Here is a 56533-nt window from a genome sequence, read left to right as displayed (position 1 = left end):
TGGATCTCGGCCCGCTGGTCGAAACCCACATGACGCGCTGCATTTCCTGCACCCGCTGCGTGCGCTTCACAACCGAGGTCGCCGGCATTCACCAGATGGGCCAGACCGGCCGTGGCGAAGATGCCGAGATCACCGCCTATCTGGGCGAGACACTGGATTCGAACCTGCAGGGCAACATCATCGACCTGTGCCCGGTGGGCGCATTGGTGTCGAAGCCTTACGCCTTCACCGCCCGTCCGTGGGAGCTGACCAAGACCGAATCCATCGACGTGATGGATGCGCTGGGCAGCAATATCCGCGTCGACACCAAGGGGCGCGAAGTGATGCGCTTCCTGCCGCGCAACCATGATGGCGTGAACGAGGAATGGATTTCCGACAAGACGCGTTTCGTCTGGGATGGCCTGCGCCGCCAACGGCTGGACCGTCCTTACGTGCGTGAAAACGGCAAGCTGCGCGCCGCGACCTGGCCCGAGGCCTTGGCTGTGGCCGCCGACAAGATCAAGGGCGCATCGAAACTGGCCGGTCTGGTCGGTGATCTGACCCCGGTCGAGGCCGCCTACGGCCTCAAGCAACTGATCGAAGGGCAGGGCGGTGTCGTGGAATCCCGTACCGATGGGGCGAAACTGCCCGCCGGGAACCGGTCTGCCTATGTCGGCAATGTCGCCATCGAGGAGATCGACACCGCGAAATCGATCCTGCTGGTCGGCACCAACCCGCGCGAGGAAGCACCGGTTCTCAATGCCCGCATCCGCAAGGCGTGGCTGTCGGGGGCGCAGGTCTCGCTGATCGGCGCCGGCGTCGATCTGACATATGAGTATGACCATCTTGGCACGGATCGGGCGGCGCTGGATGCGGCCAGGGTCGACGACGATACGATTGTCATCGTCGGTCAGGGCGCCCTGAACGAAGCCGATGGCGAGGCCGTGCTGGCCGCCGCGATGGGCCTATCGGGCCGGATGCTGGTGCTCCACACCGCTGCCGGCCGCGTGGGCGCGATGGACGTTGGCGCCGTGGCCCCGAACGGCATGGCCGATATCGACGGTGCCGACGTGGTCTATAACCTTGGTGCGGATGAGATCGAGATCGCCGATGGCGCTTTCGTGATTTACCAGGGCAGCCATGGCGACCGTGGCGCGCACCGCGCCGACGTGATCCTGCCCGGCGCCGCCTATACCGAGGAACAAGGCCTGTTCGTGAACACGGAAGGGCGCCCGCAACTGGCGCTGCGCGCCGGGTTCGCGCCGGGCGAGGCCAAGGAAAACTGGGCGATCCTGCGGGCGCTGTCCGCGGAACTGGACGCGACCCAGCCCTGGGACACCCTGGCCCAGCTGCGGCAGGCGCTGGTCGCCGAGGTGCCGCATCTGGAAGCGATCGACGAAGTGCCGGAAAACGATTGGAAGCCCCTCAAGCGTGGCACGCTGGGCAAGGCCGATTTCCGCAACGTGATCAAGGACTTCTACCTGACCAACCCGATCGCGCGGGCCAGCGAATTGATGGCCCAGCTTTCGGCGGATGCCAAGGCGCGGGCCACTGCGCGGATGGCGGCGGAATAAGGTCATGAAGCGGGCGGGGCTCATAGCAGCGATGGCGCTGGCGGGGTGCGAAAGCACGGCCCAGCCGGGCGCCATGCGCTACGCGGGGGTCGACACCCGCTTGCTGGACGGTGACCTGGTGAATTTCGACGTCCGCGTGGAAAATCCGGAAAGCCGCGAGCAGGTCGCGCGCTATGCGGAATGCGCCGCTGCACAATACGCTTTGATCCGCGGATACGGCTTTGCCCGCCATGTCCGCACGCAGATCGAACAGGACGGCAGGCTCTGGACGGGGGACGCGGTCTACACGATTTCCCCGGCCTTGCCGGATGGGCTAAGAACGATTGACGCCGAGGTTGTCGTCGCCGAATGCGCGCGAAACGGCATCCCAACGGTCTGAGGGGACATCAATGGTCGAGTTCTTCACAACCACAAATCTCGGGATCGTGCTTCTGGTGATCGGCCAGTGCCTTCTGGTGCTGGTGCCGCTGCTGGTTGCGCTGGCTTTCCTGATGTATGCCGACCGCAAGATCTGGGCCGCGGTGATGATGCGCAAAGGCCCCAACGTGGTCGGTGCCTTCGGTCTGCTGCAAAGCTTTGCCGACTTCATCAAGTATATCCTGAAGGAAGTGGTGGTGCCCGCGGGGGCCGACAAGTTCGTTTTCCTCATGGCGCCGATGATCACCTTCGTTCTGGCGGTGATCGCCTGGGCGGTGATCCCGTTCAACGAGGGCTGGGTGCTGGCCGACATCAACGTCGCGATCCTCTATGTGTTCGCCGTGTCCTCGCTCGAGGTCTACGGCGTCATCATGGGCGGCTGGGCGTCGAACTCGAAATATCCGTTCCTCGGGTCGCTGCGGTCCGCTGCGCAGATGATTTCCTACGAGGTCTCGATCGGCCTGATCATCGTCGGTGTCATCATCTCGACGGGGTCGCTGAACTTCGGCGAGATCGTCGCGGCGCAGGATGGCGATTACGGGATCTTCAACTGGTACTGGCTGCCACATTTCCCGATGGTCTTCCTGTTCTTCATCTCGGCCCTGGCCGAAACCAACCGCCCGCCCTTCGACCTGCCAGAGGCAGAATCGGAACTGGTGGCGGGCTACCAGGTCGAGTATTCCTCGACCCCGTTCCTGCTGTTCATGATCGGTGAATTGCTGTCGGTGGTCCTGATGTGTGCGCTGGTGTCGCTGCTGTTCTTCGGCGGCTGGCTGTCGCCCATTCCGGGCCTGCCCGACGGGATCATGTGGCTCGTGCTGAAAATGGTGTTCTTCTTCTTCATCTTCGCGATGGTGAAGGCGATCACCCCGCGCTACCGCTACGACCAGCTGATGCGTCTGGGCTGGAAGGTGTTCCTGCCGTTCAGCCTGGCCTGGGTCGTGCTGGTGGCGTTCCTGGCCAAGTTCGAAATTCTCGGTGCCTTCTGGGCCCGTTACGCGATGGGGGGCTGACATGACCCAGATCGACTATACCCGTGCGGCGAAATACTTCCTGCTGGTGGACTTCCTCAAGGGGTTCAAGCTGGGTCTGCGCTATTTCTTCTCGCCCAAGAAGACGATCAACTATCCCCATGAAAAGGGGCCGCTGAGCCCCCGTTTCCGGGGGGAACATGCCCTGCGCCGCTATCCCAACGGCGAGGAGCGCTGCATCGCCTGCAAGCTGTGCGAGGCGATCTGCCCGGCCCAGGCCATCACCATCGACGCCGAGCCGCGCGAGGATGGCAGCCGCCGGACCACCCGCTACGACATCGACATGACGAAATGCATCTATTGCGGTTTCTGCGAAGAGGCCTGCCCGGTGGATGCCATCGTCGAGGGGCCGAATTTCGAGTTCTCGACCGAGACCCGCGAAGAGCTTTACTACGACAAGGAAAAGCTGCTGGCGAACGGCGAGCGCTGGGAAGCCGAGATCGCCCGCAACCTTGAACTGGATGCGCCCTACCGATGAGCAGCGATAACCCTTTCGAGGCCATGATGAAGGCCGGGCAGGATTGGGCGAAGGCGCTCAATCCCGCTCTCGAGTCGTTCACGCCCAAAGGGTTCGAGGCCCTGTTTCCCACAATGCCGCGCGACCTGATGGAAGCGACCATGGGCAAGGGGTTCAATCCCGATGGGCTGGATTCCAAAACGCGGCTTTTGCTGACGCTTCAGGGTCTGACCATCATGGGCGCCCAGGCCGAGGCACAGATCAGACTGACCGTGCGCCACGCGCTTGAAGCCGGGGCCACGCAACAGGAAGTCGCCGAGACTATCGCCCTTGCGGGCATGTTCGGCGGCGTTCCGGCAATGACCAAGGCGATGGAGATCGCCAGTGACGTCATGGAAAAGGACGGTGACACATGACACCCATGGTTCTGGCATTCTATGCCTTCGCGACCACGACGCTCGTGGGCGGGCTGATGACCGTCATCAGCCGCAACCCCGTGCATTCGGTCCTCTGGCTGATCCTGGCCTTCCTGTCTTCGGCGGGCCTGTTCGTGCTGCTGGGGGCGGAATTCATCGCGATGCTGCTGATGATCGTCTATGTCGGCGCGGTGGCCGTGCTGTTCTTGTTCGTCGTGATGATGCTGGATATCGACTTTTCCGAGCTCAAGGCCGAAATGGCAAAATACATGCCACTGGCGCTGGTGATCGGGGTGATCCTCTTGATGCAGCTGGCCATCGCATTCGGCGCATGGGGCTTTGACGAGGGCGCGCAGGGCCGCCTGGCCGCGCCGGTCGAGGGCGGCATCCAGAACACCGCCGGGCTGGGCCTGCTGATCTACGACAAGTATTTCATCCTGTTCCAGCTGGCCGGGCTGATCCTGCTGGTCGCCATGATCGGGGCCATCGTCCTGACCCTGCGCCACCGCACCCACATCAAACGCCAGGATATCCTGGCCCAGATGTATCGCGATCCGGCCAAGGCGATGGAACTGAAAGACGTGAAACCGGGGCAGGGGCTGTAATCATGATCGGACTTGAACACTATCTTTCGGTCGCCGCGGCCCTGTTCGTCATCGGGATTTTCGGGCTGTTCCTGAACCGCAAGAACGTCATCATCCTGCTGATGAGCATCGAGCTGATGCTGCTGGCGGTGAACATCAATTTCGTGGCTTTCTCCAGCTTCCTGCAAGACATGGTGGGACAGGTCTTTACCCTGTTCGTTCTGACCGTCGCCGCCGCCGAGGCCGCGATCGGGCTGGCCATCCTGGTCTGCTTCTTCCGCAACCGTGGCACCATCGACGTCGAAGACGTCAACGTGATGAAAGGCTAAGGCGACATGGAAACCATCCTCCTCTTCGCGCCGCTTGTCGGGGCCATCATCGCGGGCTTCGGCTGGAAGATGATCGGCGAACATGCCGCCCAATGGGTCGCCACCGGGCTTTTGTTCCTGTCGGCTTTGCTGTCCTGGATCGTCTTCCTGACCTTCGACGGCACCACCGAGCATGTCGAGATCCTGCGCTGGATCCAGTCGGGCACGCTGGACACATCCTGGGGCATCCGCATGGACCGGCTGACGGCGATCATGCTGATCGTCATCACCACGGTGTCCGCGTTGGTCCACCTGTATTCCTTCGGCTACATGGCCCATGACGAGAATTTCAAGGAAGGCGAGCATTACAAGGCCCGCTTCTTTGCTTACCTGTCGTTCTTTACCTTCGCCATGCTGATGCTGGTGACCGCCGACAACCTCGTCCAGATGTTCTTCGGCTGGGAGGGCGTGGGCGTTGCGTCGTATCTGCTGATCGGCTTCTACTACAAGAAACCCACCGCCAATGCTGCCGCCATCAAGGCCTTCGTGGTCAACCGCGTCGGGGATTTCGGCTTTGCCCTGGGCATTTTCGCGATCTTCTTCCTCGTCGACTCGATCAAGCTCGACGATGTTTTCGCCGCCGCGCCCGAGCTGGCCCAGACCCAGATCACCTTCCTTTGGGCGGAATGGAACGCGGCCAACCTGATCGGCATCCTGCTGTTTATCGGCGCCATGGGCAAATCGGCCCAGCTGATCCTGCACACCTGGCTGCCCGACGCGATGGAAGGCCCGACCCCGGTGTCGGCCCTGATCCACGCCGCAACCATGGTGACCGCCGGTGTCTTCCTCGTCTGCCGCATGTCGCCGATCTACGAATTCGCTCCCGATGCGCAAAGCTTCATCGTTTTCCTTGGCGCCACCACCGCGTTCTTCGCGGCCACCGTGGGGCTGGTTCAGAACGACATCAAGCGTGTCATCGCCTATTCCACCTGTTCGCAGCTGGGCTACATGTTCGTGGCAGCGGGCGTCGGCGTCTACTCGGTCGCCATGTTCCACCTGCTGACCCATGCGTTCTTCAAGGCGATGCTGTTCCTGGGGGCCGGTTCGGTCATCCACGGCATGCATCATGAACAGGACATGCGGAACTATGGCGGGCTGCGCCACAAGCTGCCCAAGACTTTCTGGGCGATGATGATCGGCACGCTGGCCATTACCGGTGTGGGAATCCCGCTGACCGGCTGGATCGGTTTTGCCGGCTTCGCCTCCAAGGATGCGGTGATCGAAAGCGCTTATGTCGGCAGCGCGGGCGGCTATGCCTTCTGGCTGCTTGTCGTCGCCGCGCTCTTCACCAGCTTCTACAGTTGGCGCCTGATGTTCATGACCTTCTGGGGCAAGCCGCGTGGCGACAAGCACACGCATGAGCACGCCCATGAAAGCCCCAATGTGATGCTGATCCCGCTGGGCGTTCTGGCGATCGGCGCGATCTTTGCCGGGGCGGTCTGGTATTCCAGCTTCTTCGGCAAGACCAACGAGGTGGTGAAGTTCTTCGGTGGCAAATACGGCGAGCCGACGGCCGAACTGGTCGAAGCCGTGGCCGAGCGCAGCCCCAAGGCATCGGAACTGCATTACGTCATGGAAAGCGCACCGGGCGAGGCGGGCATCTACATCGCGCCGGAAAACACCGTCCTGCACGAGGCGCATTACGTCCCCACTTGGGTCAAGCTGTCGCCCTTCATCGCGATGCTGATCGGGCTGGCCACCGCCTACCAGATGTATATCCGCCGTCCGGACCTGCCGGCCAAACTGGCCGAGAACCAGCGCCCGCTGTACCTGTTCCTGCTCAACAAGTGGTATTTCGACGAGCTGTATGACCTGGTCTTCGTGCGGCCTGCCAAATCCATCGGTCGGTTCCTGTGGAAGCGCGGTGACGGCAACGTCATCGACGGAGGCATCAACGGGCTGGCGCTCGGGATCGTGCCGTTCTTCACCCGGCTCGCGGGCCGCTGGCAGTCGGGCTACGTCTTTACCTACGCATTCGCCATGGTGATCGGGATCGCCCTGATCCTCACCTATGTCACGATCACCGGGGGGGTCGAGTAATGGGCAACCTTCTAACCATCACCACCTTCATCCCGACCATCGCGGCGCTGATCCTTGCGATCTTCCTGCGGGGCGAGGACGAGGCGGCGCAACGCAACGCCAAATGGGTGGCCATGGCCGCGACAATCATGACCTTCGTCGTGTCGCTGTTCATCCTGTTCGGCTTCAACCCCGCCGATACCGGTTTCCAGTTCGTCGAGGAACGCGACTGGTTGTTGGGCCTGCAATACAAGATGGGCGTGGACGGGATCAGCGTGCTGTTCGTGATGCTGACGACCTTCCTGATGCCGATCACCATCGCGGCCTGCTGGAACGTCACCCACCGGGTCAAGGAATACATGATCGCCTTCCTGCTTCTGGAAACGCTCATGCTGGGCGTTTTCATGGCGCTGGACCTCGTGCTGTTCTACCTGTTCTTCGAGGCCGGCCTGATCCCGATGTTCCTGATCATCGGCATCTGGGGCGGCAAGGACCGCATCTATGCGGCCTTCAAGTTCTTCCTTTATACCTTCCTCGGCTCGGTCCTGATGCTGGTCGCCATGGTGACCATGTTCTACCAGTCGGGCACCACGGATATCGAAACCCTGCTGACTTTCCAGTTCGGCTCGGAGACGATGACCGTGATGGGCATTCACGTCATCGGCGGCTTGCAGACGCTGCTCTGGCTGGCCTTCTTCGCAAGCTTCGCAGTCAAGATGCCGATGTGGCCGGTCCATACCTGGCTGCCCGACGCCCACGTTCAGGCACCGACCGCGGGGTCGGTCGTTCTGGCCGCGATCCTGCTGAAAATGGGCGGCTATGGCTTCCTGCGCTTCTCGCTACCGATGTTCCCCGTCGGGACCGAGGTTCTGGGCGATCTGGTGCTGTGGCTCTCGGCCATTGCCATCGTCTACACCTCGCTTGTCGCGCTGGTGCAGGAGGATATGAAAAAGCTGATCGCCTATTCGTCGGTGGCCCATATGGGCTATGTCACCATGGGCATCTTCGCTGTGAACCAGCAGGGCATTGACGGCGCCATCTTCCAGATGCTGTCGCACGGCTTCATCTCGGGCGCTTTGTTCCTCTGTGTCGGCGTGATCTATGACCGGATGCACACCCGCGACATCGACGCCTATGGCGGGCTGGTGAACCGGATGCCGGCTTATGCGCTGATCTTCATGCTGTTCACCATGGCCAATGTGGGCTTGCCCGGAACCAGCGGTTTCATCGGCGAGTTCCTGACCCTGATGGGCGTCTTCAAGGCCAATACCTGGGTTGCCGCCGTGGCCACCACGGGCGTGATCCTGTCGGCGGCCTATGCGCTGTGGCTCTATCGCCGCGTGGTCATGGGCGACTTGATCAAGGAAAGCCTGAAATCGATCACCGACATGACCCCCCGCGAGCGCTGGATCTTTGCGCCGCTCGTGGTCATGACCATTCTTCTGGGTGTCTATCCCAGCCTTGTCACCGACATTATCGGCCCCTCGGTCGAGGCGCTGGTGGGCCAGGTCACGACCGCGCAAGCGGCGTTCGAGCCCGCCACCCTGATGGCCCAGCACTAAGGATTTCGCGCGATGATCTCTGCCGATCTTAATACCATCCTTCCCGAAATCATCCTTGCGGTCTATTCCATGGCCGCGCTGCTGCTGGCCGTCTACACGACCAAGGACAAGATGGCCGGTCTTCTGACCTGGGTCACCGCGGCGCTGTTCCTGGCGCTGGCGCTGTGGATCGGCTTCGCCGGGCAGGGCACGACCACAGCCTTCGGCGGAATGATCGTGGATGACGCCTATGCGCGTTTTGCCAAGGTGGTGATCCTGGCCTCGGCGGCGGCCGTCCTCATCATGAGCGAAAGCTACATGGCCCGGCGCGACCTGTTGCGCTTCGAATATCCGCTGCTGATCGCGCTCGCGGTCGTCGGCATGATGGTCATGGTGGCCGCCGGTGACCTGATGGCGCTTTACATGGGGCTGGAGCTGCAATCGCTCGCGCTCTATGTCGTCGCCTCGCTGCGCCGCGACAGTGCGAAATCGACCGAGGCAGGGCTGAAATACTTCGTCCTTGGGGCGCTGTCCTCGGGCCTGCTGCTCTACGGTGCGTCGCTGACCTATGGCTATGCCGGCACGACCCTGTTCTCGGGCATCATCGAGGCGACCTCGGACGGCGTGTCGCTGGGCTTGCTCTTCGGTCTTGTGTTCCTGATGGCCGGCTTCGCCTTCAAGGTTTCGGCCGCGCCGTTCCACATGTGGACGCCGGATGTCTACGAAGGTGCGCCGACGCCCGTCACGGCCTTCTTCGCCACCGCCCCCAAGATGGCCGCCATGGGCCTCTTTGCTCGCGTCGTGCACGATGCCTTCGGCGGGTCCGTGGGTGACTGGCAACAGATCGTTGCCTTCCTGTCGGTCGCGTCGATGTTCATCGGCGGGATCGCCGCAATCGGCCAGACCGACATCAAGCGCCTGATGGCTTATTCCTCGATCGCACATATGGGCTTTGCCCTCATGGGCCTGGCCGCCGGCACAGCCTTCGGTGTGCAAGCGATGCTGATCTATATGGCGATCTATATCGCGATGAACGTGGGCACCTTCGCTTTCATCATCTCGATGGAAAAGGACGGCCGCCCGGTGACGGATATCGCCTCGCTCAACATGTATTCCAAGGCCGAACCGGGTAAGGCGCTGGCCATGCTGGTGTTGCTGTTCAGCCTGGCGGGCGTGCCGCCGATGCTGGGCTTCTTCGGCAAGTTCTACGTGCTGCGCGCCGCGGTCGAAGGTGGGCTGATCTGGCTGGCCATCGCCGGTGTTGTGGCCTCGGTCATCGGGGCCTTCTACTATCTGCGCATCGTCTACTACATGTATTTCGGCAAGGATCAGGACGAGGCGCTGGACCGCAACGGCTCGCCCGTGCTGTGGACCTTCCTCATGGGTTCGGCCGTTGTCATGCTGGTGGGTGTTGTGAACCTGTTCGGCGTGGAACCCATCGCCGAAGCCGCCGCGCTGGCCCTTGCCAACTGATTGGCCTGTCGGGGTAGGGCGGATCGTTCTGCTCCGCACAGACAGCACCTTGTCAGAGGCCGCGCGCATTTTTCCGACGCTGCCCGGTCCCACATGGATTTTGGCCCACGAACAGACAGCGGCCCGCGGACGGCGTGGCCGTGCCTGGAAAATGCCACGGGGCAATTTCGCCGCCACTTACGTGATGCCGCTGTCCTCTGACACCGAGCGTGCGGCGTTGCGCAGTTTCGTGATGGCGCTGGCGCTGTTTGATGCGGTTGCGTCCATCACCGGACGGCCCGCGGGGCTCAGCCTCAAATGGCCCAACGACGTGCTGCTCAACGGCGGCAAGCTGGCAGGGATCCTGTTGGAGAGCCATGCCGAGCGAGGACGCATCGCCGGTTTGTCGATCGGCGTTGGGGTCAACCTCGCCGCCGCACCCGACGGCCATGAGGTTGAAGCAGGGGCGCTGCGCCCCGTGTCGCTGGCCGGCGAAGCCGGGGCTGATGTGACCCCCGAAGACTTCCTGGACCTGCTTGCCGCCGCCTATGCCGTCCGCGAGGCCAGCTTTGTCACCTATGGCTTTGCCCCGATTCGCGAGGCATGGCTGCAGGATGCCGCCAAGCTGGGTGAGGTCATAACGGCACGGCTTGCCAAGGAAGAGATCACCGGCACCTTTGAAACCGTTGATGAAAACGGCTATCTGGTGCTGACAACGCCAAAGGGTCGGCGGCGGATCGCGGCTGCGGACGTGTTCTTTTGAAAGGCGAAACGCGTATGCTTCTCTGTATCGACTGCGGCAACACGAACACGGTCTTTGCCCTCTGGGATGGCGAGAGATTCCTCTGCACCCTGCGCACAAGCACCCATCACGCGCGCACGGCCGATGCCTATTTCACCTGGTTTTCGACCCTGCTGAACCACTACAGGATCGATCCTGACATTACGGATGTCATCATCAGCTCGACCGTGCCGCGCGTGGTCTTCAACCTGCGCGTCTTCGCCGACAGGTTCTTCGGCTGCCGCCCCATCGTGGTCGGCAAACCCGAATGCGCCTTGCCAATCCCGCCGCGCGTGGACGAGGGCACGTCGATCGGGCCGGACCGGCTCGTGAATACCGCGGGGGCATTTGACCGGCATGGCGGTGACCTGATCGTTGTGGATTTCGGGACAGCCACGACCTTTGACGTGGTGGCGAGCGACGGGGCCTATGTGGGCGGCGTGATCGCCCCGGGCGTCAACCTGAGCCTAGAGGCGCTACACAGCGCCGCCGCCGCGCTGCCCCATGTGGACGTGACCAAACCGCCGCATGTGATCGGCACCAACACCGTGGATTGCATGCAATCGGGTGTCTTCTGGGGCTATGTCGGCCTCGTGAACGGCATCTGCAACCGGATCAGGGGCGAATATGGCCGCCCGATGAAAGTCATAGGAACGGGCGGTCTCGCCCCGTTGTTCAGCACGGGCGAGGCGCTATTTGATACGGTCGAAGACGACCTGACCATGCATGGCCTGACGGTCATCCATCGCTATAACAAGGAAACTACCTGAACATGAGCAGCGAAAGATTGATCTATCTTCCCCTCGGCGGCGCGGGGGAGATCGGGATGAATTGCTATGTCTACGGATATGGCAAGCCGGACGAGGAGCGCCTGATCGTCGTCGATCTGGGCGTGACCTTCCCGGACATGGACACGACGCCGGGGGTCGACCTGATCTTTCCCGATATTTCCTGGCTCGAGGCCCGCAAGGACCGGATTGAGGCGATCTTCATCACCCATGCCCACGAAGACCATGTCGGTGCGGTGGGCCACCTGTGGGAAAAGCTGGGTGCGCCGATTCATGCCCGCGCCTTTACCGCCAATATCGCGCGGCGCAAGATGGACGAGCACGGCTATTCCGAACAAAGCGTGCGCACAGTCGAGGCCTGGCCCGAGGCGGTCACGGCAGGGCCCTTCACCGTTGGGTTCGTGCCGATCAGCCATTCGATCCCGGAAAGCTCGGGCCTGGTGATCGACACGCCCGCCGGCCGCGTTGTGCATACCGGCGATTTCAAGATCGACGAGACCCCCGGCGTGGGCGAACCCTTTGACCGGACGCTTTGGGCCCAGGTGGCTGAACCGGGCGTCAAGGCGCTGGTCTGTGACAGCACCAATGTCTTTTCCGACCATCCCGGCCGGTCCGAGGCCAGCGTTGGCCCCGAGATCGAGAAGCTGATGAAGGCCCAGCCGGGCATGGTGGTCGCCACGACCTTTGCCTCCAATATCAGCCGGGTGCGAACGATTGCCCAGGCCGCCGTGGCTGCGGGCCGGTCGGTCTGCCTGCTGGGTCGGGCCATGCGCCGGATGATCGAGGCGGCGGTCGAGACCGGCATCCTTGACGATTTCCCCAAGGTGGTCAGCCCCGAGGACGCCAAGAGCATCCCGCGCGAGAACCTCCTGCTGCTGGTCACCGGCAGCCAGGGCGAACGCCGCGCCGCCAGTGCCCAACTGGCCAATGGCAAATATATGGGACTGCGGTTGAAGGAAGGGGACACGTTCCTGTTTTCCTCCAAGACGATCCCCGGCAATGAACGCGGCGTGATCCGGATCATGAACCAGTTCTCGGAAATGGGCGTGGACGTGATCGACGACAGTTCCGGTCTTTACCACGTGTCGGGCCATGCCAACCGGCCTGACCTGAAGACGATGCACGAGATCTGCCACCCCGAGAAGGTGATCCCCATGCATGGCGAACACCGCCACCTGCGTGAACATGTGAAATTGGCCGGAGAAAACGACTATCCGGGGGTTCTGGCCGTGAATGGCACCATGGTCGATATCGGGGCGGGGCAGCCGGTCGAGTTCATCGAAACCGGCCGCGTCTACCTGGATGGCCGTGCCCATGTGGGCCAGTTCGACGGCATCATCCGGGACCGTATCCGCATGGCGCTGAATGGCCATGTCACGGTCACGCTGATCCTTGACGAGGAAAACGAGCCGCTGGGCGACCCTTGGTGCGAGCTGATGGGCCTGCCCGAAACCGGGCGCAACAATGCGGACCTGGTCGAAACGCTGGAAAATGCGCTTGGCGGTTGGCTGCAGAGGGCTGACGCCAAGGTCCTGCGCGATGACGAGACCCTTGAGAAGGACCTGCGTATCCTGTGTCGGCGAACCACCGAGAACGAGATCGGCAAGAAGCCCGAAGTCACGGTTGTGATCAGCCGGTTGAGCTAGGCGCAGACAACATTCCAGAATTTGCCCGAAGGGGCTTAAATTCTGGAATGTCCCTTCTAGCCGGCGCGGCGTTCGGCAAAGCTTTTCAGGATGAAGCTGGGGGCATCTTCGCCCATGCCGACGACCTGGTCGTCACGGTCGCGCCCACGCCCGCCGCGCCCTCGCTTGGTGCGGTTGTCGGTCTTCTTTTCTTCGGGCTTGGCGTCCGCCTTCGGCTCAGACTTTGGAGTATCGGTCTTAGGGGCGGCATCCGCCGTGGGCGCCTCGTCCTTCTTGCGCGACCGCGAACGGCTGCGCTTGGGCTTTTCCTCGGCGGGCGCATCTTCTTGCACCTGCTCCGGTTTGCCCTGAGCCAGCGGGTTCTCGATCCGTGGGATTTCCTTTTCCAGGAGCTTCTCCACCGCTTCGAAATACTTCTCGTCGCGCGGGTTGCAGATCATCACGGCCTTGCCAGAGCGTCCGGCACGGCCGGTCCGGCCGATGCGGTGCACGTAGTCCTCGGCATGGCTGGGCACGTCGAAATTGAACACGTGGCTGACGGCCGGAATATCCAGCCCCCGTGCGGCCACGTCCGAGGCGACCAACAGGCGAATCGTGCCCTCGCGGAATCCTTCCAGCGTCTTGGTGCGCTGGGACTGGTCCAGGTCGCCATGGATCGGCGCGGCGTCATAACCGTATTTCTTCAATGACTTGGCCACGACATCCACGTCCATCTTTCGATTGCAGAAGATGATGGCGTTGGTGCATGTCTCGCCTTCGGCGTCGATCAACGCGCGCAGCAGCTTGCGCTTTTCGCTGTCGGCCCGGTCGCGGCGCGAGCCTTTGAACATCACCACGCCCTGTTCGATCGTCTCCGACGCGGTGGCCTGACGGGCCACCTCGATCCGGGCGGGGTTCGACAGGAAGGTGCTGGTGATCCGCTCGATTTCCGAGGCCATGGTGGCCGAGAAGAACAGCGTCTGGCGGGTAAAGGGCGTCAGTCCGAAGATCTTCTCGATATCCGGGATGAACCCCATGTCGAGCATCCGGTCGGCCTCGTCAACGACCATGACCTTGACGTCGGACAGGATCAGCTTGCCGCGCTCGAAATGGTCCAGAAGGCGACCCGGCGTTGCGATCAGCACATCGACGCCCTTGTCGATGAGCTGGTCCTGTTCCTTGAAGCTGACGCCGCCGATCAGCAGCGCCTTGGTCAGCTTCGTGTGTTTGGCATAGGTGTCGAAGTTCTCGGCGACCTGCGCGGCCAGTTCGCGCGTCGGGCACAGGACCAGGCTGCGCGGCATACGCGCCCGGGCGCGTCCCCGCTTGAGCATGGTGATCATCGGCAAGGTGAAACTGGCGGTCTTGCCAGTGCCGGTCTGGGCGATGCCCAGCACATCGCGGCCTTCCAGCGCGGGTGGAATCGCGCCAGCCTGGATCGGGGTGGGGGTTTCATACCCGGTTTCCTCAATGGCCTTGAGGACCTTGGGGTCAAGTTTCAGGTCGGAAAATTTTGTCAAATCAAGCCTTTCGCGCGGATGCGGCGTTTTGAGACGGCCGCAGATACACACGCGGCCCGCCCGGCCGTATTGCCGGAGCGTCTTGGTGCGCTGGGCATACGCCCCGGGAGGGGAAAGGTCAAGGAAATCGACTGTTTCGCCCCTTGACCCAGGTCTGGCCCCGGGCGAACCATGGGCGCGGCGCCGCCCGGACGCGCGACGCTAGACCATCATCTCCTTGGTGGCCGACAGGGTGATCTCCGGATAGTCCCGTTCGACCCGGTCGATATCCCATTGCAGGCGGGTCATGTAGACCACGTCGCCGTCATTGTCGTAGCTGATATGCTGCTTGTTGGCCTGGGCGAATTTCTCCACCGCGTCCTTGGGGCCGTGCACCCATCTTGCGCTGGTGAATTGCGAAGCCTCGAACCGGACGGGCAGGCCGTATTCCATCTCGATCCGGCTGCCCAGCACCTCGAATTGCAGCTGGCCCACGACGCCGACGATGAAGCCCGACCCGATCATCGGCTTGAAGACCTTGGCCGCGCCTTCCTCGGCAAATTGCATCAGCGCCTTTTCCAGGTGCTTGGCTTTCATCGGATCGCCCGCCCGCACGCCTTGCAGCAGTTCGGGCGCGAAAGAGGGGATGCCCGTGACCTTGAGTGCCTCGCCCTCGGTCAGGGTATCGCCGATGCGCAATTGCCCGTGGTTGGGGATGCCGATGATATCGCCGGCCCAGGCCTCCTCGGCCAGTTCCCGGTCCGAAGCCAGGAACAGGACCGGGTTTGAAATCGCCATCGGCTTCTTCGTGCGGACATGGGTCAGCTTCATGCCGCGGTTGAAGTGGCCCGAGGCCAGTCGGACAAAGGCCACCCGGTCGCGATGCTTGGGGTCCATGTTCGCCTGGACTTTGAAGACAAAGCCGGAAACCTTTGTTTCCTCGGGGGAAATCTGGCGTGGGGTGGCGCTGGTTGGTTGCGGCTCCGGACCGAAATCGCCGATCCCTTCCATCAGTTCCTTGACCCCGAAGGAGTTGATCGCCGAGCCGAACCAGATCGGTGTCATGGTGCCATCCAGCACCGCCTGCACATCCAGCGGCGGCAGCAATTCCCGCGCCATCTCGATCTCTTCCAGGAACGGCTCCAGCAGGTGGGCGGGCACGTGTTCGGCCAGCTTGGGGTCATCAAGCCCATTGATTTCAATGCTTTCCGCGACCTTGTTGCGGTCGGCGCGGTCCATCAGCTCCAAACGATCGCGCAGCAGGTCGTAGCAGCCGATGAAATCCCGGCCCATGCCAATGGGCCAGCTGGCCGGGGTGACGTCGATGGCGAGGTTTTCCTGGATCTCGTCCACGATCTCGAAGGTCTCGCGGCTTTCGCGGTCCATCTTGTTGCAGAAGGTCAGGATAGGAAGGTCGCGCAACCTGCAGACTTCAAAGAGTTTTCTGGTCTGACTCTCCACACCCTTGGCGCCGTCGATGACCATGACGGCGGCGTCCACCGCTGTCAGTGTCCGATAGGTGTCCTCGGAAAAGTCCGAGTGGCCGGGGGTATCCACAAGATTGTATCGGAAGTCCTTGTAATCGAACGACATCGCCGAGGCCGAAACGGAAATGCCACGGTCCTTCTCCATCTGCATGAAGTCCGACCGGGTGCGCCGCGCTTCGCCCTTGGCGCGCACCTGTCCGGCCATCTGGATGGCGCCGCCGTAAAGCAGGAATTTCTCGGTCAGGGTCGTCTTGCCGGCGTCGGGATGCGAGATGATCGCAAAGGTCCGGCGGCGGGCGATTTCGGGCGGAAGATCGGGGCGATTTGTCATGGCGCTCCCATAGCCCGCGCCACGGAAAAGGGCAACTTAGCTCGACGAGGCGCGTCTGAGCCTGTCGACCGCATCGGGCGCGCGCACGACGTCCTCCTGAACTTCGAAATCCAGGTGTGGTCGACCCTCGTGCCCGGGCAGGTTGTCTCCCAGCCGTGCGGCCAGGTCGCCGGGCAGGGCGGCGCGCGTGCGGCTGTCGACCAACAGGGTCTCTGCGGCGATGCCTTCGGCATAGATGATCTGGTGATCGTCGAAGAGAAGCTGGAAGTAATCGACGAAGCCGCCATCGCGTTGATAGACGGTCTCGCCGTTGATGAGGTGGCGGACCTTGACCAGGACTTCGGCCCGGCCCACGCCAAAGTCGTCCTGGCGCTGGTAGATGAAGAGGCGATGCTCGGGCGACAGGAGCAGGTCGCGGGTGTTGAACAGCGCGCCTTCGCGGATCACCACCGGGGCGAAATCTCCGACTGCGCGCAGGGTCGTCTGCCCGATCCAGCGAATCTCCTGAGGGCCGCTGTCGCGCGTCAGGACCTTGTCGCCGACATCAAGGGCTTCGATGGGCACCTGCGCACCGGACGCGAGCGTGATATGCGTGCCGCGGGCAAAGCTGCAAAAGGCGACCTCGCCGAACTTGGCTTGCGCGCCTTCGCGATCCGCACCGACAAGGCGGTAATCGCTTTCGACCGCCAGCGTGGCCAGGGGCAGCAGGTAGATATCGGCCGCGTCCCCGTCCTCGACCTCGACCAGGACGATGGCTTCGAGTGTCGTGCCGTCGCTGGCCATGAAGGTCAGGCAGCAATCGAGGTAGAGCGCATTTCCAACGCCGCCCGTTTCCGAACCGTCCTCGATCCGGAAGCACCGGTTTTCCGGGTCGGGGCGATAGGCCAGCGAAACCCGCCGCGCGGATTTCGACAGCTGGTAGATGTCGTCCATCACCAGCTCTTCCATGAAGGAAATCGGATCGCCCTCGGCCACACCATAGCTGACGCGAAACCCGTCGCAGGGATAAACCGGGATCGTGTGGCTGGCGCGTGTGGACATGAATCCTCGATAACATGGTTCTGGTGAATTGCCCTCACACTACATAAGGATTGGGGCGAAAGCAGGTCAACGATCTGCCCGATCCGGGGCGATTGCGACCGACGCCACAACGAAAGGGAGAGTTCCGATGAATTACGGGATCACGGGCAAGCGGGCGCTGGTTTGCGCAGCGTCCAAGGGGCTGGGACGCGGCTGTGCGGAGGCGCTGGCCGCGGAGGGTGTCAACCTTGTTATCAACGCCCGCGGCACCGAGGCGCTGGAGGCCGCGGCGGCCGAGATTCGCGCGGCCCACGGGGTCGAAGTGAGGACCGTGGCGGCCGATATCACCACGCAAGAGGGTCAGGCGCAGGTGATCGAGGCGGCGCAGGATGTTGATATCCTTGTGACAAATGCGGGTGGCCCGCCGCCAGGCCTGTGGACGGATTGGGACCGCGACGATTTCATCGCGGCCCTGGATGCCAACATGCTGACTCCGATCGCGTTGATGAAGGCGCTGTTGCCGGGGATGATGGAACGCGGCTGGGGCCGGGTGGTGAACATCACCTCGCAATCGGTGAAATCGCCGATCCCGGTGCTGGGCCTGTCCAATTCGGCGCGCGCGGGGCTGACGGGCTACGTGGCCGGCACGTCGCGGCAGGTGGCGCCCCATGGCGTCACGATCAACAACCTTCTGCCCGGCATTCACGCCACCGACCGGGCCGACAGCCTTGATCGCGGCGTGAGCGAGCAGCAGGGCATCTCCATGGACGAGGCCCGGGCGCAGCGTCAGGCCACGATTCCCGCCCGCCGCTATGGGACGGCGGAAGAGTTCGGCGCCATGTGCGCCTTTCTGTGCTCCGACAAGGCCGGTTTCATCGTCGGCCAGAACATCCTGCTCGACGGTGGCGCGGTGAACGCCACGCTTTGACCTTGTTCCCGGGGGCGCGGGTTGCTATCTGCCCCCGGATACCCGATTTTTTCGGTCGGAGAATGAGGCGCAGGTGGCACCGAAGACCCCAAGGCTGGAGATCAAGTCGCTCGTGAAGTCCTACCAGGGGCGGCGCGTCGTCGATGACGTTTCCCTGGCGGTGCAACCGGGGCAGGTGACCTGCCTGCTGGGGCCCTCGGGCTGTGGCAAGTCCACGACGCTGCGCATGATCGCCGGCATCGAGATGCAGGACCGCGGCGAAATCTGGGCCGATGGCAAGTTGCTGTGCGATACCGTTCATCGTATTCCGCCCGAGGGGCGCGGCATCGGGTTGATGTTCCAGGATTTCGCGCTGTTCCCGCATCTCAGCGTTGCGCAGAACGTCGCCTTCGGGCTGCGTGGCCCGCGTGGCGTCCTGCGGCAACAGGCCGAGGCGCAGCTGGAGAAGGTCGGGATGCTTGCCTATGCGGACAATTACCCGCACGAGCTGTCGGGCGGCGAACAACAGCGCGTGGCGCTGGCCCGGGCCCTGGCGCCGAAACCCTCGATCATGCTGATGGACGAACCCTTCAGCGGGTTGGACAACAGGCTGCGCGACGGCATCCGCGACGAAACCCTGGACCTTCTGAAAGAGGCCGGGGCGGCGGTGCTGTTGGTTACGCATGAGCCGGCCGAGGCCATGCGCATGGCCGACGAGATTGCGCTTATGCGCGACGGCAAGATCGTCCAGCGCGGCGCGCCCTACAATGTCTACAACGCCCCCGCCGACAAGGAGGCCGCGGCCTTCTTCAGTGATATCAACGTGATCCGGGGCACCGTGCGCAACGCGCTGACCGAGACCGCCTTCGGACAGTTCCTTGCGCCCGGCACGCCGGACGGTACCGAGCTGGATATCGTGATCCGGCCCCAGCACCTGAAGATCGATTTCGACCGCGACGGACGCGGACCCAACCCGACCGCCCAGGACGGCACCCCGGCGCGCGGCGTGGTGGAACGGGCGCGCTTCATGGGATCGGAAAGCCTCGTGGAATTCCGGATGGACTATGACGGCTCGGTGCTCAAGGCGGCGGTGCCGTCGGTCTTTTTGCCAAAGCCGGGCACGGCCCTTTGGCTGATGATCCGCCGGGATCGCTGTTTCGTCTTCCCGCATCGCAGCTAGGGGCGCTGCCCCTCTTGGCCTTGCGGCCAATTCACCCCGGAGTATTTCGGGCGAGATGAGAGTCAGCCACGATAGTCGGACAGGCGCTTGCCCTCTTCCTCGACGAACAGGCTGGGCAGGATGCGCAGGGCGCTGATCTGGTCGACGCGCAACTCGTCGAATTCGCGGGCGGTTTCACACCAGACGACCACGGTCCACAGGCGTCCCCAATAGTCCAGCGCCAGTGGGCGCACCGTGCGGCTGCGCCCGTCATGAGTCAGGTCCAGCTTCTGTTGCGCGCGGATCGCCTGGCGGATGCGGGGCAGGTGCTGGAAGCCGCGCGCGGCATCGGCAAAGGGGTAGACGGCCAGAGCGCTGTGGCGGGCGGGGCGGTCCTCTGGCAGCACCGCGTCCAGCTTGGTCGCCAAGGATCGGGCGGCGCGCGACAGGTCCGGGTCCGCGGCCTGGCCCATGGCAGCAAGCCCCACATGCAACGCCTCCAGTTCCTCGTTGGTGAGGTTGAGCGGGGGCAGGGTGATCGCCGCGGTGACGCGGTAGCCAATGCCGCGCTCGCCCTCGATCGGCACGCCGGAAGCGGCCAGCGTTTCCATGTCGCGATAGATGGTCCGCAGCGAAACACCGGTGGCGCGGGCCAGATCGCCGGCCTTGTGCATCGTGCCGCCGCGCAGGAGGCGAATCAGGGTCATCAGTCGGTCGGATCGGCGCATTTCTTTTCCCTCGGTCGGGTCATTTTTGTCATTTTTCTGTCAGTTGACAAGTTATCGTCACAGGAATCGGCAAACCCCTGCATTTCTTGCCCCCAAGGAAGAAATTGTGACTTTCCTCGACCGCGCGATGGGCCTAATCCTCGGCCTTGGAATACAACAAGGCGGGTCAAACGGGCCCGCAAGAGCGGAGAGAACACATGCTCAACAATATCGGCCTTCCCGGCCTTCTTCTGATCGCCGTCGTGGTGCTGGTGCTTTTCGGGCGCGGCAAGATCTCGTCCCTGATGGGCGAAGTCGGCAAAGGCATCACCGCCTTCAAGAAGGGGGTGGATGACGGCAAGAAAGAGCTGGATGAACAGTTGTCGGACGAGGTGGCCAAGGATGTCACCCCCGAAGACGAAGACACCAAAGCCTGACCGGCTGAACCGACATGCCTGATATTGGCTGGACCGAGCTTCTGGTTATCGGAATCGTCGCGCTGATCGTGGTTGGCCCCAAGGACCTGCCTGGGCTTTTCCGCGCTTTCGGGCGCTTCACCGGCAAGATGCGACGCATGGCGCGCGAGTTTTCTTCGGCCATGAACGCGGCAGCCGATGAATCCGGTGTGCGGGATATCGACAAGACCATCCGTGCGGCGGCCAACCCGGCCAAGGCGGCCAGCGATGCGGTCAAGGGCACGGCCAAGTCCGCCATGAAGCCCGGCGGAGAGACCGAGCGCCTGTCCAAGGAACGCAAGGAAGCCGCCGAAAAGATCCGGGAAAATGCCGCCCGGATGGCAGAAGAACGCATGGCGCGCGAGGCCGCCGAGGCCGAGGCGGCGGCGGGTGAAGCGGAAGAGGGTGACGCAACCGCGACCGATACCCCGGCCAAACCCACGAAGGACAGCGCATGAGCACCCAGGACGAGATCGAGGACAGCTCGGCCCCGCTGATCGAGCATCTGGCCGAGCTGCGCACCCGGCTGATCCGGTCGGTCATCGCGTTCCTGATCGGGATGGTGATCTGTTTCACCGTGGCCACGCCGATCTTCAATTTCCTGACCGCGCCGCTTTGCCAGGTGCTGGACCAGCGCGGACAGGATTGCGACCTGATCTTCATCTCGCCGCAAGAGGGGTTCTTCGTGGCGATCAAGGTGTCCCTGCTGGGCGGGTTCATCCTGGCCTTTCCGGCCATCGCCCACCAGATGTGGCGGTTCGTGGCACCGGGGCTCTACAAGTCCGAAAAGGGCGCGTTCCTGCCCTTCCTGATCGCGTCGCCATTCATGTTCTTCCTCGGGGCGGCCTTCGCATTTTACGTGGTCACGCCGCTGGCCTATGACTTCTTCCTTGGCTTCCAGCAATTCGGCGCCGAGGGCGAAGCCGTCGTTGGGGAAGAGGTCGAACAAGGCCTGTCCGTGGTGTTCCAGGGGTCGGCCCAGGAATACCTCAACCTGACGATCAAGTTCATCGTGGCCTTTGGCCTGTGTTTCCAGTTGCCGGTTCTGCTGACCCTCATGGGCAAGGCGGGGTTGGTCAGCGCGCCGGGCCTGCGCACGGTGCGCAAATATGCCGTGGTCGGCATCCTCGTTCTGGCCGCGCTGGTGACGCCACCGGATGTCATTACCCAAGTGATCCTGTTCGTCGTCGTCTACGGCCTTTACGAGATTTCCATCCATCTGGTTGCCCGGGTCGAACGCAAGCGAGAGGAACGCCTGCGGGCCGAAGGGCTGTGGTTTGACGAAGACGAGGCCGAGGCAGAAGCGGATACCGAAGAGGATTTCGACGCCGCCACCGACGAGCTTCTGGGCGACGACGAGGATGAGGCGGAGAAGTGAGCGGGGAGGAGGCTCTGCTCCGCATCGCGGGGGCGCTGGAGCGGATGGCTCCGGCGCCCATTCCCGCCCCGGATTTCCGCACCGCGCCGGCCTTTGTCTGGCATCCGGACCCTGACCGCCTGATTGCCGTGGACAAGGTCAACCGGGTCGATATCGACCTATTGGTCGGCATCGACCGGTCCCGTGATACGCTGCGCCGAAATACCGAGCAGTTCGCGCGCGGCATGCCCGCCAACAATGCCCTGCTCTGGGGCGCGCGTGGGATGGGGAAATCCTCGCTCGTGAAGGCTGTTCACGGGGCCGTGGCGCAGGACCATGCGAGGCTGAAGATCGTCGAGATCCAGCGCGAGGACCTGCCCAGCATCGGCCGCTGCCTGGAGTTGCTGCGGGGGTGCGAGGAACGCTTCATCCTGTTCTGCGATGACCTGTCCTTCTCCCATGACGACCAGCATTACAAGGCCCTGAAGGCGGTGTTGGATGGGGGGATCGAGGGGCGGCCGGATAACGTGGTGCTCTATGCGACCTCGAACCGGCGCCACCTGATGCCCCGCGACATGATCGAGAATGAACGGTCTTCGGCGATCAACCCGTCCGAGGCGGTCGAGGAGAAGGTGTCGCTGTCGGACCGGTTCGGGTTGTGGCTGGGCTTTCATCCCTGCGACCAGGACGAATACCTGGCAATGATCGAGGGCTATTGCGCCGCCTATGGGCTGCATATCGATCCCGATACGCTGCGCGCCGAGGCGATCGAGTGGCAGGCCACGCGCGGCGCGCGGTCGGGCCGCGTGGCCTGGCAATTCTTCACGGACCTCGCCGGTCGCCAGGGGGTGCGGATCTGAACGACGGTCCAGAACGTCGTTGCGCGATCAGGAACCTCGGGTTTGGATCAGGGCAGGTAGTCGGCCGGGTCCACGCTTTCCAGCCCGTCGCGCACCTCGAAATGCAGGGCGCTTGGCGAACCTGCTGCGATCGAGGCGATCGTCTGGCCCTGGGACACGCTGTCATCCTTGGTCACGGTCAGATCCTGGACATTCACATAGACGGTCAGGATATTACCCGTATGGCGCAGTACGACGATCTTCGCGCCATTCGTGTTCTCGGTGATCGCGGCGACGGTGCCGTCGGCTGCGGCCTTGACCGGCGTGCCGGCATCTGCGGCGATATCGATCCCTTCATTTCGTCCCGGGCTGTATTCGCGGATGATGCTGCCCGAGACCGGGTAGATCAGGGGCGCGTCCGTCGCGGCGCTGCTCTGTTGGCCGATGTCCGGGGCGGGCGGGGCCTCGGGGGCGACCTCGGGAGTCTCCGCCGGCAGAGGGGCGGCGGCGCTGGGCGGTGTCGGCGTCTGGGTGCCTTGCCCAGGGGTGGTAACGGCTGCCGGCGAGGGCGGCGTGGCCCCGGTGGCCGGGATCAGCAATTGCTGACCCTCGCGAATGGTCAGGTCTGCACCGAGGCCATTCCATTCTGCCAGCCCCCGCACCGGCACGTTGTAGAGCCGGGCGATGGAATAGACGGTTTCGCCGCGCTGCACCTGATGGCGCACCGGCTCGACCCCTGTCGGGGCGTCGGCGGCGGGCGTGGGCTGGGGCGTGGGTGTGCTGCGCTGGTCCCCTGCGCGATCAATCGCGTCCGAGGCCAGCGTCGTCACATCGATCTGGCTTGGCGGTTGGATCGGGCCGGTCGCCACGGCCCCGGTCGCGGGCGATGGTTCGGCGACGCGGCCCGGCAGAGCGACGATCTCGTCGCGCCGCAGGGGCGTGTCCGGGTCGATGGCGTTGTAATTGGCCAATTGTTCTGCATTCACGTCCAGCCGGCCCGCGATCTGGCGCACGGTTTCCCCTTGGCGCGCCACCACCACCTGGTAGCCCGGGTAGGAGATCACGCCGCGATTGTCCGGGCGTGGGCGGTTGGGAAGGTTGGTCACCGAGTCCGACGTATCGAAGCCGCCGCCAAGGTCGCGCAGGTCGAAATCGGCCAGGTTGCCGTCGGAGTCGCAGGCTGCAAGAGCCACCAGCGCGGTGCCGGCAAGCAGACAGCGCACGGGGCGGGAAAGGGGGCGTTTGGACATGGGCTCGATCCTCGGACTGGGGCGATCTTCTTGTAACGTCGCCTGTTGGCGAGACTATAGGGGAAAATCAGTCCGCGCCCAAGCCCTCAACAAGTGGCACGAAGCGCACCGGGCGCAATTCCTCGTAGTCGAAGCCGCCGTCTGTTCGGGTCACACGGATCAGGGATTGCACGGTGTCTGACTGGCCCACCGGAAGAACCATGATGCCACCGGGCTTGAGCTGCGCCAGAAGCGGCCCCGGCGGGTCCTCGGCAGCGGCGGTGACGACGATGCGGTCAAACGGGGCCTGTTCGGGCAAACCGTGACTGCCATCTGCGGTGATGGCGGTGATATTGGTCAGGTCCATCTCTTCGAACAGTTTTCGCGCTTCTTGGACCAGCCGCTTGTGCCGGTCCACCGTGTAGACGCGCCGTGCCAGGTGGCTGAGGATCACCGCCTGGTAACCGGAGCCGGTGCCGACCTCCAGAACCTTGTCGCGTGGCTGCACCTTGAGCGCCTGGGTCATCAGCCCGACCACCGAGGGCTGGCTGATCGTCTGGCCGCAGGCGATGGGCAGGGGCATGTCCTCGTAGGCACGGTTTGCGAAATGGCCCTTCACGAACCGCGCCCGGTCGGTGCGTTCCATCGCCACCAGCGTGCGGGCATCGGTCACCCCCTTGGAGCGCAGCGCATAAACGAACTGCATCTGCTCTTCGGGGGTCACTCCAGCGCCTCCTTCAGCGCGGTGATATGGTCATGGGCGGTCAGGTCCGCGCGCATGGGCGTCACCGAGATATAGCCGTCGAGATTGGCGGCTGCATCAGTGCCCGGCGCGGTCGGTTCGTGCTGTGCGCCGCCCTTGACCCACAGGAACCGTCGCCCCGCGGGGGAATGGGTCGGTTCGACCGAGAAGGACGTGTTGGCGCGATAGCCTTGCGTCGTCGCCCGCATTCCCTTGACCTCGGCCGATGGGACCGGCGGGAAATTGACATTGTAGAACAGGCGGTAATCGGCGCCGTTGTCCCAATGTGCGCGGTCCAGAAGGGCGCGGATCGTCGCGACGCCATGACCGGCGGCGGCCTCGAACGGGTTGGGCAGGCTGGCATTGGCGGGGCCGTAAAACTGTGACAGGGCGATGGCGGGCAGGCCTTGCAGGGCCGCCTCCATCGCGCCGCCGACCGTCCCGGAATAGAGCGTGTTCTCGGCGGCGTTGTTGCCCCGGTTGACGCCGGACAGGACAAGATCGGGCCGGGCATTGACCATCACGTCGTAGATCCCCGCCAGCACGCAATCGGCGGGCGAGCCTTCGGCGGCGAAACGGCGTTCGCCCAGCTCGGCGATCATCGTGGGGTGAGAATAGGAAATGCAATGCCCGACCCCAGATTGCTCGAAGGCCGGGGCCACGGTCCAGACCTCGCCATCCGGCCCTGCGATTTCGCTCGCGATATCGTGCAGAACCGCCAGACCCGGCGCGTTGATCCCGTCGTCATTGGTGATGAGAATGCGCATATCCGCCCCCTTTACAGCCCTAGTAATTCAGGGCGGCTTGGGCGGCAAGAACCTGTGACGGAAGGGCTCAGCCGATGATTTCGGGCAACAGGCGCGCGGCTTCCTCGGCAGGGCTGGTCAGTTCGCCGCGATCTTCACCGGGGTGGAACCGGGCCCGCGTGCCTGTGGGCATCGCCTTGGGCGTCAGGATCCGGACCTGCGGGCCAGTGCGTTCGCTTTCGCTCTGCCAGGATCGGGCCAACGCGATCTGCGCGGCCTTTGAGGCCCCATAGGAGCCGAAATAGGTTTCGCCGCCGCGCGGATCGTCAAAGAAGACGGCCCGGCCCTCGGCGCCCAGAAGCGGGGCGACATAGCCGATCAGGCGTTGGGTGGCAGTCACGTTGACCTCGATCGACTTGTCGAAATCCTTCGCGCCCGTGGCTGCGGCAGGCGATAGCGGCGCGGCATGGACCGCCGCATGCACCCACAGATCCACCTTGCCCCAGCGGTCATGGATGGACCGGCACAGTTGCTGCATGGCCGCATCGGTGGTGATGTCCATGGGCGCCAGAGTGGCATCGCCGCCCCTGGCCTTTATGCGGTCGTCCAGTTCCTCCAGCGCGCCGGTGGTGCGGGCCACGGCGACGATGTGAAAGCCGGAAGAGAGGGCCTCGGCGAGGGCGGCGCCAAGGCCGCGGCTGGCGCCGGTGATGAGGGCGATCTTGGTCATGAGCCGCTGTTATGACAGCGGCGCGGGCTTGGCAATCCCGCGCGGTGTCTCAGCCGGCCAACGCCAGCCGGTGAAGCCGGTCCCGGCGGCGCAATATGACATGATCCTCGCCGATGGCGTGAACCTTGCCGGCACGCGTATCCTGCCCGGCGGAAACCGAGAAGATGCGGCCATTGCCGTCACGCAGCAACGCGCGGGCCGGGGTTTTGCCTGTCATCGTTCCGATCAGGCGCGTGCCATGCAGCGGCAGCGCATCGCGTTCGGTCGCCGCCTGGGCGGTGACCTCGTTGGTCGTCTGGGTCATGTGGAAAGCCTTTTCGTGTGCACCTGTCCGTGCGAACGGTCGGCACATATGGCCGGGCCAGGGCAGAGAAAAGGGAGCAGGCGATAGCGATGCTGCAATGCAGCGGAAAACAGCCGACCGGCTATTCGGCGGCTTTCATCCGAAAGCCCTGTTCCAGCATGTCCGCCGGTTCCACCGGGTATTCGCCCGAAAAGCAGGCGTCGCAATATTGCGGGCAAGAGGCATCGCGGCCACGCGCCTCGCCCACGGCCCGGTAGAGGCCGTCGAGCGTGATGAATTTCAAGCTGTTGACGCCCAGATGCTCGCACATCTCGTCCTCGGACATGGTGGCAGCCAGCAGCTTTTCGCGCTGCGGTGTGTCCACGCCATAGAAGCAGGGCCAGGCCGTGGGCGGACTGGCGATGCGGAAATGCACCTCGGCGGCGCCGGCATCAAGGATCATATCCTTGATCTTGCGACTGGTGGTGCCGCGCACCACGCTGTCATCGACAAGGATTACCCGCTTGCCCCGGATCAGCGCCCGGTTGACGTTCAGTTTCAGCCGCACACCCATGTTGCGGATCTGTTCGGTCGGTTCGATGAAGGTGCGGCCCATATACTGGTTGCGGATGATCCCCATCGCGTAGGGAATACCGCTTTCGAGGCTATAGCCGATGGCCGCCGGCGTGCCGCTGTCGGGAACCGGGCAGACGAGGTCAGCGTCGACCGGGCTTTCCTTGGCCAGTTCGCGCCCGATGTTTTCACGTGTCGAATAGACGGACTGACCGCCCAGGATGCTGTCCGGGCGGCTGAAATAGACGTGCTCGAAGATGCAGAAGCGGGACTTGGCCGGCCGGAAGGGATAGTGGCTCTGGATGCCATGCTCTGCCGAGATGACGACCATCTCGCCCGGTTCGATCTCGCGCAGGAACTCGGCGCCGATGATGTCGAGGGCGCAGGTTTCCGAGGCCAGCACCCAGCCGTCGCCCAGCTTGCCCAGCACCAGCGGGCGCACGCCCAGCGGGTCGCGGCAGCCGATCAGCTTGGTGCGGGTCATGGCGACGACGGAAAACGCGCCTTCAACCTTGCGCAGCGCCTCTTCCATCCGGTCGGGGATGTTGCGGCCCATGGACCGCGCCATCAGGTGGATGATGCATTCGCTGTCGCTGGAGCTTTGGAAGATCGAGCCGCGCTCGATCAGTTCCTTGCGCAGTTGCAGGGCGTTGGTGATGTTGCCGTTATGGGCGATGGCCGCGCCGCCCATGGCGAATTCGCCGAAAAACGGCTGCACGTCGCGGATCTGCGTGCCGCCCTTGGACCCGGCGGTGGAATAGCGCACATGGCCGATCCCGATGGGGCCGGGCAGGGTGTTCAGAAGCTTTTCCGAGGTGAAATTGTCGCGCACCAGCCCGAAGCGCCGGGCGGAGTTGAAGCCCTGTTCGGGGTCATGGGTGACGATGCCCCCGGCCTCTTGCCCGCGATGTTGCAGCGCGTGCAGGCCAAGCGCCACGATCGAGGCGGCGTCGGATACGCCGACGGTGCCGAATACCCCGCATTCCTCTTTCAGCTTGTCATCATCAAAGGGGTGGGCAGGTGGCAGCGATTTGGTCACGTATGGACCCTCCGAATCTCACGGATTGAACCTTGGCCCCCTCATACTGGCATGGACCCGCACTGTCACGAAACTATCACATGAGGGCGCGCCCGATCACTGCGGCCCGCATCCCCCGACAAGCTGTTCGTATTGCGTGGTGATCCAGCCAAGGGCCTGCTCGGGATCTTCCGATTGCAGCCGTTCGGTGAAACTGCCGAAAACCGCCTTGGCGCGGCTGTCATCGACCATCTCGACATTCTGGCTTTCGAGGATCGTGTCGTAGACGAAGAAGGCCACCGCAACCAGAAGGATGCCGCGCAGCGCCCCGAAAAGGAATCCGAGGCCCTGGTCGACCCCGCCCAACACAGACCGCTGCACCAGCGAGGAAAACAGCGGCGTGAAGATCGAGACGATCACCAGCACCACCGCGAAAACCGCGGCAAAGGCGGCGATGATGGACAATTCGCAGCTGTCGCCGATGAATTCGCCAAGAACGGGAATCTGACGAACCAAGGGCTGAACCTGGTCGGCGAAGATGAATGCAAGCACCGCCGCAACGACCCAGCCCGCGATGGCCAGCGCCTCGCGCACGAAGCCGCGGCTGTAGGCCAGCAGGGACGACAAGACGATGACGACGGCGACGATGCCATCAATGAGGGTGAAATCGCCCATGTGCCGGCCCTTCCTGTTCTGGTGGGCCTTGGCGCCTATCGTGCCCCGAAGACCTCTTCGACGAATTCCGGCAGGTCACGCATTTCGCGCAACTCGACCCCGCCGGACCCCACGCGTTTTGCGCGCACAGGGGTTACCGCCGTTCTAAAACCAAGTTTCGCGGCTTCTTTCAACCGATTTTCGGTCTGTCCGACCGGACGCAAGGCGCCCGAAAGCGAGATTTCCCCGAAGACGACGCAATCCTTGGGCAGCGCCGCGTCCTCGCGGGCAGAGATAAGCGCGGCCGCCACGGCAAGGTCCGCGGCCGGTTCGCCCACCCGCAGGCCACCGGCGACGTTCAGGTAGACGTCGAGCCCGGTAAAGGGGATGCCGGCGCGCGATTCCAGAACCGCAAGAATCATCGCCAGCCGGCCGCCATCCCAGCCCACGACCGTGCGGCGAGGTTGGCTGTGGGGCGAGGGGGCGACCAAGGCCTGGAACTCGCACAGCATGGGCCGCGATCCTTCTATCCCGGCAAAGACCACCGACCCCGGCGCCGGCTCGCCCCGTTCGGACAGGAACAGCGCCGAGGGGTTCTTGACCTCGACCAGCCCACGGCCCGTCATCTCGAACACCCCGATCTCGTCGGCGGGGCCGAAGCGGTTCTTTACTGCGCGCAGGATGCGGAACTGGTGGCCGCGCTCACCCTCGAAATAGAGAACGGTATCGACCATGTGCTCGACCACGCGGGGACCGGCGATCTGGCCTTCCTTGGTGACATGGCCGACCATGACCACGGCAATGCCGCGCCGCTTGGCAAAGGTCGTCAGCTCATGCGCGGCCGACCGCACCTGGCTGACCGAACCGGGCGCGGCCTCGACCGTATCCAGCCACATGGTCTGGATGGAATCGATGATGACCAGATCCGGTGCTTCGGCGTCCAACGTGGTCAGGATGTCGCGCAGGTTGGTTTCGCTGGCCAGTCGCACCGGGCTTTCGGTCAATTCCAGGCGTCGCGCGCGCATCTGCACCTGTGCGGCCGATTCCTCGCCCGAGACATAAAGCACCTTCAGCCCGTTGCGGGCGAAGCGGGCGGCGGCCTGCAACAGAAGCGTGGATTTGCCGATGCCCGGATCCCCCCCCACCAGAAGGGCGCTGGCCTTGACCAACCCGCCGCCGAGGACGCGGTCCAACTCGTCCACGCCCGCCAGGGTGCGGGGCGGCTCGGGCTGCTCCGTCGCCAGGTCGGTCAGGTCCAGCGCGCGGCCCCGTTTCGTGCCCAGCCCCTTGGACTTCGGCCCCGAGGACAGCGGCTTGGCCTCTTCGATCGTGTTCCACGCGCCGCAGGCATCGCATTGGCCCGACCATTTCGAATGGACGGCGTTGCAGGCGGTGCAGATGAAAGACAGATCCTTGGCCATGTTCACCTTTTGGACCAATTCGCGCGGCCTGTCTATGGGCCGTGCTCAGCCCTTGCGCATATGGCGTTCCGTGAGAATCGACAAGATGATCGAGGACAGCACGCAGAGGGTGAAGAGATAGAGCCCCCAGGCGCCTTCCACATGGGCGCGGCTGACCCCTTTGACGACGACCACGTAAAGCGCGATCAGGAAGATATCGGCCATGGCCAGCTTGCCCATATAGCCAATCGCGGGCAGGGCGCGGCTATCCAGCAGCCGGAACTGGACCAGGGCCAGTCCGATGGTTTTGAGATAGGGGGCAAAAAGGGCCAGCGCGGTGACGATCACCGCCAGGAACACGTCGCTGTCCCAGAGGGCCTGCAGGCCGCTTACGATGGAAATCTCGTTCAATCCGAACAACGGCAAAAAGGCCGCCCGCAGCAAGGGGGCGAACCAGGCCACGGGGAACAGGACCAGCAGGCTTAGGTTCAGGATCCGGAGGCTGGTCATCATCACCGGATCGCCTCGATCGGCCCCTCGGCGCTGCCGGTGATGAACTGGTGCAGGTAGGGGTCGCCGCTGTCATCCATCTTTGAAACCGGACCCGACCAGCGCACCTTGCCCGCATGCAGCATGGCCACGTCATCGGCGATGGCCCGGACCGAGGCCATGTCATGGGTGATGGTGATGGCTGTGGCGCCCATCTCGGTGACGATCTCGCGGATCAGGTCGTTGATGACGCCGGCCATGATCGGGTCCAGCCCCGTCGTGGGTTCGTCGAAGAAGATGATCTCGGGGTTGGCGGCGATGGCGCGGGCCAGCCCGACACGTTTCTGCATGCCCCCTGACAATTCGGCGGGCAACCTGTCGGCCACGTCCGAAGACAGGCCTACCCGGCGCAGTTTCTCGATGGCGATCTCGCGGGCCTCGGATTTGGGCCGTTTCAGGCTGCCGCGCAGCAGGCGAAAGGCCACGTTCTGCCAGACCGGCAGGCTGTCGAACAGCGCCCCGCCCTGGAAAAGCATCCCGAACCGGGCCAGGAAGGCATCGCGGTCGGCCTCGGTCACATCCTGACCGTCGACTTCGATCACCCCGCTGTCGGGTGTGATCAGGCCGAGGATGCACTTGATCAGGACCGACTTGCCGGTGCCCGACCCGCCGATGACCACCATGCTTTCGCCCTTGGGCACATGCAGGTCGACGCCGCGCAGCACCGCGTTGTTGCCAAAGGATTTATGCAGGTCGGTCAGCCGGATCATGCGGAAAAGAACGCCTCTGTCAGAATGAAATTCGCCGCCAGGATAAGGATGGCGGCGGCCACGACCGAGGACTTGGTGGCCCGGCCCACGCCCATCGCGCCCCGGTCCGATTGCATCCCGTAATAACAGCCCATCAGCGCCGCGATGAAGCCGAAGACCGCACCCTTGACCAGCGACGAGATGATGTCGAGCCGGGTCAGGAAATCGGCGGTGTTCTTGAGATAGGCGGCGGCGTTGAAGCCAAGGCGTTCGGTGCCCACGAGGTAGCCGCCGAAAATCCCGATGATGTCACCGATCCCGACAAGGACGGGCATGACCAGCGTGGCGGCCAGCACGCGCGGCAGGGTCAGGTATTTCATCGGATGGGTGGACAGCGTCACCAGCGCGTCGATCTGTTCGGTCACTTTCATGGTGGCGATCTCGGCGGCGATGCTGGATGTCACCCGCGCCGCGATCATCAGCCCCACCAGCACCGGGCCCAGTTCGCGCACCATGCCGATGGCCACGATCTGCGGCACCACGGCCTGCGCGTCGAAACGCGACCCGCCCGCATAGATCTGCAAGGCCAGCGCGCCCCCGGTGAAGAGCGCCGTCAGCCCCACGACGGGCAGCGAGAAATAGCCGATCTGGATCAGGGCATGGCCGAACTCGCGCGGGTAGAAGGGGGGTCGGAACAGGTGCGACAGGGTCTCGCCCACGAAAAGCGCCAGCCGCCCGATCGCCGCCAGAAGGCCCAGGGTCGTCGCCCCTATCGCGGCCAGAAGGCGGCTCATCCGCCCGAATACCGCCGTTGGTAACGGGCACCGAGCGAGGTCAGCACCTCGTAGCCGATCGTCCCGGCGCGGTCTGCGATATGATCGACCGTCTGGTTGGCAGACAACAGCGACAGTGACCCCGGCACCTCGTCGAGGTCGGTGACATCCACGGTGATCAGGTCCATGGACACCCGCCCGACGATGGGAACCGGATGCGCGCCGTGCCAAAGCTGCAGATTGTTCGACAGGATACGATGGACGCCATCGGCATAGCCCGCCGCCACAGTGACCAGCTTGGTCGGACGCTCGGCCGTCCAGGTGTTGCCATACCCCACGGTTTCGCCCGGCGCCACGTCGCGCAGCTGGATCACCGGCAGATCGAGATGGGCCACGGGCTGCGCATCGGCGAAGGGCAGGCCGCCATAGAGGCCGACCCCCGGCCGCGTGAGGTCGAAATGATACTCGGGCCCCAGCAGGATGCCCCCGGTCTGCGCAAGCGAGCGGGGCACGTCGATCCCGTCGGTCATCAGGTGGAACTGGTCCAGTTGCTGGCGGTTCATCGGGTGATCGGGTTCGTCGGCGCAGGCCAGGTGACTCATCACCAGTTGACAGTTCTGCCCCAGCGCGATCTCGGCCACGCTGGCCCAATCGTCGATCTCCATGCCAAGGCGGTTCATGCCCGTATCCAGCTGGATGCCGAAGGGATGGCCGGGCAGGCTTTCCAGATGGCGTGTCAGCTGGCCCACCGTGTTGATCATGGGTGTCAGGCCCATATCGCCGATCATGTCCGTATCGCCGCGCATATGGCCGGAAAAGACGCAGATCGCCGGGTTCGGCCCCAGGGCCTGGCGCAGTTTCACGCCCTCTTCGGCGACGGCCACGAAGAAGGTTTTTGCCCCCGCCCGCGCCAGCGCACGCGCCACCTTGTCCACGCCAAGCCCATAAGCATCGGCTTTGACCACGGCGGCGGTCTCAACACTCGTCATTGCATCCAGCGCCTGCCAGTTATGGGCCAGCGCTGTCAGATCGATATTCAGAAAACCAGTCGACATGGGCGGGGTTTTGACAGGTGGCAGGCAAGGGGGCAAGCGCGGTTTTGCGCGTCGGCCTCAGCCGAAATCGCCGCCGCCCTGCTGCCATGGTTTGACGAGGTTGCCGAACCGGGTGAACTGGCTTTCGAAGGACAGCTCGACCGTGCCGATGGGGCCGTGCCGTTGCTTGCCGATGATGACCTCGGCCTTGCCATGCAGGCGCGCCATGCGTTCCTGCCACGCGGCCATCTCGTCCAGCCGGTCATCCGAGGGCTTTTCGCGCTCGACATAGTATTCCTCGCGGAAAACGAACATGACCACGTCGGCATCCTGCTCGATCGAGCCGGATTCGCGCAGGTCCGACAGCTGCGGGCGCTTGTCGTCGCGGCTTTCGACCTGGCGCGACAGCTGCGACAGGGCCATGACCGGGATGTTGAGTTCCTTGGCGATCGCCTTGAGGCCCATGGAAATCTCGGCAATCTCCTGCACCCGGTTGTCCGATGTGCCACGCAGCAATTGCAGGTAGTCGACGATCAGCAGGTCCAGCCCGTGTGTCCGTTTCAGGCGGCGGGCACGGGCCGCGACCTGGGAAATCGGCAGGGCGGGCGTGTCGTCGATGAAGAGCGGGCAGGCCTCCAGCTCCTTGGCGGCATCCACGAAGCGGCGGAACTCGGCTTCGTCCATGTCGCCCTGGCGGATCTTGTGGGACGAGATTTCCGAGGCTTCGGCCAGGATGCGGCCGGCCAGCTGCTCGGCGCTCATTTCCAGGCTGAAGAACCCCACGACGCCGCCATCCACGGCACCCTCGGAGCCATCCGGCAGCTTCCCGCGCTTGTAGGCCTTGGCCACGTTGAAGGCGATATTGGTCGCCAGCGAGGTCTTGCCCATGGACGGGCGCCCGGCCAGGATCAACAGGTCCGAGGAATGCAGCCCACCGAGCTTCTGGTCCATGTCGGTCAGGCCGGTGGCGACGCCGGCAAGGCCGCCTTCGCGCTGATAGGCGGCGTTGGCGACATTAACAGCATCTGTTACAGCCTTGAGAAAGCTTTGAAAACCGCTCTCGGACTGGCCCTGCTCGGCGAGTTGGTAAAGCTTCTGTTCCGCCTCGACGATCTGCTCTTTCGGTTCGCTGTCCACATCGACCCGCGCGGCCTTGGCCGAGATTTCCTGCCCGACCTGAATCAGTTCTCGCCGCACGGCCAGGTCATAGATCATCTGGGCATAGTCGCGGGCCGCAAAGGCCGAGATCGCCGCCCCGGCCAGCCGCGCCAGATAGGCAGGCCCACCCAATTCCTTGAGCCCTTCGTCGTCTTCGAGAAACGCCTTCAGCGTCACCGGCGAGGCCAGGGCGTTCTTCTGGATGCGCGCGGAGGCGGTTTCGAAGATCCGGGCATGGACCGGGTCGTAGAAGTGATCGGGCTTCACGATGGACGCGATGCGGTCGAAGACATCATTGTTGGTCAGGATCGCGCCCAGCAATTGCTGTTCGGCCTCGATCGAATGGGGCATCTGGTCGGCGCCCTCGGTCTCGCTGCCGCTGGCGTTGAATGTGGTGATCTCGTTCATCTGCTCCGCGCCCCGAATCCTGCCCTGTCCTGTAAGCGCCCGGTTTACCCGCGGTGCGGCCCGCGCGCCATCTGCAAAACCCTGTGGACAGGCTGTGGACAAGGCCGCCTTGCACGACTTTGCCGGCGCCAGCCTAGCATATCTGGTGGGTGCCTGTCCAAGTCCCACGATATATGCGCTGCCCGGTGCGGCGAAGCCCCGGAACCCGGTCAATCAGCCCACAGGTTGTCCCCAAGAAATCTCGGCTTATCCTCGGGCCTCGGCCCATCCGGCCGGATCACGCAGGTAGGATTCGACCTCATCGAGGGTCTCGGCGTCGAAGGCTTCCATCGCGCGAGCCTCGGCCAGAACGTCCCACCAGGTGCACAGATGGATCAGGTTCACGTCATGCTCGGCCAGCGTTTCCTCGACCCCGGCATGGATGCCGTAATAGAACACCACGGCAGTGTGCCGGCAAGTTGCGCCGGTCTCGCGGATCGCATCCACGAAAGACAGTTTCGAGCCGCCATCGGTGGTCAGGTCCTCGACCAGGAGCACCCGCTGGCCTTCGCTCATGGCGCCTTCGATGCGTGCATTGCGGCCGTAGCCCTTGGGCTTCTTGCGCACATAGGTCATCGGCAGGGCCAGCCGCTCGGCCACGAAGGCGGCAAAGGGAATGCCCGCGGTTTCACCGCCGGCAATGTTGTCGAAAGCTTCGAACCCGGCTTCGCGCATCACCGTCACGGCCAGGAAATCCATCAGAACGGACCGAAGCCGCGGGTAGGAGATCAGCTTGCGGCAGTCGATATAGGTCGGTGCCTGCTTGCCGCTGGCATGGGTGAAGGGCTCGCGCGCATTGAAATGGATCGCCTCGATCTCGATCAGCATCCGCGCGGTCAGGCGCGCGATCTCGGACTTGTCAGGGAAAGAGGCGGGGATCATGGGCGCGGTGCTCCTGTCTTCATCTTGGCAAATAAACTCATGGCCCGGCGGTTCAGGCCTCGATCCGCCAATGCAGCGGGAAACCGGGGTCGAAGACCGTCACGGGCCCGTCGCCGGTATCGACCTGCGCCGGATAGGCAACCGGTTCGCCCTTGGTCAGCGTGATGGTCTCTTCGTTGACCGGCAACCCGTAGAAGCGCGGACCATTGAGTGACGTGAAGGCCTCCAGCTGGCCAAGTTTCTTCGCCGCATCAAAGACTTCTGCAAGGCAGCTCATGGTGTTGGGCGCGGTGAAGCAGCCGGCGCAGCCGCAGGGTTGCAACTTGTTGGCATCGGTGTGCGGGGCGCTGTCCGTGCCAAGGAAGAACCGCTTGTCGCCGCTGGTCGCGGCCTGGACGAGGGCGATGCGATGACGTTCGCGCTTGGCCACGGGCAGGCAGTAGAAATGCGGCTTGATCCCGCCAACGAGGATATCGTTGCGGTTGATGATCAGGTGATGGGTGGTGATGGTGGCGGCCAGGTTCTTGTGGGTGTCGCGCACGTAATCCACCGCGTCCTGGGTGGTGACATGTTCCATGATCACGCGCAGGTCCGGGGTCTTCTTGCGGATCGGCTTGAGGACCTTGTCGATGAACACCGCTTCACGGTCGAAGATATCGACCTCCGGGTCGGTCACTTCGCCATGAACGCACAGCGGACAGCCGATCTCGGCCATCTTTTCCAGCACAGGGCGCACCTTGTCGAAATCGCGCACGCCGCTGGCGGAATTGGTCGTCGCCCCCGCCGGGTAAAGTTTTACCGCCGTCACCAGCCCGTCGGCATGGGCGCGGGCCACGTCCTCGGGGTCGGTGTCCTCGGTCAGGTAGAGGGTCATCAGCGGGGTAAAGGTGCTGCCCTCGGGCAGGGCGGCCATGATCCGGTCGCGATAGGCCGCGGCCTGCGCACCGGTCACCACCGGGGGCACGAGGTTCGGCATGATGATCGCACGGCCGAAATGGGCGGCGGAATGGGGCAGGACACCCTGCAGCATCGCGCCATCGCGCAGATGCAGGTGCCAGTCATCGGGGCGGCGGATCGTCAACCGTGTGGGCGCAGGTTTGGTCATGGGGGTGGCCATACACCGTCGCGCGCGCGCTTTCCAGCCTGCATTCCCCGGATGACAGCGCATGCGTTTTCACCTTGAACGGCCGGCCGTCTTGCCCAAATCTACGACAGTCCAAGGAGAACGGCATGTTCGGTTTCATCATCGCTTTCGTCGCGGGGTTCCTGACCCCGCATATCGAGGCCCCGCTGGCGCGGCCGCTGGCCCGGGCCCTCGCCCCGCACATCCCTTTCGAAGAGGGCGAAACGCGCCTGCTGGCCTTCATCCTGGCGCTGGTCGGGGCGGGCGTGTTGTGTGCGCTGTTCGATACGGGGTCGCCCTTGGGCGTCGCCATTGCGGCCGCACTGGGCTATTTCGCGCTGCGCCTCTTGGCGGCGGCGCAGGCTGCCCTGGAAAAACGCGGGCGCTAGGCGTCCTCGGACTGGGACATGGTCGTGGCGTCCGCGCCGCGCGCTTCGATCTGGGCGAGTTTCTTGGCGAAGAGCGGGCGGTTCGTATCGCGCAGCACGAAGCGGCACAGTTTTGCCAGCAATCGGTCGCGGCCATCTTCTTCAAGCATATGAAACAGGGTCCGCAGATAGGGCAGGTGCCCCTGGCGCGCGCGCCAGTAGCCGGCAAAGCTCGCGGCATCGAGCGTGCCGTCCATGGCCTCGTCGATCATGTCGTCGAGCACCCGCATCAGCGACAGGTCGCGTTCCGGCGTCAGGCCCAGATGCGGCGTGCGCAGCAGGGTGGTGTTCGGCGCCTCGAACAGAGTCGCGTGCATCGCGTCCTCGGGCACCATCGGGTCATGGACGATCCAGGCCTGGCTGGCGGTTTCCAGCATCATCGGGGCATAGCCGAAACGGCTGGTGAAATCCTTGCGGCGCTGGGCCATGAAGCGGCGATCCCAAGGCGCGCGGGCCGGGTCGAGCGTGGCCTGCGGGCGCAGGGCCAGCACCCGTGCCTCGGGCGCACTGACAGAATAGGCCGCGGCGGCATAGCCCGCACCGCCCGCGCCGTAGAAAAGAACGTCCTCGAACTCGTCGAAATACCCGTCGTCGATCAAACGGTCGAAAAACGCATAAATGGCGGGATCGCGGAACCAGTTTTCGGGATCCTTGGAAAGGATCGTGAGGCAAGACCACCCACGATCCCGCGCCAGTAACCAGCCGCGCGGCGCGGCTTCGGGGTTGAACTTGCGGGCCGAGGGGATGTTTTCGAAGCTTACGAACAGGCGTGGCCCAGCATCGATCTGCATGGCCAGGTGGTGATTGCCCAGAAGCTCGCAATAGCCGATTTCGCCGCAGATCTCTTCCACCCGGGCAAGCCAGGCGTTCGCGTCGAGCCCTTCGAGTTGCAGGTCGTATAGCAGTTCCTGATCGGCCATGGATCCTCGCCTGTTCACCGTTCCCGGCTTTCATGATCTGGATATACGGCCAGAATTTGCAAGACCGGGGCCATTTTCTGGAATACGCCGTTTTCCGCCTAGAAAAAGGCCTGCAAACCGGTCTGAGCGCGACCCAGGATCAGCGCATGCACGTCATGGGTGCCTTCGTAGGTATTCACGGTCTCCAGATTGATCATGTGGCGGATCACGTCGAATTCGCCGGAAATACCGTTGCCGCCGTGCATGTCGCGGGCATGGCGGGCAATCTCCAGCGCCTTGCCGCAATTGTTGCGCTTCATCAGGCTGATGCCTTCCGGCGCGGCCTGACCCTGTTCCATCAGCCGGCCCAGTTGCAACGCGCCTTGCAAGCCAAGCGTGATTTCGGTCTGCATGTCGGCCAGCTTTTTCTGGAACAGCTGGGTCTGGGCCAACGGGCGTTGGAATTGCTTGCGATCCAGCCCGTATTGGCGCGCCGCGTGCCAGCAGGCCTCGGCCGCCCCCATCACACCCCATGCGATGCCATAACGGGCGCGGTTCAGGCAGCCGAATGGCCCCTTGAGGCCCTGCACACCGGGCAACAGGGCCTCGTCTCCCACCTCGACCCCGTCCATGACGATTTCCCCTGTAACCGAGGCGCGCAGGCTGAGCTTGCCGTCGATCTTGGGTGCCGACAGGCCGGGCGTTCCTGCCTCCAGCACGAATCCCCGGATCTTGCCGTCATGTGCATCGGACTTGGCCCAGACGACGAAAACGTCGGCGATGGGCGAATTGGAAATCCACATCTTCGACCCGGTCAGGCGATAGCCGGTTGCTGTCTTTTCCGCTCGGGTCTTCATCCCAGCCGGGTCGCTGCCAGCATCCGGTTCGGTCAGGCCGAAACAGCCGATCAATTCGCCCGAGGCGAGGCCCGGCAGGTATTTCTGTTTCTGCTCTTCGCTGCCATAGGCATGGATCGGATACATCACGAGGCTCGACTGCACCGACATCATCGACCGATAGCCCGAATCGACCCGCTCGATCTCTCGCGCGACAAGGCCATAGGTCACGTAGCCCGCGCCCAGCCCGCCATATTCCTCGGGGATGGTAACCCCCAGAAGCCCGGCTGCGCCCATCTCGCGGAACACGGACGGGTCAGCGGCTTCCATCGCGTAGGCGTCACGCACCCGCGGCTGCAACTGGTCCTGCGCAAAGGCGTGGGCTGCGTCGCGCAGCATACGCTCGTCCTCGGTCAGCTGGGTTTCCATCCGAAGCGGGTCGGCCCAGTCAAACTGTCCGAGTTCGGGGCCATGTCCGGGGGCGTGCGGGTCGCTCATCTGCATCTCCTCTTGCTCTGGCAGAGGCCTAGCGCGTTGGACGGGGCGGGGCAATGCGTCGCTTGACCCCGGCGTGCCCCCCTTGCAGCATGGTTGCCGGAGGATATGACATGCAAAGCATTGATCAGGTGCAATCGGCGCTGGCCGAGCAGAATTACGTCTGCGGCAGGGCCCTGGCGACGGTGGTTTTCCTGTCGTTGAAACTGGGCCGGCCCCTGTTTCTGGAGGGCGAGGCGGGCACCGGCAAGACCGAGATCGCCAAGGCCATGTCCGCCGCCCTGGGCCGCGACCTGATCCGTCTGCAATGCTACGAGGGGCTGGATGCGGCCAGCGCCGTCTACGAATGGAACTTTCCCGCCCAGATGGTCGCGATCCGCGCCGCCGAGGCCGAGGGCAATGCCGACAAGGACGTCTTGCAACGCTCGCTTTTCTCGGGGGATTTCCTCGTCGAGCGGCCGCTGCTGCGAGCCATGCGCCCGCACGAGGCCGGCCCGCCCGTCCTGCTGATCGACGAGATCGACCGCACCGACGAACCCTTCGAGGCCTTCCTGCTGGAGGCGCTGTCGGATTTCCAGGTGACGATCCCCGAACTGGGCACGATCAAGGCCGCAGAGCCGCCCATCGTCATCCTGACCTCGAACCGCACGCGCGAGGTGCATGACGCGCTCAAGCGGCGCTGTCTCTATCACTGGGTCGAATACCCAAGTTTCGAGCGCGAGATCGAGATCCTTCAGGCCCGCGCGCCCGAGGCGACCGAGACCCTCAGCCGAGAGATCGTGGCCTTCGTCCAGCGCCTGCGCCGTGAGGACCTGTTCAAGCGCCCCGGCGTGGCGGAAACCATCGACTGGGCCAAATGCCTGCTTGCGCTGGATGCCATCGACCTCAGCCCGCAGGTCATCGCCGACACGCTGGGGGCGATCCTCAAATACCAGGACGACATTGCCCGCATCGAAGGGTCCGAAGCCAAGCGCATCCTCGACGAGGCCCGCGCCGAGCTGTCACCGGCCTGATGGTGGATTATCCCCCGCTTGACCTGCCCGAGGATGGCAAGCTGGCGCGCAACATCACCCATTTCGCCCGCGCGCTGCGCAAGGCGGGGCTGCCGGTGGGGCCGGGGCGGGTGATTGAGGCGATCCGCGCGGTCGAGGCGGCGGGTTTCACCGAGCGGCAGGATTTCTACTGGACGCTTCAGGCCTGTTTCTGTTCCCGGCCCGAGCATCTGCGCGTCTTCGGGCAGGTCTTTCGCCTCTATTGGCGCGATCCGCGATTCCTCGAACACATGATGTCCATGATGCTGCCCGCCATTCGCGGCATGCAGGAGGAAGAGCTGGCCAAACCGGCCGAGAAACGCGCGGCCGAGGCTCTGCTGGACGGGATCGAACCGGACCGGCCGGACCGGGAAGAGGACGGCGAGGAGACAGTGATCGAGGTCGATGCCTCGGCCACCATTTCCGCCGAAGAACGGTTGCGGACGCTCGATTTCGAACAGATGAGCACCGAGGAGATGGCCCGGGCCAAGCGCATATTGGCGCGGATGACCCTGCCGGTGCGCCCGGTGAAATCCCGACGGACCGAGGCGGTGGCCGGGCCTTTGGCCGATTGGCGGCGCACCATGCGCCGCGCCATGCGCAATGGCGGCGAGATCCGCGCCTTCGAGACCCGCCGCCGCCGTATTCGTTACCCGAACCTCGTGGTGCTCTGCGATATCTCCGGCTCCATGTCGCAATATTCGCGGGCGGTGCTGCATTTCGTCCACGCGATCAGCAATGCCAAGGGGCAGGGATGGGCCAAGGTGCATGCGTTCACCTTCGGCACCCGGCTGACCAATATCACCCGCCACATGAAGGCGCGGGATGTGGACCAGGCGCTGGCCGATGCCGGGGCCGAGGCCCAGGACTGGGAGGGCGGGACCCGGATCGCCGCCTGCCTGCATGACTTCAACCGCGACTGGTCGCGCCGGGTGCTCGGGCAGGGGGCGGTGGTTTTGTTGATCACCGACGGGCTGGACCGTGACGATGCGCGCGCGCTGGGCCGCGAGGTCGAACGGCTGGCCCTGTCCTGCCGTCAGCTGATCTGGCTCAACCCTCTGCTGCGCTGGGATGAGTTCGCCCCCAAGGCCCGTGGTATCCGAGAGATGCTGCCGCATGTGGATGCCTTCCGCGCGGGCCACAACATTGCCGCACTGGAAGGGCTGGCCGAGGCCCTGTCGGACCCGATGGATGGCGGGGAAAAACAGCGGCTTTTGCAGATGATCTAGGGGCGGCACTGGTCTTTGCCGGTCAAGGCGCCTAATTAACAAGCCTTGCCCTAGAAGGACTGCCCATGCGCCGCCTCCAGACGACAGATGCCAACCTGAACAACCAGCCCATCGAGGGCTGGAACGTCATTCGCCGTGTCGCGCCGTACCTGTGGCCCGAAGACAAGCCCTGGGTGAAGCGGCGTGTGGTTCTGGCGATGGTGGCGCTGTTCGCGTCCAAGCTGGTCGCCGTGGTCGGGCCGATGCTTTACAAGCTGGTCGTCGATGCCCTGTCGGGCGAGGCGGGCGACGCGATGCTGCTGGCGCTGGGCGCGGTGGGGCTGACCGTGGCCTATGGCATGGCGCGGCTGATGACCAACGGTTTTCAGCAATTGCGCGACGTGATCTTCGCCAAGGTGGGCCAGGGCGCCCTGCGGCAACTTGCTCTGGAGACCTTCACCCATATTCACCGCTTGTCCATGCGCTATCACATCACCCGCAAGACAGGTGGCCTAAGCCGCATCATCGAACGCGGGGTCAAGGGCGTCGACTTCCTGCTGCGCTTTCTGTTGTTCAGCATCGGGCCGCTGATCCTCGAACTGCTGATGATCGCGGTGATCTTGCTGTGGCATTTCGGGTTCAGCTACCTGGGGGTCGTGGCGGTGACCATCGCCATCTACATCTGGTTCACCTTCAAGGTGACCGAATGGCGCGTACGCATCCGCAAGGAAATGAACGAGCAGGACACGGATGCCAACCAGAAGGCCATCGACAGCCTGCTGAACTTCGAGACCGTCAAGTATTTCGGCGCCGAGGCGCGCGAGGCCGGTCGCTATGACGGCGCCATGGCGCTTTATGAGAAGGCGGCGCTGAAAACGGCCTATACGCTGGGCTTCCTGAATTTCGGGCAGGCCTTCGTGATCACCACCGGGCTGGTTCTCGTGATGGTGATGGCCGCGCTGGGCGTGCAGGATGGCACGCTGACCACCGGCGATTTCGTCATGATCAACGCCTACATGATCCAGATCACCATGCCGCTGAACTTCCTCGGATCGGTCTACCGCGAGATCCGGCAGGCCATGGTCGATATGGGCGAGATGTTCGATTTGCTCGAACAACCGCCCGATGTTGCCGACAAGAAGGGCGCGAAGGTTCTGAATGTGAAATCCGGTGAAGTGGTCTTCGATACGGTGTCCTTTGGCTATGATGCCGAACGCGCCATTCTGAAGGGGGTTTCGCTGACCGTATCCGGGGGCGAGACCGTCGCGATCGTCGGCTCTTCGGGCTCGGGGAAATCGACCATCGGGCGGTTGCTGTTCCGCTTTTACGATGTTTCGGGCGGGGCGATCCGGATCGACGATCAGGATATTCGCGACGTGACCCAGGACAGCCTGCACGATGCGATTGGCGTGGTGCCGCAGGATACCGTCCTGTTCAACGACACGATTCGCTACAACATCGCCTATGGCCGCGACGGGGCCAGTGAGGACGAGATCATCGCCGTGGCCAAGGCGGCCAAGATCCACGATTTCATCATGGGTCTGCCCGAGGGCTATGACACCCAGGTGGGCGAGCGCGGCCTGAAACTGTCAGGCGGTGAGAAACAGCGCGTGGGCATCGCCCGCACCCTTTTGAAGAACCCGCCGATCCTGCTGCTGGACGAGGCGACCAGCGCGCTGGACACCGATACCGAACGCGATATCCAGTCCGAGCTGAAGGCGATGGGCAAGGGCCGCACGGTGCTCACCATCGCGCACCGCCTGTCCACCATCGCCGATGCCGACCGGATCGTCGTGCTGGAAAAGGGCGAGATCGTCGAACAGGGCACTCATGAGGCCCTTCTGGCGCGGGCCGGACGCTATGCCCAGCTCTGGGCGCGCCAGCAGGCCGAGGAACAGGCCGCCTGATCGAAAGGGTGGCTTGGCGGGACGAAGCGGTCATTCTGTAGCCCGGGCCGAAAAGCACCTAAGGTGCCGGCCTGTCGCCAGACCGCTTGCGGGGCTGGCGCTCAGGTTGAGCTTGGTTCATCGCTCATGCGGTGCGCGGACATGGCAGAGATAATGCGCGCAGAAAAGGCGTCGGTCGCCATCCCGCAGTCTGTCGACAGGCCACCCGACAAACGTTGGACATGGGCTCATGAACGCCACCCGAATGCCGCGTCGCCGCCCCCAGCGGGCTGTGTCTGGTGAGTCCTGACCCGCGATCCGGCCCCAAAGGCTACTCGGCGGCGCGCAGGGGCGGCGAAGCGGGGGCGATAACCTGGTCTTCTTCCGGTTCGGTGAAGCCGTCGAAGGCCTCCCACTGGATTTCAGGCACGCGTGTGCGGCGCGCCTCGCGTTCCAGCGCCCAGTCCCGGGCGATGCGGCTGCCACGCCCCGATCCCAGCTTGGCCAGGCCCTGCGCCGCCCATCGGGCATAAGTCGTCACCCAGACCCGAAGCGCCAGCATCGAGGGGGTGAAGACCAGCGTCAGCATCGTGGCGATGCCCAGCCCGAAGACCACGGCTGTCGCCAGCTGCTTCCACCACAGCGCGGTGGGGCTGTCGATCGAATAGCCGCCGCCGAAGAAATCGAGGCTGATCCCGAACATCATCGGCGACAGACCCGCCATCGTGGTTGTCGTGGTCAGCAGGACAGGGCGAATCCGGTCCTCGGCGGTGCGGGTGATCGCCTCGGTCCGCGGCATGTATCTCTCGTATTCCTGATAGGTGTCGATCAACACGATATTGTTGTTCACGACGATCCCGGCCAGAGCCACGATCCCGGTGCCTGTCATGATGATTGAAAACGGCTGGTCCATGACCAGCATACCGATCAGGACGCCCGTTGTGGACAGCACCACCGCCAGCAAAACCAGCGTGGCATTGTAGAAGCTGTTGAACTGCGCCAGCAGGATGATGAACATCAGGCCGAGCGCCCCGGCAAAGGCGGTTTGCAGGAAGGCCTGGCTTTCAGCCTGATCCTCCTGGTCCCCGGTCCATTCCCAGCTTACGCCGGCGGGAAGCGGGCGTTCCCCTTCGAGCCAGTCGGTCAGGACCGCGATCCGTTCATTGCCATTGAGGACGACCGGGCGGGCCTCACCGGCCGAGAGGGCCTGCTGCACGTCGGCGATGGCACCGGCGCTGTCCAGCTTCACCAGTTCATATAGCGTGCCGTCCGTGGTCTCGACTGTTCGTGCGGCCGAGACGTTGGCCGGCTCGGGAACTTCACGGAACGTGCCCAGTGTTGTCGTTGTCTCATCGGCGCCATCGGTGACGAATTTGACGAGCCCCTCTTCAACGCCCGCCTTCACATCGAAGTAGCGTTGCTGGTCGACCCGGTCGATCTGGGCCAGTTCGGGAACCGGCTTGCGCGTGACGAAATTCGACAGGGGAATGAGCCCGGAATCGGTGCGCACCTTGAGGCTGTCCAGTGTAGAGAGGACCCGGTCTTCGCGCGGCAGACGCACACGGATTTCGATCTCTTCGTCGCTGCCCTGAGGCGTGTAGGTGTCCAGCAGGATACCGCGCGTGACAAGTTGCACCATGCCCCCGACCGAGGCCACATTGGCGCCGTAGCGGCCCGCTTTCTCAACGTCGACCTCGATTTCCCAATCGATGCCGGGCAGGGGGCGGCTGTCCTCGATCTGGATCAGACCTGTGGTGCTGTCGAAGCGGTCGCGGGCGATGGCTGTCGCCTCGCGAAGGGATGCCCAGTCATTTCCGGTCAGTCGCAGGTGCACGGGCTTGGCCGTTGCCGGGCCGCGCGAAAGGTTCAGGATTTCGGTCTGTATGCCGGGGATCGTGTCGAGGGCGGTCTGGATGTTCTCCATCACGACATCGCCGTCCAGCGCGTCCAGTGACACGTCGTTGTAGCGGGCATAACCAGCGCGCTCTTCCCACGGGATCAGCTCCAGCTGTAGCTGGCCGATCGTATCGCGTGGGCCCTGGCCGCCGCCGGTATTCTGGTTCAAACCGCCCTCGCCGGCGAAGGCAAACACCGTATCGACTCCCGGTTGCGCCAGGACCACCTGTTCGGCCTGACGCACCAGGGCGTCCTTTTCCTCGATCGACAGGTTGCCGCGGGCCTGAACGTAGACGATGGCCTGTTCCGGCTCGGTTTCGGCGAAGAATTCCACCCCGTTGTTGTTGGCCCCGAAATAAGTGAAGACGGACATCACCAGAAAGCCGATGCCGATGATCGAGACAACCGGCATGATCGGGTTGCCAGCGATGAAGTTGATGACGTGACCAAAGGGGCTGCGGCGATAACCGGCCCGAATGCGCTTGGGCTTACGGGCGACCTTGGCCGCACCGACCGTGACGGCGACGGCGATGCACCCGGCCAGGAACATCGCGATCCCCGGCAGCGAGGCAAGCAGACCGTCGGTCTGGACGGCCTCGCCCGAGAAATAGCCGGGATTGAGCGTCAGCATCGCCCCCGCATAGGCAAACAGGATCGCCGGTATCACCAACGCCACCCGAGCCAGCCAGGGCAGGCGGGCCGAAAGGGCATCGGACCAGTGCCCGAAGACGCGGCTCATGCGACCGGTGACGCCACCCATGACTGGCAGGTAGATAAGCGCAACGATCAGAGAGGCGGTCAGCACGAAAATGATCGTGACCGGCAACAGCCCCATGAATTCGCCCGCAACGCCCGGCCAGAACAGCATCGGCAGGAAGGCACAGAGCGTGGTCGCCGTGGAGCTGACGATGGGCCAGAACATGCGCCGGGCGGCCTCGACATAGGCATGCATGGGGCCTGTGCCTTCGGAAATGCGCTTATCGGCATATTCGACCACCACGATGGCGCCGTCGACAAGGATCCCCACGGCTAGGATCAGGCCGAACATCACGATGTTGGAAATCGTCACGTCCAGCACCGCGAACAGCGCGAAACACAGAAGGAACGAGGTCGGGATTGCAAAGCCAACCAGCAGGGCCGGTCGTATCCCGAGCGCGGCCAGCACCACAATCATCACCAGTGCGATGGCCGTCAGCACCGAGCCTTCCAGCTGGCTGACCATCGAGGCGACGACCCTGCTTTGGTCATTTGAAAACCCGACCTGAACGGCCTGACGCAGGTCCTCCGGCCACTCGGCCACGGACGCGTCGACGGTGTCGCGCACCTCGGCGGCGGTGTCGATAAGGTTGAAGCCCTTGCGCTTGACCACCTGCAACGCCACCGTCGTGGTGCCGTTGAATCGCGCGGTGCTTACCCTGTCTTCGAAGGTCAGCTTGATCTCGGCGAGGTCGCCGAGGGTGACGACCCGATCGCCATTTGTGCGGACGGGCAGGTCATACACATCGCGGGCATCGTCGAAAGAGGACGGAATCTTGACCGAAAAATCGCCAGTTTCGCTGGTCACTTCGCCGGCCGCCACAAGCAGGTTGTTCTGGGTGACGACATTGATCAGGTCATTGGCCGTGACGTTGTAGCTTTCCAGTTTGAGCGGATCGATCACGACTTCGAGCATTTCCTCGCGCTGACCGGTCAGCTGGACCTCAAGCACCGCATCGATGCCTTCGACCTCGTCCTGAAGCCTTTCGGCCACTTCGATCAGCGTTCGTTCGGGCACCTCGCCCGTCAGGTTCACGATAATGATCGGGAATTCAGAGAAATTGATCTCATTGATGGAATACTGATCGGCCCCGGACGGGAAGCTGCCCTCGGCGCTGTTCATGGCATCGCGGACATCGGCCATGGTGCGCGATTTGTCCCAGCCGAATTCGAATTCCAGAGCCACGCCGGCATAGCCTTCGGCGGCAGTGGACGACATGGTGTTGAGCCCGTCGATATCCTGAAGTTCGGCTTCCATAGGCTTGACCAGAAGGGTTTCCGCATCCTCGGCCGAAATGCCGGGGAAGGGCACCGAGACGAAGAGGGCCGGGATCTCGATATCCGGCTCACCTTCCTTGGGCAGGCCCACATAGGATGCGCCCCCCGCAACCAGCGAGAGGACGATGAAAGCAATGATCATACGAGCGTGGTTTGCGGCCCAGTCTACGATGCCGGTCATCCCTTGGCCTCCCGGTAGGTGGGCTCGACGGGCACGCCGTCGCGCACGTATTCTTGGCCGACCACGATCACATCCACGCTCTCGGGCAGCCCGGTCACCCAGATGCCGTCAACGGTGTCGCGTAACACGCTGACGGGCATGAACCGGGCTGTGTTGTCCTGATCCACGGCCCGAATCCCGATGTCACCGTCATCGTTCAGCGTCAGGGAAGATCCGGCCAGCAGGTGTGCGGACCGACCCGCCGATGCGATCAGGATCTCGGCGGTCTGGCCGTCGCGGATCGCCAGATCGGGATTGGCGACTTCGATCTCGACGCGGAAAGTGCGGGTGTTCTCGTCGGCCGAGCGGGACAGGAACGTCACCTCGCCGCGCACCTGCTCGCCGCTGGTCAACCGGGCGCCGGCCATGGCCCCGACTTCGACCTTCGAAACATCGGCTTCCGGCACGAAGCCGACCAGCTTGATCGGGTCCAGCTGTATCACGATCGCGCAGGGCGCGCCGGGCTGCATCAGGCTGCCCAGTTCGGCCGTGTCGCTTTCCAGCAGGCCGGAAAACGGCGCGGTGATGGTCAGCCTGTCGAGCTCGCGTTCGGCCGCGGCCACGGCCGCCTGCGCGGACTGGATCCCGGCGCGGGCCCCTTCGACACCGGCCTGGGCGCTCTCGACCCCCGCTTCGGCGCTGCGGATGCGGGCCTGCGCCCCCTCCACGGCGGCCTCGGCAGAGGTCACGCCGGCCTGAGCCGAGGCGAGGGTCGCTTCTGCATTGGCCAGGCGGGTTTCGGAGGCGAAGCCGTCCTCTGACAGCCGCGCCGCGGCATTCTGGTTGATCTCGGCCTCTCGCAGCCGGGCGCGGGCTTCGACCAACCGCGAATTGGCCTCGGCCAGACGGGCGGCGGCCTCGGCACGGGCAGCCTCTGCCTCGGGGATTCGCGCGCGGGCCTCGGGCAAACGCGCCCTGGCTTCGCGCAAGCGGCCGCGCGCCTCCTCAAGACTGGTTTCCCGTGTGCCCGGATCAAGCTCGCACATCACGTCGCCGGCTTCGACGAAGGCCCCCTTGCGGATCGGATCGGAAATCACCTGACCGGATGTTTCGGCGGCGACCGTGACCTGGCGGGCGGCCTCGGTTCTGCCGCGCAGCACGACCGCACTGTCGACCGACTGCGCGGTCGAGGTCTCGACCACTACGCTGACCGGGGCGGGGCCGGTTTCATCGGCAGCCTCCTCAGCGTTCTCGGGCGGGTTGACCTGGGCAATGGCCAGCACGGTTTCGCGCTCGAAGATCAGGAAATAGAGCGTCAGAGACACCAGGATGGCGGTGAGGATCGGCATCAAACGCATGATCGGTCTTTCCTTCGTGTCCGAACCCTTTGCAGATGGGCATCCAGGACGTGAATTCCAAATTACTTGTTCTACGCGGTCATGTGCTAAACCGACCAGTTCAGTTTAGAAAAAACCAACCCTTGCCGCAAGCATTCTTCTGCAGATGCGAAAAGACCCGGGCGCGGGGCGGTCTTGTCACTTGGCGGGGCTTCGCGATATGAGGGTCCAAATCGCGGCGGCGCAACGTCCGCGGCGGCAAGAGGGGCGTGCATGAGCAACACCGACAGTTTCATCGACGAAGTGACCGAAGAGGTCCGCCGCGACCAGTTGTTCCAGTATCTTCGGCGCTATGGCTGGATCGCCGTGCTTGTCGTGCTTCTGCTGGTCGGCGGCACGGCGTGGAACGAATGGCGCAAGGCCCAGAGCCGGGCAGAGGCTCAGGCGCGGGGCGACGCGATGCTGGCCGCGATCCAGCAGGACGCCCCGGAAGCCCGCGCCGAGGCCTTGCTCGAAATCGAGACCGAGGGTGCGGCTCTGGCGGTGAACAACCTGCTGGCCGCGGCCGACCTGCAGGAGGCCGGCGATCTACAGGGTGCGCTGGACGCGCTTGGGGCCGTGTCGGCGGATTCCGATGTGCCGCCGGTCTACCGCGACCTCGCCGCATTGAAAGCCGCGATGATCGACGGCGGCGCCCAGGATATCGACAGCCGCCGTGCGGCGCTGTCCGGGCTGGCACAGCCCGGGGCGCCGTTCCGCATGGTGGCACTGGAGCAACTGGCGCTTTTGGACGTGGAGCAGGGCAACAGCCAGGCCGCGATCGACCAGTTCGGCGCCATCGCCGTCGATGCCGAGGCAACGCGGGGCTTGCGTGATCGCGCGCTGCAGATGATTGTGGCTCTTGGGGGCGAGATCGGCGATCTGGCGCTGCCCGGCGGGCAATGACCGTGCGAGGAACCGACCGCGAAACCGGGACAGGGGGAAGAGCGTGACTGGTAAATCACTTCTGGCGGGGCTGCTGGCCCTTGGTGTCCTGTCTGCCTGTGGCGGCCAGGACGTTATCCTGTCCGGCGAACGTCTGGATATTCGTGCCGACCTCGACGGCGACCCGCAGCCGGTGGTGGCCACGCCGAACGAAGCACGCCCGATTTCCCTGCCTGACATGGCCCGGAACAGCGACTGGACCCATCGTAATGGGGGGCCGGAACACGCGATAACCCATCCCGCGCTGCCCGCCGCGCTGGCCCCGGCCTTTGCCGTCAATATCGGCGATGGCGACAGCCGTCGGCACCGGATCACCGCCGATCCGGTCGTGGCGGCCGGTCGTGTCTTCACGCTTGATGCCCGCAGCCAGGTCGTGGCGACGAGCACCGCCGGTGAAACGCTCTGGTCCCGCAGCCTGGCCCCGGCTTCGGACAACCTGCGGGATGCGTCCGGTGGCGGTCTGGCCAGCGACGGGGCCACCGTGCTGGTAAACACGGGGTTCGGGGAACTGGTGGCGCTGGACGCGGCGAGCGGCACCGAGCTTTGGGTGCAGGATCTGGATGCACCCGGCACCTCGGCGCCCACGATCCGCAACGGGCTGGCCTATGTGGTCGCCCGAGACAGCCGCGCCTGGGCCGTGGATATGGAAACCGGCCGTGTCCGGTGGACGCTTTCGGGCACACCGCCCACCGCGAATTTCGCGGGTGGCGCCGGGGCGGCGGTGACGCCCGACATCGCCGTCTTTCCTTTCCCGACCGGCGAGGTCATGGCCGCGTTCCCGCAGGGAGGGCTGCGACGCTGGGCCTCGAATGTAACGGGGCAACGGCCCGGACAGGCGGCTTCGACCATTTCGGACCTTGCAGGTGATCCGGTGATCGACGGCGACCGGGTCTATGTCGGCAATCTTTCGGGGCGGCTTGCCGCCCTCAGACTGGCCGATGGCGATCGTATCTGGACCGTGACCGAAGGCGCCGTGGGGCCGGTCTGGCCGGTGGGCGGGTCGGTCTTCATGGTCAACGACCTGGGCGAGGTGCTGCGCCTCGATGCCACCGATGGCAGCACGATCTGGCGCGTGGAACTGCCCGGATTCGTGGAGCGCCGCGAACGTCGTCAGAGCACCCGGTACGAGCATTACGGACCCGTTCTGGCTGGCGGCCGCCTGATCGTCGCGTCTTCTGATGGGCTGATCCGGCAATTCGACCCTGTCGATGGCAGCCTGATCGGAACGCTGGAGATCCGCGGCGGGGCGACCTCGAACCCCGTGGTCGCGGACGGCACCCTTTACGTCCTGTCCAAGCGGGGGCAATTGCTGGCTTTTCGTTGACGGCCAAAGGGTGTATCGGGCGGCTCTGATCCGATAGGACATTGTCATGAGCTTCACTCTCGCCATCGTGGGCCGCCCGAATGTGGGCAAATCCACCCTGTTCAACCGCCTGGTGGGCAAGCGGCTGGCGCTGGTCGATGACCAGCCCGGCGTGACCCGCGACCTGCGCGAGGGTGAGGCGCGGCTCGGGGATCTGCGTTTTACGGTGATCGATACGGCGGGGTTGGAAGACGCCACCGATGACAGCCTTCAGGGCCGGATGCGGCGGCTGACCGAACGCGCGGTGGAAATGGCCGATATCTGCCTGTTCCTGATCGACGCGCGCCAGGGCGTGACCCCGACCGACGAGGTCTTTGCCGATATCCTGCGCCGCAAGAATGCCCACGTCATCCTGGGGGCCAACAAGGGTGAGGGGCGCGCCGCCGATGCCGGGGTCCTTGAGGCCTATGCGCTGGGGCTGGGCGAGCCTCTGCGCCTGTCGGCAGAGCATGGCGAGGGCATGGGTGAGCTTCTCGCGATCCTTCAGCCGCTGGCCGATGAATTCGCCGAACGCGCGGCACGCGATGCGCCGGACACGGATGTCGCGATCGACGAGGAGGCTGATGCCGAAGACGCCGACACCCTGCGGATGCCGACGCCCGAAAAGCCCTTGCAGGTCGCCGTTGTAGGGCGCCCGAACGCGGGCAAGTCCACGTTGATCAACAAGATCCTGGGCGAGGACCGCTTGTTGACCGGCCCCGAGGCAGGGATCACGCGCGACTCGATTTCCGTGCGGATGGAATGGGGCGGCACGCCGGTGCGCCTGTTCGACACCGCGGGCATGCGCAAACGTGCCAAGGTGCAGGACAAGGTCGAGAAGCTGTCGGTTTCCGACGGGCTGCGGGCCGTCAAGTTCGCCGAGGTCGTGATCGTGCTGCTGGACGCCCAGATTCCCTTCGAGCAGCAGGACCTGCGCATTGCCGACCTGGCCGAGCGCGAGGGGCGCGCGGTGGTCGTCGCTGTCAACAAGTGGGATATCGAGGAGGACAAGCAGGCCAAGTTGAAGGGCCTCAAGGAGGCGTTCGATCGGCTTCTGCCACAGCTGCGGGGCGCGCCGCTGATTACCGTTTCGGCCAAGACGGGCCGTGGTCTGGACAGGCTGCACGATGCCGTTCTGCGGGCCTACGAAGTCTGGAACCGCCGGGTCAGCACGGCACAGCTGAACCGCTGGCTGACCGGCATGATGGAGGCGCACCCGCCCCCCGCACCGGGCGGGCGGCGCATCAAGCTGCGTTACATGACACAAGTGAAGACCCGGCCGCCGGGCTTTGTCGTGATGTGTTCCAACCCCGAGAAACTGTCGGAAAGCTATACGCGTTACCTGGTCAACGGCCTGCGCGAAGATTTCGACATGCCGGGCACGCCGATCCGCCTGACCATGCGGTCGCAGGCGGACAAGAACCCCTACAAGAACCGCAAGAAGTCGACCCCGTCGCGGCTGCGCAAGCATCTGGGCAAAGGCCCCGCCGACAACTAGGCGTCACCCGATCTAGCGCAACCGCCCGCCTTCTGCGGTGAAGACGCCGAGCCAACCGGGTGCAGGCTGCGCCTTGGCGGGCTTCTTCGGTCTTATCAACCCGGAGAGGCCCGCGCCTGTAGCGCGCTGACACCGGCGACCAGAGCAATGGCAATGGCGGCGGTCAGGCTGACGGCCAGTGCCTGGCTGCCATTGGCCACGATGATCCCGGTCAGGGCCCAGGCCAGCGTCAGCGAATATTCCAGCCGCCAGCGCAGGCCGAACAGGACCGCGATTGCGCTGAGCGTGGCCCCGGCAATGCCCAGGTAGGCCCAGCCCATCGGGCCGGTCATCAGGCCATAACCCGCCGCCGTGCTCCCCAGTGACACGAAAGAGGCCGCCGTAAGCCAGCCAGCATAGATGGCCACGGGGGCATGGGCCAGCCAACGGTCATGGGCTGGGCTGCGCCGGGCGGCGGCGATGGCCGCGATTGCCATGGCGAAGATGGTGATCGTGGCCCAGATGGCGCTTTGGTTGGCGATCCACAGCCAGGGCGTCCCGATGGCAAGGCTGACCAGAAGCGGCGCGCGCATCCGGTTCCAACCGGGATCGTCCGCCCGTTTCCACAAGCCGAAAAGCGCCGAAACTGTCAGCCAGGAATAGATCAGCCCCCAGATGGCAAAGGCATAGCCGGCCGGCTGCACCGGCGGGTCGATTTGGGGGTTGGGCAGTTGATCGGCCCGAAAACCTGAGAATGGATCGGTGACCAGAGGCGACAGCACGAAGGTCAGGGTCAGAAGAAGGGTCAGGGCAGCGCTTGCGTGTTTCATATCATTTCTACGGGTCTGTCGGGCAGGGTGGATCAGGTCAGGTTAGGCCTACTTGACGCAAAACGTGCCACGCTGATGATGGTTCCGTAACGTCAACCTCTGGAGGTCGTCATGACCCGGATAGTCGTATTGTGCGACGGAACCTGGAATTCGCCAAAGTTGGCCGAGCCGACCCACGTGGTCAAGCTCCGCGATGCCCTGGTCAACCAGGCCGCCCGTGATCAGCTGGTGGCCTATTTCCCCGGCGTTGGAACGGAACGCGAGTTCGATGGGCCCGTTCAGCGGTTCTTGAACAAATGGGGCGGCGGGGCGTTCGGCTGGGGCCTGGATGGCAAGGTCAAGCGCGCCTACCAGTTCATCGCCGAGGCGCACAAGTTCACCGAAAACCCCGAGATTTACCTCTTTGGCTTTTCCCGTGGGGCCTACACGGCGCGGTCGGTCGCAGGGATGATCCGCAAATGCGGCATCGTCGAGGATACCAGCCCCGAAAGCATCAATGCCGCCTTCAAGCTTTATCGCAAGCGCGGCGAGCGAAACCATCCGGATGCCGACCATATCCGGGAAGAACGTGTGCGCATGTCGCCGCGTTATGCGACCTCGAAAAAGGAGGTCGAGGCGCGGGGCCGGGACGTGCCGATCGTGGATATCGCCTATATGGGGGTCTGGGATACGGTGGGCGCCAGGGGCATCCCGGTGGCGGTGCTGGGGCCCGTGGCGGCCTTGTGGAACCTGCGCTACCGGTTCCACGACATGGTCTTGTCCAGCCTTGTCAGAAGCGCGCGCCATGCGGTCGCGCTGGACGAGACCCGCAAATTCTATCGTCCCGCGCTATGGAACAACCTCGACGGGGCGGAGGGCCTGAACGAGGGGCGGACCGGGCCACTCAGACCTTACCAGCAGCTCTGGTTCGTGGGCCATCACGGCACCGTCGGCGGGTCGGGCAGCGAACAACCGCTGGCCGCGCTGGCCCAGGATTGGGTGTTTCGCGGGGCGGGGCGGCTTGCCTTGCTTGAGGAAGACGCCCTGCCAACCTGCGACCCCGACCCGCTCTTCCCGTATGAGCGGCCCGATGGTCGTTTCTTTCGGGCATGGCGCGATGGGCCGGACAGCCGGGACCAGCTTCATGCGAGCGTAGAGCAAAGGCTGGCGGGCGACCCGGCCTATCGGCCGGGCAGCCTTGAAAACCTAGACCAGTGAGCCGTCGGCAGCGATGCCCGTCTTGCCGCGCAGATAGGGGTGCAGGGCGGTGGGCAGGGTGACCGAGCCATCGGCCTGTTGGCCGTTTTCCAGCACCGCGATCAACGCGCGGCCCACGGCCAGACCCGACCCGTTCAGTGTATGGACGAATTGCGGCTTGCCGCCGCCCTCGGGCTTGAAGCGGGCATTCATGCGCCGCGCCTGGTAGTCGCCACATGTGGATACGGAACTGATCTCGCGATAGGTGTTCTGCCCTGGCAACCAGACCTCGATGTCATGGGTGCGGCGCGCGCCGGCGCCCATGTCCCCGGTGCAGAGCACGACCGTCCGATAGGGCAGCTCCAGCGCTTGCAGGATCGCCTCGGCGCAGTCGGTCATGCGCTGGTGCTCGGCCTCGCTCTCGTCGGGATGCGTGACCGAGACCATCTCGACCTTCTCGAACTGGTGCTGGCGCAGCATGCCCGAGGTATCGCGGCCCGCGCTGCCCGCCTCGGAGCGGAAACACTGGGTGTGCGCGACATAGCGGCGGGGCAGGGTGGCGGCCTCGACCGTGTCGCCGTTGACGATATTGGTCAGCGTCACCTCGGCGGTCGGGATCAGCCACCAGCCATTGGTGGTCTTGTAGCTGTCCTCGCCGAACTTGGGCAATTGCCCGGTGCCATACATCATCTCGTCTCGCACAAGGACGGGCGTGATGGTTTCCGCAAGGCCATGATTTTCAACATGGAAATCCAGCATGAATTGCGCAAGCGCCCGGTGCAGGCGGGCCATCGCCCCCGACAGGAGCACGAAACGGCTGCCTGACAGCTTGGCGGCGGTCTCGAAATCCATGCCGGGTTTGGCGGCGGGAATTTCGAAATGCTCGACCGGGGCGAAGTCGAATTCACGCGGCGTGCCCCAGCGGCGGATCTCGACATTGTCGTCTTCGTCCTCGCCCTCGGGCACGTCGTCATGAGGAAGGTTGGGCAGCCCCATGAGCAGGTCGTGCAGGCGGGCATCCTCGGCCTTGGCCTCGTCCTGAAGGCGGGCGATATCGGCTTTCTTCTCAGAGACTTCCGCGCGCAGGCGATTGAATTCGTCCTCATTGCCGGCAGCCTTGGCCGCGCCGATCGCCTTGGCCGCGGCATTGGCCTCGGCCTGGGCGGTTTCGGCTTCCAGGATCTTGGCCCGGCGCGCCTCGTCGATGGCGAGGATTTCGGAAGAGACCGGCGCAACCCCACGACGAGACAGGGCCGCATCGAAAGCGGCGGGGTTCTCTCGGATCGCGCGAATATCGTGCATCGGTCTGGTCCTTGCAAAGGTTTCTTGATGCCGGCGCTTATGCACGGATTTGCCGGCACGGGAAAGAGGCTAGCCGACATGGAAGGTCGAAGGATGCGAAGGGGGAGGTTCACCCTGTTGGAGCGCTGGTGTCACAGTTGCTCGGTCATCCAAAATGTTGCCGCAACACAGCGGTCGGCCATGACTGCCCAGCTGGCCCTATCGCTTGATGGGGAAAGGTGCGATCATGCAGCAGTTTTTGTGTTTTCATCTGGTAGTCTTTCTAGGGTCAGGACCCATTGATTTCCGCATTTCGGCGTGATTCACGGTTCGAAAAACGAGCGGTGACCATGTCTGATCTTTTCTGGCTGACGGAGGCGCAGATGGCGCGTCTTGAGCCCTTCTTCCCC

At 64.1% G+C, this 56533-nt stretch carries 52 protein-coding genes (1 of these 52 cut by a window edge); 27 read left to right on the top strand and 25 right to left on the bottom strand.

Translation table 11 applies throughout. The annotated features are described in order from the left end of the window. The 13 genes in view from nuoG to DFK10_RS10730 are tightly spaced (at most 14 nt apart) and all read left to right on the top strand, a layout consistent with a single transcriptional unit that may run on beyond the window. Positions 1 to 1553, top strand: partial view of an NADH-quinone oxidoreductase subunit NuoG gene (nuoG, locus tag DFK10_RS10790; RefSeq protein WP_109389040.1) — the 3' portion only. 433 nt of this gene lie to the left of the window's left edge; 1553 of the gene's 1986 nt are visible here — the last part of the coding sequence; its start codon lies off the left edge, out of view; the stop codon is at positions 1551 to 1553. Positions 1554 to 1557: 4 nt separating this feature from the next. Next, entirely contained in the window at positions 1558 to 1932 is a 375-nt protein-coding gene (locus DFK10_RS10785; RefSeq protein ID WP_109389039.1) for a hypothetical protein, read from the top strand. Positions 1933 to 1942: 10 nt separating this feature from the next. Further along, complete coding sequence (nuoH, locus tag DFK10_RS10780) at positions 1943 to 2983, top strand: NADH-quinone oxidoreductase subunit NuoH (protein ID WP_109389038.1); 1041 nt, start codon at positions 1943 to 1945, stop codon at positions 2981 to 2983. 1 nt (position 2984) lies between these two features. After that, positions 2985 to 3479 carry an NADH-quinone oxidoreductase subunit NuoI gene (gene nuoI / locus DFK10_RS10775; RefSeq protein ID WP_109389037.1) on the top strand — a complete coding sequence of 165 codons (495 nt, stop codon included), beginning with the start codon at positions 2985 to 2987 and terminating at the stop codon, positions 3477 to 3479. Continuing rightward, positions 3476 to 3874: a carboxymuconolactone decarboxylase family protein gene (locus DFK10_RS10770; RefSeq protein WP_109389036.1), complete on the top strand. Its 399-nt coding sequence runs from the start codon at positions 3476 to 3478 to the stop codon at positions 3872 to 3874. The genes nuoI and DFK10_RS10770 overlap by 4 nt, the downstream gene beginning before the upstream one ends. Then, positions 3871 to 4479, top strand: a complete 609-nt coding sequence (locus DFK10_RS10765) for an NADH-quinone oxidoreductase subunit J (protein WP_109389035.1) — start codon at positions 3871 to 3873, stop codon at positions 4477 to 4479. Before DFK10_RS10770 ends, DFK10_RS10765 begins: the two co-directional genes overlap by 4 nt. A 2-nt stretch (positions 4480 to 4481) precedes the next feature. Further along, positions 4482 to 4787, top strand: a complete 306-nt coding sequence (gene nuoK, locus DFK10_RS10760; protein WP_084863455.1) for an NADH-quinone oxidoreductase subunit NuoK — start codon at positions 4482 to 4484, stop codon at positions 4785 to 4787. A 6-nt stretch (positions 4788 to 4793) separates the two neighbouring features. Then, positions 4794 to 6866, top strand: a complete 2073-nt coding sequence (gene nuoL / locus DFK10_RS10755) for an NADH-quinone oxidoreductase subunit L (RefSeq protein ID WP_109389034.1) — start codon at positions 4794 to 4796, stop codon at positions 6864 to 6866. Beyond that, positions 6866 to 8407: an NADH-quinone oxidoreductase subunit M gene (locus DFK10_RS10750; protein WP_109389033.1), complete on the top strand. Its 1542-nt coding sequence runs from the start codon at positions 6866 to 6868 to the stop codon at positions 8405 to 8407. Before nuoL ends, DFK10_RS10750 begins: the two co-directional genes overlap by 1 nt. Before the next feature lie 12 nt (positions 8408 to 8419). Then, positions 8420 to 9859 carry an NADH-quinone oxidoreductase subunit NuoN gene (gene nuoN / locus DFK10_RS10745; RefSeq protein ID WP_109389032.1) on the top strand — a complete coding sequence of 480 codons (1440 nt, stop codon included), beginning with the start codon at positions 8420 to 8422 and terminating at the stop codon, positions 9857 to 9859. Then, on the top strand, positions 9849 to 10601 hold the full coding sequence (locus DFK10_RS10740) for a biotin--[acetyl-CoA-carboxylase] ligase (protein WP_109389031.1): 753 nt from the start codon (positions 9849 to 9851) through the stop codon (positions 10599 to 10601). Before nuoN ends, DFK10_RS10740 begins: the two co-directional genes overlap by 11 nt. Positions 10602 to 10615: 14 nt before the next feature. Then, complete coding sequence (locus tag DFK10_RS10735; RefSeq protein ID WP_109389030.1) at positions 10616 to 11389, top strand: type III pantothenate kinase; 774 nt, start codon at positions 10616 to 10618, stop codon at positions 11387 to 11389. A gap of 2 nt (positions 11390 to 11391) precedes the next feature. Beyond that, entirely contained in the window at positions 11392 to 13053 is a 1662-nt protein-coding gene (locus DFK10_RS10730) for a ribonuclease J (protein WP_109389029.1), read from the top strand. 56 nt (positions 13054 to 13109) lie between these two features. Here DFK10_RS10730 and DFK10_RS10725 read toward each other — a convergent pair whose 3' ends face one another. From DFK10_RS10725 to DFK10_RS10715, 3 genes are all read right to left on the bottom strand, one after another. Beyond that, positions 13110 to 14552, bottom strand: a complete 1443-nt coding sequence (locus tag DFK10_RS10725) for a DEAD/DEAH box helicase (protein ID WP_109389028.1) — start codon at positions 14550 to 14552, stop codon at positions 13110 to 13112. Positions 14553 to 14753: 201 nt separating this feature from the next. Then, positions 14754 to 16349: a peptide chain release factor 3 gene (locus DFK10_RS10720; RefSeq protein WP_109389027.1), complete on the bottom strand. Its 1596-nt coding sequence runs from the start codon at positions 16347 to 16349 to the stop codon at positions 14754 to 14756. A gap of 36 nt (positions 16350 to 16385) precedes the next feature. Further along, the gene (locus DFK10_RS10715) at positions 16386 to 17390 is read right to left on the bottom strand and encodes a Hint domain-containing protein (protein WP_109389026.1); all 1005 of its coding nucleotides are present in this window, start codon (positions 17388 to 17390) and stop codon (positions 16386 to 16388) included. A gap of 127 nt (positions 17391 to 17517) precedes the next feature. Between DFK10_RS10715 and DFK10_RS10710 the strand changes: the two genes are divergently transcribed. Both DFK10_RS10710 and DFK10_RS10705 read left to right on the top strand, forming a co-directional pair. Beyond that, positions 17518 to 18297 (top strand): SDR family oxidoreductase, encoded by a 780-nt coding sequence (locus DFK10_RS10710; protein ID WP_109389025.1) that lies wholly within the window; start codon positions 17518 to 17520, stop codon positions 18295 to 18297. 73 nt (positions 18298 to 18370) lie between these two features. Then, positions 18371 to 19456: an ABC transporter ATP-binding protein gene (locus DFK10_RS10705; protein WP_109389024.1), complete on the top strand. Its 1086-nt coding sequence runs from the start codon at positions 18371 to 18373 to the stop codon at positions 19454 to 19456. A gap of 62 nt (positions 19457 to 19518) precedes the next feature. Here the strand turns inward: DFK10_RS10705 and DFK10_RS10700 are convergent, their stop codons facing one another. After that, a complete protein-coding gene (locus DFK10_RS10700) occupies positions 19519 to 20163 on the bottom strand; it encodes a helix-turn-helix transcriptional regulator (RefSeq protein WP_109389023.1) in 645 nt (214 codons plus the stop codon). Between the two features lie 197 nt (positions 20164 to 20360). Here DFK10_RS10700 and DFK10_RS10695 point away from each other — a divergent pair, with 197 nt between their 5' ends. Genes DFK10_RS10695 through DFK10_RS10680 form a run of 4 tightly spaced genes read left to right on the top strand, consistent with a single transcriptional unit; the run spans position 20361 to position 22814 of the window. After that, entirely contained in the window at positions 20361 to 20579 is a 219-nt protein-coding gene (locus DFK10_RS10695; protein WP_109389022.1) for a twin-arginine translocase TatA/TatE family subunit, read from the top strand. 14 nt (positions 20580 to 20593) lie between these two features. Beyond that, positions 20594 to 21055 carry a Sec-independent protein translocase protein TatB gene (gene tatB, locus DFK10_RS10690; protein ID WP_109389021.1) on the top strand — a complete coding sequence of 154 codons (462 nt, stop codon included), beginning with the start codon at positions 20594 to 20596 and terminating at the stop codon, positions 21053 to 21055. Beyond that, entirely contained in the window at positions 21052 to 21975 is a 924-nt protein-coding gene (tatC, locus tag DFK10_RS10685) for a twin-arginine translocase subunit TatC (protein ID WP_109389020.1), read from the top strand. Before tatB ends, tatC begins: the two co-directional genes overlap by 4 nt. Positions 21976 to 22019: 44 nt before the next feature. Further along, positions 22020 to 22814, top strand: a complete 795-nt coding sequence (locus DFK10_RS10680; RefSeq protein WP_109389076.1) for an ATP-binding protein — start codon at positions 22020 to 22022, stop codon at positions 22812 to 22814. Positions 22815 to 22861: 47 nt separating this feature from the next. Here DFK10_RS10680 and DFK10_RS10675 read toward each other — a convergent pair whose 3' ends face one another. The 15 genes from DFK10_RS10675 to pyrC form a co-directional block, all read right to left on the bottom strand. Beyond that, on the bottom strand, positions 22862 to 24043 hold the full coding sequence (locus DFK10_RS10675) for a peptidoglycan DD-metalloendopeptidase family protein (RefSeq protein WP_109389019.1): 1182 nt from the start codon (positions 24041 to 24043) through the stop codon (positions 22862 to 22864). Between the two features lie 67 nt (positions 24044 to 24110). After that, positions 24111 to 24728, bottom strand: coding sequence for a protein-L-isoaspartate(D-aspartate) O-methyltransferase (locus DFK10_RS10670; protein ID WP_109389075.1), 618 nt, complete (start codon positions 24726 to 24728; stop codon positions 24111 to 24113). Between the two features lie 14 nt (positions 24729 to 24742). Then, positions 24743 to 25531, bottom strand: coding sequence for a 5'/3'-nucleotidase SurE (surE, locus tag DFK10_RS10665; protein WP_109389018.1), 789 nt, complete (start codon positions 25529 to 25531; stop codon positions 24743 to 24745). 67 nt (positions 25532 to 25598) lie between these two features. Continuing rightward, the gene (locus DFK10_RS10660; RefSeq protein WP_109389017.1) at positions 25599 to 26240 is read right to left on the bottom strand and encodes an SDR family NAD(P)-dependent oxidoreductase; all 642 of its coding nucleotides are present in this window, start codon (positions 26238 to 26240) and stop codon (positions 25599 to 25601) included. Positions 26241 to 26289: 49 nt separating this feature from the next. Then, positions 26290 to 26544, bottom strand: a complete 255-nt coding sequence (locus DFK10_RS10655) for a hypothetical protein (RefSeq protein ID WP_109389016.1) — start codon at positions 26542 to 26544, stop codon at positions 26290 to 26292. A gap of 121 nt (positions 26545 to 26665) precedes the next feature. After that, positions 26666 to 28135, bottom strand: coding sequence for an amidophosphoribosyltransferase (gene purF / locus DFK10_RS10650; protein ID WP_235866824.1), 1470 nt, complete (start codon positions 28133 to 28135; stop codon positions 26666 to 26668). Between the two features lie 96 nt (positions 28136 to 28231). After that, on the bottom strand, positions 28232 to 28789 hold the full coding sequence (locus DFK10_RS10645; protein ID WP_109389015.1) for a CvpA family protein: 558 nt from the start codon (positions 28787 to 28789) through the stop codon (positions 28232 to 28234). Positions 28790 to 28824: 35 nt separating this feature from the next. Continuing rightward, positions 28825 to 30189 (bottom strand): DNA repair protein RadA, encoded by a 1365-nt coding sequence (radA, locus tag DFK10_RS10640; protein WP_109389014.1) that lies wholly within the window; start codon positions 30187 to 30189, stop codon positions 28825 to 28827. A gap of 45 nt (positions 30190 to 30234) precedes the next feature. Further along, positions 30235 to 30681: a paraquat-inducible protein A gene (locus tag DFK10_RS10635; RefSeq protein ID WP_109389013.1), complete on the bottom strand. Its 447-nt coding sequence runs from the start codon at positions 30679 to 30681 to the stop codon at positions 30235 to 30237. Then, the gene (locus tag DFK10_RS10630) at positions 30681 to 31427 is read right to left on the bottom strand and encodes an ABC transporter ATP-binding protein (protein WP_109389012.1); all 747 of its coding nucleotides are present in this window, start codon (positions 31425 to 31427) and stop codon (positions 30681 to 30683) included. Before DFK10_RS10630 ends, DFK10_RS10635 begins: the two co-directional genes overlap by 1 nt. Continuing rightward, positions 31424 to 32200: an MlaE family ABC transporter permease gene (locus DFK10_RS10625; RefSeq protein WP_109389011.1), complete on the bottom strand. Its 777-nt coding sequence runs from the start codon at positions 32198 to 32200 to the stop codon at positions 31424 to 31426. Before DFK10_RS10625 ends, DFK10_RS10630 begins: the two co-directional genes overlap by 4 nt. Beyond that, positions 32197 to 33234 carry an alanine racemase gene (alr, locus tag DFK10_RS10620; RefSeq protein WP_109389010.1) on the bottom strand — a complete coding sequence of 346 codons (1038 nt, stop codon included), beginning with the start codon at positions 33232 to 33234 and terminating at the stop codon, positions 32197 to 32199. The genes DFK10_RS10625 and alr overlap by 4 nt, the downstream gene beginning before the upstream one ends. A 57-nt stretch (positions 33235 to 33291) precedes the next feature. After that, a complete protein-coding gene (locus DFK10_RS10615) occupies positions 33292 to 34779 on the bottom strand; it encodes a replicative DNA helicase (protein ID WP_109389009.1) in 1488 nt (495 codons plus the stop codon). Positions 34780 to 35025: 246 nt separating this feature from the next. Further along, positions 35026 to 35700: an orotate phosphoribosyltransferase gene (locus DFK10_RS10610; RefSeq protein WP_109389008.1), complete on the bottom strand. Its 675-nt coding sequence runs from the start codon at positions 35698 to 35700 to the stop codon at positions 35026 to 35028. A gap of 52 nt (positions 35701 to 35752) precedes the next feature. Next, positions 35753 to 36805: a dihydroorotase gene (pyrC, locus tag DFK10_RS10605; RefSeq protein WP_109389073.1), complete on the bottom strand. Its 1053-nt coding sequence runs from the start codon at positions 36803 to 36805 to the stop codon at positions 35753 to 35755. Between the two features lie 125 nt (positions 36806 to 36930). Between pyrC and DFK10_RS10600 the strand changes: the two genes are divergently transcribed. Next, positions 36931 to 37212: a hypothetical protein gene (locus DFK10_RS10600; protein WP_109389007.1), complete on the top strand. Its 282-nt coding sequence runs from the start codon at positions 36931 to 36933 to the stop codon at positions 37210 to 37212. On the opposite strand, the gene DFK10_RS10595 is transcribed toward DFK10_RS10600, so the two are convergent. Both DFK10_RS10595 and DFK10_RS10590 read right to left on the bottom strand, forming a co-directional pair. After that, positions 37209 to 38171 carry a hypothetical protein gene (locus DFK10_RS10595; RefSeq protein WP_109389006.1) on the bottom strand — a complete coding sequence of 321 codons (963 nt, stop codon included), beginning with the start codon at positions 38169 to 38171 and terminating at the stop codon, positions 37209 to 37211. The two genes, DFK10_RS10600 and DFK10_RS10595, sit on opposite strands and share 4 nt — an antisense overlap. A 98-nt stretch (positions 38172 to 38269) precedes the next feature. Continuing rightward, positions 38270 to 39484, bottom strand: coding sequence for an acyl-CoA dehydrogenase (locus tag DFK10_RS10590; RefSeq protein WP_235866823.1), 1215 nt, complete (start codon positions 39482 to 39484; stop codon positions 38270 to 38272). Between the two features lie 110 nt (positions 39485 to 39594). Here DFK10_RS10590 and DFK10_RS10585 point away from each other — a divergent pair, with 110 nt between their 5' ends. From DFK10_RS10585 to DFK10_RS10575, 3 genes are all read left to right on the top strand, one after another. Continuing rightward, positions 39595 to 40494: an AAA family ATPase gene (locus DFK10_RS10585; protein WP_109389004.1), complete on the top strand. Its 900-nt coding sequence runs from the start codon at positions 39595 to 39597 to the stop codon at positions 40492 to 40494. Continuing rightward, positions 40494 to 41741, top strand: a complete 1248-nt coding sequence (locus tag DFK10_RS10580; protein WP_109389003.1) for a vWA domain-containing protein — start codon at positions 40494 to 40496, stop codon at positions 41739 to 41741. Before DFK10_RS10585 ends, DFK10_RS10580 begins: the two co-directional genes overlap by 1 nt. A gap of 65 nt (positions 41742 to 41806) precedes the next feature. Further along, positions 41807 to 43627 carry an ABCB family ABC transporter ATP-binding protein/permease gene (locus DFK10_RS10575; RefSeq protein ID WP_109389002.1) on the top strand — a complete coding sequence of 607 codons (1821 nt, stop codon included), beginning with the start codon at positions 41807 to 41809 and terminating at the stop codon, positions 43625 to 43627. A 310-nt stretch (positions 43628 to 43937) separates the two neighbouring features. Here DFK10_RS10575 and DFK10_RS10570 read toward each other — a convergent pair whose 3' ends face one another. Both DFK10_RS10570 and DFK10_RS10565 read right to left on the bottom strand, forming a co-directional pair. After that, on the bottom strand, positions 43938 to 47717 hold the full coding sequence (locus tag DFK10_RS10570; protein WP_109389001.1) for an efflux RND transporter permease subunit: 3780 nt from the start codon (positions 47715 to 47717) through the stop codon (positions 43938 to 43940). Further along, entirely contained in the window at positions 47714 to 49054 is a 1341-nt protein-coding gene (locus tag DFK10_RS10565) for an efflux RND transporter periplasmic adaptor subunit (protein ID WP_109389000.1), read from the bottom strand. The genes DFK10_RS10570 and DFK10_RS10565 overlap by 4 nt, the downstream gene beginning before the upstream one ends. Positions 49055 to 49306: 252 nt before the next feature. On the opposite strand from DFK10_RS10565, the gene DFK10_RS10560 reads away from it, so the two are divergent. From DFK10_RS10560 to der, 3 genes are read left to right on the top strand one after another with little or no spacing between them, the layout of a single operon-like run. After that, complete coding sequence (locus DFK10_RS10560) at positions 49307 to 49978, top strand: hypothetical protein (RefSeq protein ID WP_109388999.1); 672 nt, start codon at positions 49307 to 49309, stop codon at positions 49976 to 49978. A gap of 43 nt (positions 49979 to 50021) precedes the next feature. Next, the gene (locus tag DFK10_RS10555; protein WP_109388998.1) at positions 50022 to 51341 is read left to right on the top strand and encodes a PQQ-like beta-propeller repeat protein; all 1320 of its coding nucleotides are present in this window, start codon (positions 50022 to 50024) and stop codon (positions 51339 to 51341) included. Between the two features lie 46 nt (positions 51342 to 51387). Next, entirely contained in the window at positions 51388 to 52857 is a 1470-nt protein-coding gene (gene der, locus DFK10_RS10550; RefSeq protein ID WP_109388997.1) for a ribosome biogenesis GTPase Der, read from the top strand. A 95-nt stretch (positions 52858 to 52952) separates the two neighbouring features. On the opposite strand, the gene DFK10_RS10545 is transcribed toward der, so the two are convergent. Further along, positions 52953 to 53666 carry a hypothetical protein gene (locus tag DFK10_RS10545; RefSeq protein WP_109388996.1) on the bottom strand — a complete coding sequence of 238 codons (714 nt, stop codon included), beginning with the start codon at positions 53664 to 53666 and terminating at the stop codon, positions 52953 to 52955. A gap of 111 nt (positions 53667 to 53777) precedes the next feature. Between DFK10_RS10545 and DFK10_RS10540 the strand changes: the two genes are divergently transcribed. After that, on the top strand, positions 53778 to 54863 hold the full coding sequence (locus DFK10_RS10540) for a DUF2235 domain-containing protein (protein WP_109388995.1): 1086 nt from the start codon (positions 53778 to 53780) through the stop codon (positions 54861 to 54863). On the opposite strand, the gene serS is transcribed toward DFK10_RS10540, so the two are convergent. Beyond that, positions 54852 to 56144: a serine--tRNA ligase gene (gene serS, locus DFK10_RS10535; protein ID WP_109388994.1), complete on the bottom strand. Its 1293-nt coding sequence runs from the start codon at positions 56142 to 56144 to the stop codon at positions 54852 to 54854. The two genes, DFK10_RS10540 and serS, sit on opposite strands and share 12 nt — an antisense overlap. Positions 56145 to 56533: the final 389 nt, after the last annotated feature.

The organism is Salibaculum griseiflavum, assembly GCF_003129565.1.
GTDB classification, from domain to species: domain Bacteria; phylum Pseudomonadota; class Alphaproteobacteria; order Rhodobacterales; family Rhodobacteraceae; genus Salibaculum; species Salibaculum griseiflavum.
The sequence above is the reverse complement of the archived record's forward strand: the minus strand, read 5'-3'. Positions and strand labels throughout refer to the sequence as shown.

Excerpts from the sequence above, each read along its gene's own strand:
- nuoH (WP_109389038.1), top strand. The coding sequence starts at position 1,943 with ATGGTCGAGTTCTTCACAACCACAAATCTCGGGATCGTGCTTCTGGTG.
- DFK10_RS10695 (WP_109389022.1), top strand. The coding sequence starts at position 20,361 with ATGCTCAACAATATCGGCCTTCCCGGCCTTCTTCTGATCGCCGTCGTG.
- radA (WP_109389014.1), bottom strand. The coding sequence starts at position 30,189 with ATGGCCAAGGATCTGTCTTTCATCTGCACCGCCTGCAACGCCGTCCAT.
- tatB (WP_109389021.1), top strand. The coding sequence starts at position 20,594 with ATGCCTGATATTGGCTGGACCGAGCTTCTGGTTATCGGAATCGTCGCG.
- DFK10_RS10710 (WP_109389025.1), top strand. The coding sequence starts at position 17,518 with ATGAATTACGGGATCACGGGCAAGCGGGCGCTGGTTTGCGCAGCGTCC.
- DFK10_RS10585 (WP_109389004.1), top strand. The coding sequence starts at position 39,595 with ATGCAAAGCATTGATCAGGTGCAATCGGCGCTGGCCGAGCAGAATTAC.
- DFK10_RS10565 (WP_109389000.1), bottom strand. The coding sequence starts at position 49,054 with ATGCGTTTGATGCCGATCCTCACCGCCATCCTGGTGTCTCTGACGCTC.
- DFK10_RS10765 (WP_109389035.1), top strand. The coding sequence starts at position 3,871 with ATGACACCCATGGTTCTGGCATTCTATGCCTTCGCGACCACGACGCTC.
- DFK10_RS10715 (WP_109389026.1), bottom strand. The coding sequence starts at position 17,390 with ATGTCCACACGCGCCAGCCACACGATCCCGGTTTATCCCTGCGACGGG.
- DFK10_RS10720 (WP_109389027.1), bottom strand. The coding sequence starts at position 16,349 with ATGACAAATCGCCCCGATCTTCCGCCCGAAATCGCCCGCCGCCGGACC.
- DFK10_RS10785 (WP_109389039.1), top strand. The coding sequence starts at position 1,558 with ATGAAGCGGGCGGGGCTCATAGCAGCGATGGCGCTGGCGGGGTGCGAA.
- DFK10_RS10630 (WP_109389012.1), bottom strand. The coding sequence starts at position 31,427 with ATGATCCGGCTGACCGACCTGCATAAATCCTTTGGCAACAACGCGGTG.
- DFK10_RS10570 (WP_109389001.1), bottom strand. The coding sequence starts at position 47,717 with ATGACCGGCATCGTAGACTGGGCCGCAAACCACGCTCGTATGATCATT.
- alr (WP_109389010.1), bottom strand. The coding sequence starts at position 33,234 with ATGTCGACTGGTTTTCTGAATATCGATCTGACAGCGCTGGCCCATAAC.
- nuoK (WP_084863455.1), top strand. The coding sequence starts at position 4,482 with ATGATCGGACTTGAACACTATCTTTCGGTCGCCGCGGCCCTGTTCGTC.
- DFK10_RS10675 (WP_109389019.1), bottom strand. The coding sequence starts at position 24,043 with ATGTCCAAACGCCCCCTTTCCCGCCCCGTGCGCTGTCTGCTTGCCGGC.
- nuoL (WP_109389034.1), top strand. The coding sequence starts at position 4,794 with ATGGAAACCATCCTCCTCTTCGCGCCGCTTGTCGGGGCCATCATCGCG.
- nuoI (WP_109389037.1), top strand. The coding sequence starts at position 2,985 with ATGACCCAGATCGACTATACCCGTGCGGCGAAATACTTCCTGCTGGTG.
- der (WP_109388997.1), top strand. The coding sequence starts at position 51,388 with ATGAGCTTCACTCTCGCCATCGTGGGCCGCCCGAATGTGGGCAAATCC.
- tatC (WP_109389020.1), top strand. The coding sequence starts at position 21,052 with ATGAGCACCCAGGACGAGATCGAGGACAGCTCGGCCCCGCTGATCGAG.
- DFK10_RS10700 (WP_109389023.1), bottom strand. The coding sequence starts at position 20,163 with ATGCGCCGATCCGACCGACTGATGACCCTGATTCGCCTCCTGCGCGGC.
- DFK10_RS10590 (WP_235866823.1), bottom strand. The coding sequence starts at position 39,484 with ATGAGCGACCCGCACGCCCCCGGACATGGCCCCGAACTCGGACAGTTT.
- DFK10_RS10580 (WP_109389003.1), top strand. The coding sequence starts at position 40,494 with ATGGTGGATTATCCCCCGCTTGACCTGCCCGAGGATGGCAAGCTGGCG.
- DFK10_RS10655 (WP_109389016.1), bottom strand. The coding sequence starts at position 26,544 with ATGACCCAGACGACCAACGAGGTCACCGCCCAGGCGGCGACCGAACGC.
- DFK10_RS10560 (WP_109388999.1), top strand. The coding sequence starts at position 49,307 with ATGAGCAACACCGACAGTTTCATCGACGAAGTGACCGAAGAGGTCCGC.
- serS (WP_109388994.1), bottom strand. The coding sequence starts at position 56,144 with ATGCACGATATTCGCGCGATCCGAGAGAACCCCGCCGCTTTCGATGCG.
- DFK10_RS10540 (WP_109388995.1), top strand. The coding sequence starts at position 53,778 with ATGACCCGGATAGTCGTATTGTGCGACGGAACCTGGAATTCGCCAAAG.
- DFK10_RS10610 (WP_109389008.1), bottom strand. The coding sequence starts at position 35,700 with ATGATCCCCGCCTCTTTCCCTGACAAGTCCGAGATCGCGCGCCTGACC.
- DFK10_RS10635 (WP_109389013.1), bottom strand. The coding sequence starts at position 30,681 with ATGATGACCAGCCTCCGGATCCTGAACCTAAGCCTGCTGGTCCTGTTC.
- DFK10_RS10595 (WP_109389006.1), bottom strand. The coding sequence starts at position 38,171 with ATGGCCGATCAGGAACTGCTATACGACCTGCAACTCGAAGGGCTCGAC.
- DFK10_RS10625 (WP_109389011.1), bottom strand. The coding sequence starts at position 32,200 with ATGAGCCGCCTTCTGGCCGCGATAGGGGCGACGACCCTGGGCCTTCTG.
- DFK10_RS10750 (WP_109389033.1), top strand. The coding sequence starts at position 6,866 with ATGGGCAACCTTCTAACCATCACCACCTTCATCCCGACCATCGCGGCG.
- surE (WP_109389018.1), bottom strand. The coding sequence starts at position 25,531 with ATGCGCATTCTCATCACCAATGACGACGGGATCAACGCGCCGGGTCTG.
- DFK10_RS10545 (WP_109388996.1), bottom strand. The coding sequence starts at position 53,666 with ATGAAACACGCAAGCGCTGCCCTGACCCTTCTTCTGACCCTGACCTTC.
- DFK10_RS10680 (WP_109389076.1), top strand. The coding sequence starts at position 22,020 with ATGGCTCCGGCGCCCATTCCCGCCCCGGATTTCCGCACCGCGCCGGCC.
- DFK10_RS10730 (WP_109389029.1), top strand. The coding sequence starts at position 11,392 with ATGAGCAGCGAAAGATTGATCTATCTTCCCCTCGGCGGCGCGGGGGAG.
- DFK10_RS10575 (WP_109389002.1), top strand. The coding sequence starts at position 41,807 with ATGCGCCGCCTCCAGACGACAGATGCCAACCTGAACAACCAGCCCATC.
- nuoN (WP_109389032.1), top strand. The coding sequence starts at position 8,420 with ATGATCTCTGCCGATCTTAATACCATCCTTCCCGAAATCATCCTTGCG.
- pyrC (WP_109389073.1), bottom strand. The coding sequence starts at position 36,805 with ATGACCAAACCTGCGCCCACACGGTTGACGATCCGCCGCCCCGATGAC.
- DFK10_RS10660 (WP_109389017.1), bottom strand. The coding sequence starts at position 26,240 with ATGACCAAGATCGCCCTCATCACCGGCGCCAGCCGCGGCCTTGGCGCC.
- DFK10_RS10600 (WP_109389007.1), top strand. The coding sequence starts at position 36,931 with ATGTTCGGTTTCATCATCGCTTTCGTCGCGGGGTTCCTGACCCCGCAT.
- DFK10_RS10645 (WP_109389015.1), bottom strand. The coding sequence starts at position 28,789 with ATGGGCGATTTCACCCTCATTGATGGCATCGTCGCCGTCGTCATCGTC.
- DFK10_RS10735 (WP_109389030.1), top strand. The coding sequence starts at position 10,616 with ATGCTTCTCTGTATCGACTGCGGCAACACGAACACGGTCTTTGCCCTC.
- DFK10_RS10770 (WP_109389036.1), top strand. The coding sequence starts at position 3,476 with ATGAGCAGCGATAACCCTTTCGAGGCCATGATGAAGGCCGGGCAGGAT.
- DFK10_RS10670 (WP_109389075.1), bottom strand. The coding sequence starts at position 24,728 with ATGCAGTTCGTTTATGCGCTGCGCTCCAAGGGGGTGACCGATGCCCGC.
- DFK10_RS10615 (WP_109389009.1), bottom strand. The coding sequence starts at position 34,779 with ATGAACGAGATCACCACATTCAACGCCAGCGGCAGCGAGACCGAGGGC.